The organism is Archaeoglobus sulfaticallidus PM70-1 (genome assembly GCF_000385565.1).
In the GTDB taxonomy this organism is placed as follows: domain Archaea; phylum Halobacteriota; class Archaeoglobi; order Archaeoglobales; family Archaeoglobaceae; genus Archaeoglobus_A; species Archaeoglobus_A sulfaticallidus.
Genome location: NC_021169.1, coordinates 678,228 through 733,575, shown reverse-complemented (window position 1 = coordinate 733,575; position 55,348 = coordinate 678,228). Strand labels below are relative to the sequence as shown.

Genomic DNA, 55,348 nt, shown 5'->3' with positions numbered 1-55,348 from the left:
GATAAGCGCAACGCAGAAATAGTACAATGTTTCAAGTTATATCATTCTTGCGGGGGTTGCCGAGCGGACAAAGGCGCTGGATTTAGGGTCCAGTCCCGTAGGGGTTCGAGGGTTCGAATCCCTCCCCCCGCATGCTTTTTGTTGTTTATTGCTTCATTCTCCTCGAGTTGTGCAACTTTGTTCTTTGATTTGGTCTTAGAAACATTTGATCAGGGTTCGGGGGGAGGTTGATAGTTGGATAATACCAATCTTCATACCAAGTTTTGCATCTCGGACATCTCACCCTGACTCTTTCAGGAGGCATGGTCATGTCAAGAATCTCACAAAAGCTTAAACAAGCAGCTGTATATACGGCTTCCGCCCTTAAATTCCAGAGCCGAAGTAAGATTGGAGGGATAGGATGGGCGGAAGCCCAACATGTCATCTAAAGATAGCAAGTGTTCTATCTGTTGGCCCGATCACTTCCTTGCACCCCTTAAAGCGATACCTCCAGCCACTGATATTAGCGCTATAACAACCTCAAACCCTGGTGTTTGGCTTAACCCCACTGCTACCTCTACCTCACTTTCCGCTTTTTTATCCTCAGCCTCAACGATTATCTTTGCCTCATAAGTCAGCGGTGGCAGATTCTCAGGCAGAGTGTAGCTGAATTCAGTCTCAATTGGTGGGTTCTCAAGCACTATTCCTGGAAGTTCAAACTCCTTCTTGAACCCTGCAGCTGAGAGAACAACTTTCACATCAGCCTTACCCTTCCAGTCCTTGGGCTCCCAATCAACTTTAAGCTTGAGATTTATCGTCTCTCCAGGTTTTGCCGTTATTTTGCTGGGTGTTATGCTGAGGCTGAGGGATTCAAGCTTAGAGGTTGGAGCTGGTTTTTCAGTTTCCTCTAGAATTGGAGTTGCAGTCGGAACTGATATTTGGGTATTCTCTGTAGGTGTTGGAGTTATTGGTGGTTCTTCAGGCTTTTCATATTGTGTTTTCCCCTCTTCTGCATTTACTCCTGCGATGGTTTCTTTGATAAGGGTGAAGGTCCTGATTGCATCTTCAGCCTGATCCACCGGGATGGTGTGATCTTCAAAGTTCTGTCTGTACCTCTCAAACACCACCAGAACTGGTACTGATGGTAATGAGTTATCGAGCAGGCTTGCTGTTAAAACAACTCCTTTGAGAGTATATTTCCCATCAACTGACACCACATCACCGATACTACTATAATTATGCTCAAAGCCTGTGATGCCAAACCCGAGAAGAGCGTTAACAACAGGCAATGACGATTCGAATGTAGCCATTGGCTCGAAATAGACATCAACCGGAGATGTTGCTGCCGGAGGGAACATTGTTGCAACCATGTTCTTAACACTGAGGTCCTTGGCAATATTATAGACTCCAGAAATTTCCACAACTTTACCATAGTACTGTCTTGGATTCGCAAGTATATCGCCTATGCTAGCCACCTCAGCCCTTATGTTAACATTCTCAATGAGCAAAACCACACCTTTTTCAGAAATGAATTCTCTCAGTTCATCCGGGAAAAGCAGATCGACCAGATAGGCTGGGATTACCAAGGCTGTTATCTCAGCATTCAACGCCTTCCAGTATGCCTGAGTAGTGCCAGTTTCAACAATTCTCTCGAATCTGAATGTTGAGGCTCCTGTAAACTTTGTTAATTCCTCAATCGTCTCTCTGTCTGGCTCTTTCTGCAATTTCTTTCCAGCATCCATCAGCTCTTTTACGAACTCGTTGAAGTCAACAGGAAGCGTGCTTATTGAGCCAACGCATACAGGAGTGCCGAAAGATTTCACATTAAATGATACTTCCCTGAAAGGACCATCAACAACGATCTCCTTACCGGCAAAATTACCCGGATTATTCAAAAGGTCCACAACCTCAACATTTTCAGCATTAAGTTTCTCAATGTTGGTGACCTCAAAGAGTTTCCAGGACTTGTCTTCAAATTCAACATCAACACCCAGGCTGTAACCCTCAATCCTGTAATAACCACTCTTTTCCACATCGATCTCGCCATAGAGGATCATGTAGTTGTTCCCGTCGGTGAAAAATGCTACTGGTGAGGTAGGTTTAACATCCCTTGCTTTTTCAATTAAATCAGATATTTCAAGATCCTTAATGTTTATTGAGTCAAATACTTTATCACCAAACAACTCATAAATTAAATCTCCCCTGAAAACCAAACCTCTATATTCTTCAGTTTCAGGAATTTCAGGAGTAGGAGTTTTAGTGGGAGTCTCAGACCCTGGAGTCTCAACCTCACGAGGTTCAACACTCAAACTTAAGCTTGCCGCAGGAGTATAACCAAACTTACTCGCTCCGATCAGATAAACTCCTGGAGAGTTGAAAACGTAAGTTATTTTGCCATCCTCATCTGTCGTGCCAATTTCAACCCCATTAATGTAAACCGTAACACCCTCTACTGGATCTCCTGACAAAGATTCAATAATCTTTATCTCGACCTCATCTCCAACCATCGCTCTTGATGGCAGATCAATTTTCAGAATTCCGATTGCCGAGGCTGGAGCCACCAAGATCGTTAAAGCTAGAAAACCGAAAACGAGGTAATTAGTCAGTTTTACCATTCCTTCCCCTCCATTACATATAAATGTATATGGGGATTAAACTAACAATAACTCACTTAAAAAAGTTGCTATCTGGCGATTTTTCTACAAACCATAAAAACAGAATATGGGGGTGTGTTGTGAAATTGATAGGATTAGAATCCAAAATAAAACGCCGGGGGTGGGACTTGAACCCACGCGTCCCAAAGGGACACGAGCTCTCCAGGCTCGCGCAGTGCCTCTCTGCCACCCCGGCTTTTGCACTAAACCTGATTGCCTAATGTTAGTTTATAACTGTTTATGAGGTTTGTGGTGCATTGTGGTATCCCAAATTTTACTCAGTCTCACACTCCTAACAAACCACATGACTCCTTCTGAAAAAGTCCAAAGTTAGATAAGACACAGGTATCAATTTGAAGCAAACAATTTAAGCAAAGACAAATTCTTACCTCAGGATGAAATTCAAAATTGACACAACATTAGACAGAATGAGGACAGGTGTTGTAAAAACCAAGCATGGAAAATTTAATACTCCGGTTTTTATACCTGTGGCAACCCTTGCGAGTGTTAGAGGACTTGATAACAGGGATTTGAAAGAAATGGGTGCGGAGGTTTTGCTTGCAAACACATATCATCTCCACCTCCGTCCTGGAGACGAGGTAATAAAAAAGCTTGGTGGATTGCACAAATTCATGAACATTGATTTACCCATTGTAACTGATTCTGGGGGTTTTCAAGCATTCTCACTTGGTTTTGGTATGGAGCACGGAGTTGGAAAGATTGCGAATAATATTTTCCTTGAGGGATTGAAAGATATTGATTTTAAGGGTGAGAAATGGGCTTATGTGGATGACAGAGGTGTAAGATTCAAAAATCATATAAGCGGGGAGATCGTTGAACTCACACCAAGAAAATCAATGGAAATACAATCAAACCTTGGTTCCGACATCATTTTTGCATTTGATGAATGCACTTCTCCTTTATCGGACAAAAAATATACGGAAATAGCTCTTGAAAGAACCCACAGATGGGCTGAAGAATGCCTTCAGTATTATAATAAAAAGCAGGCAATTTTTGGAATTGTTCAAGGGGGAGAATACAGGGATTTGAGAGAAAGGTCGGCAAAATTCATGGCGGAAAGAGATTTTGATGGTTTTGGGATTGGAGGCTCACTTGGAAAGAGCAAGAGGGATATGCATAACATTCTTGAATGGGTTATACCGCTTTTACCGGAGGAAAAACCCAGACATTTGCTTGGAATAGGTGCGGTCGAGGATTTGTTCAATTGTATTGAACGGGGCGTAGATATGTTCGATTGTGTCGCTCCAACGAGGTGGGCAAGGAGAGGACATCTTTACATTAGCCCTGAGGAAGGTGGAAAACCAGAAAACAAATTCAGAATTCACATCAAGAATGCAAAATTCCGATTTGACACAAATCCAGTCGATAGAAGTTGTGATTGTTTTGTATGTCAGGAGTATTCAAGAGCCTATCTCAGACACCTCTATGTTTCCAATGAACTCACATACTTCAGACTTGCATCATACCACAATGTCTACTTCATTATCAGGCTTGTTGAAAAAATTCGTGATTCTATTGAAAGTGGAGCATTTTACGAATTAAAAAAGAGATGGTTGGGTTATCAATAACATTACACTTACTTTTCTGCCAATGACTCCTTAATTACCCTGCTCAGATAAACGAATGGTGTGTCCAGCACAGCGACAATGAATTTCATTATGTAAGAGGTGATGAAAATCTCTGCTATAACCTCCCATGGGAAAACCTGTTCCCAGAAAATTCCAAATCCAACGAACGCAATCCATGTAAAAACCGCATTATCAATCAACTGAGAAACCATGGTTGATGCGTTATTCCTTAACCATAAGTGCTTACCTTTAGTTTTTCTTTTCCAGAAATCAAATGCCCAAACATCATGAAACTGGCTTATGATGTATGCTGTGAGGCTTGCAACGGTTATTCTCGGAAGTAGACTGAAAATCTGCTCGAGTGCGGGACTCAAAGTGTCACTTTGATCGGGAATGAATGCAAGACATAACTGCATGATTATCGTGGTAAATATCAGGGTAAAGAACCCGATCATCACTGCTTTTCTTGCAGACTCTTTCCCGTAGTTTTCACACAGAATATCCGTTACCAGAAATGTAGAACCATAGATGATGTTCCCCATTGCTGTAACAAGTCCAAAGAACTTTATTGTTTTCATTACTTGTATATTGGCTATTATTATAGCCATTGCAGTCCATGCATAGAGTCCAGACTTACCAAATAATCTGTATGCTAAGGTAATCCCTGAAAAGTTTACTATGAGAAGGATAAACCAGAGTATCTCGTTTTGGTAGAGCATGTTAAGATTTGTCTGCTATCGTTTTTTAATTATTTCCATTCGCTTTATAATTTGTGTTTTCCCGAAATTATTTCTCACATCTCCAAATCCTAACATGAAACTTGACGAGAGAGTAATAGAATGGATAATCAGGGAGAAAGAAGGAATTCTGCCTGTTTCTTTGAAATTCTCTGCCTTGTAGCTGAGAATTCAGATATCTTTCTTACCGATTTCACTTTTCAGCCACCGTTTCATCATTCTGAGTATGTCTCTGTTGGTTAGATTCCTCACATAGGTTTGTTCGGGGTGTAAAGTTATTTCAGGATACTACAAGGTTTGTGTTGCATTAAAGTTTGGGGCTATTATATCAAATTACATCACCAGAATGATCTCCACCAAAATTTTTAAACTCTCGTATCCAACTTGGTTCATGAAGAGGCAACTTCTTGACATCCTCGCATGCCCCGTTTGTAAGGGCGATCTCACGCTCGAGGTTGAGGAAGAGAAAGATGAGGAAATTATTGCGGGAACTCTTATCTGCGAGAAATGTAATGAGAAGTATCCGATAGAGGATGGCATTCCAAACATGCTGCCACCTGAGCTGAGAGATAAAGTTTGACAGGGTGTGATCATGAAATATATTTTCGTAACTGGAGGAGTGATGAGCGGACTGGGCAAGGGTATTACAGCGGCCTCCATCGGAAGGATTCTCACAGATATGGGCTACAAGGTGGTGCCGATAAAGGTGGATCCCTACTTAAACATAGATGCTGGTACGATGAACCCCTTCCAGCATGGAGAGGTTTTCGTTTTGAAAGATGGTACTGAAGTCGATCTTGATCTCGGCCATTACGAGAGGTTTATTGGTGAGGAGGTTACCGGCGAGCACAATGTCACAACTGGAAAAATCTACATGTCCGTTCTTGAGAAGGAGAGGAGAGGAGACTATCTGGGTAGCACAGTTCAGATTATTCCTCATGTCACCGATGAGATAAAAATGTGGATAAGGAATGTGGCTGAAAAGAGCGGAGCAGACATCTGCCTGGTTGAGATAGGAGGTACAGTGGGAGACATAGAGGGCATGTCTTTTCTGGAGGCTGTGAGGCAGATGAAGAATGAAGAGAAGCCTGAAGACTTCGCTCTGGTTCATGTAACCCTCATACCATTGGATCTCGGTGGTGAGCAGAAAACCAAGCCAACACAGCACAGCGTTAAGGAGTTGAGGAGCATAGGCTTACAGCCGGACATAATAGTTGGTAGATGCAAGGAAAGATTGCTCGAATCGACAAAGAAGAAGATCGCTCTGTTCTGTGACGTTCCAGTTGAGGCTGTGATAAGTGCCCACGATGCTGAGGAGATATATGAAGTCCCACTGATGCTGAAGGAAGAAAAGATGGATGAGTATCTCATCAAAAAGCTCAAACTTGAAAAGAGAGAATCAAAGAAAACTTGGGAAGAGATTGTTAAGAAGCTAAAGAGTTTGGAGAAAGAAGTTACGATAGCCCTCGTTGGCAAGTATGTTCATGTTAAGGATGCTTACATCAGCATCAGGGAGGCTTTGAAACACGGCGGTATTTTGGCTGGATGTAAGGTCAATATGGTGCTTGTAGACAGCGAGGATCTGGAGAGGTATCAGGACTTCGAACTGGATGTCGATGGAATTCTCGTTCCTGGCGGGTTCGGGCATAGAGGTAGTGAGGGCAAGATTCTGGCAATTCAGTATGCGAGGGAGAACGATATACCCTTCTTGGGTATTTGTTTCGGGTTCCAGCTCTCTGTGGTTGAATTCGCCAGAAATGTTCTTGGCTATGAGGATGCCCATAGCTCTGAGCTGGCAGATACGAAGCATCCGGTCATAGACCTCCTGCCGGAGCAGAAGGAAATAGACAAGCTTGGTGGTACGATGAGGCTTGGCGACATCGAGGTTACTGTCAAGAAGGGCACGAAGGCCTTTGAACTCTACGGCAGAGAAAAGATCGTTGAGAGGCACAGGCACAGATACGAAGTAAATCCCGACTACATCCCTGAGCTTGAAAAGAAGGGTGTGGTGTTCTCCGGAACATCCGACTCAGGGAGGAGAATGGAAATTCTGGAGTTGCCAGATAAGAGGTTCTTCTTCGCAACACAGTTCCATCCGGAATTCAAGTCAAGGCCGTATTCACCATCACCTCCGTTTGCAGGGTTTGTGGAGGCCTGTTTGAGATATTCTGAGGAGGTAAATCAATGAATGTTGAGAAGTTCGTTAACAAAGCAATTGAGGAGATAAGGAGCAGGGTAGGTGATGGGAAAGCCATAATCGCGTTATCCGGGGGTGTTGATAGCAGCGTATGCACGGCTTTAGCCTACAGGGCTATTGGAGACAAGCTCATTCCTGTTTTTGTTGATACAGGCTTAATGCGATTGGGGGAGCCGGAGAGAATAAAGGAGATATTCAGCGACATGAATCTGGTCTTCATAGATGCGAGGGAAGAATTTCTGAAAGCTTTGAAAGGCGTTGAGGATCCTGAGCAGAAAAGGAAGATAATTGGAGAGCTTTTTGTCAGAATTTTTGAAAGAGTTGCCAGGGAGAAGAATGCGGACTACCTAATACAGGGAACGATATATCCAGACATCATCGAGAGCGAGGGTGGAATCAAAAGCCACCACAATGTTGGTGGATTTCCGATTGACTACGAGTTCAAGGGAGTTATAGAGCCTCTCCGCGAGCTGTACAAAGATGAGGTCAGGGAGGTGGCGAGGTACTTGGGATTACCAGAGGAAATATCTGAGAGAATGCCCTTCCCTGGTCCGGGATTAGCAGTCAGGATCGTTGGAGAGGTTACTCCGGAGAAGGTTGAGGTTGTTAGAAAGGCTAATGCCATAGTTGAGGAGGAACTTGCAAGCTACGATAAATGGCAGTGCTTTGCTGCACTGGTTGGAAAAGCAACAGGAGTTAAAGGAGACAACAGGGTTTGGGGATACATAATATCTGTTAGAGCGGTCGGTTCAAGAGATGGTATGACTGCAGATCCGATAAACATAGAATACGATGTGCTCAGGAGAATTGCACTCAGGATAACTGGCGAGATTCCCGAGGTGGCAAGAGTGGTTTACGACATAACTCCGAAACCTCCAGCGACGATAGAGTACGAGTAGTCTGTTGTTTTTATTTTGCTTATTACTTCTTTACCAGTAGCCAACTTAACATCCTAACTTAACATTTTAGCCTTTGTTATCCCAAAAAACCAGCAGAACCAAACCGGTTACGAAAATTGCTGTTGCACATATGGAAGCAACCTTTGGAACAATTATATCGCCCAGCAATCCTGTAAAAATCAGTGAGATTCCCAGTTTCTCAACACTTTAATCACTCTTTACATTATAAATCGTTTCAAAAAACCATATATTTTGTGTGATAAATTTATAAAGTATGGCGATTACCCCGATGGAGGTTTATAAACTCTTACCAAAAACCAACTGCAAGAAGTGCGGGGAAGCAACATGCATGAGCTTTGCATTCAAGGTAATAAACAGGGAGAGAAAGCTTGAAGACTGCACACCTCTTTTTGAAGAGAAAAAATACGCTCCACAGCTTGAGGAGCTTAAAAAGATGCTGAAAGGGATTGAGGAGGCTACTGAGACCGGACTGATAGTCGATGAAGAGTTATGCTCGGGATGTGCTAACTGTGTGGTTGTGTGTCCCGTTCACGCTTCGGATGACCCTTATGGCATGGGATCGGGCTATGGGCCAACGATAGATGATCCGATACTTCGCATAGAGGATGGTGTTGTTAAGGTTATAAATATGAAGAAGTGCAGGAGATATGGTAAAAACAGAATACTGTGTGTTGCCTGCAGGGAGAACTGTCCGAGCGATGCGATAAGATTTGTGGAGGGTTAGCCATGGTAACCTGTGCTGGTTGCTCGTGTTTATGCACAGACATCGTTGTCAAGGATAAGGTATTCAACGCCTGCAGGAGAGGGGCGAGCATATTTAGGAATGCCGAGAATAACAAGGCGAAGCCAAAAGTTGATGGGAAGGAAGTGGATTTCGATACTGCACTGAATAAGGCAATTGAACTGATTAGCAATTCAAAGAATCTTGCCGTATATGGTCTTGATACGGTTCCTCTGGAGGCCCAGGAGTTAGCAATAAAGCTCGCGGAGAAAAAGGAAGCGTTCATCGATGACAACTCCTCCTTCTGCCTTGGTGATTTTGTTGAGATGATTTTGAAAAAAGAGATCCCAACAACCACGCTTGATGAGGTAAAGAAGAACGCGTATGTGATATTTTACTGGGGTACCGATCCATACAACAGCCTCTCAAGGCATCTCTCTCTCTACACATATTACCCTAGGGCTGGAAAGAGACAGAGAGGATATGAAGAGGACAGGTTTCTGGTTGTTGTGGATGTTAGAAAAAGCCATACTGCAAAGCTCGCAAAGAAGAATGCAAGGTTCATCCAGGTCAATAACGATCTCGAGTTAATTGACGGCTTCATCTCAGCTTTGGATGGAAAGGCTGGAAACTATTTCAAGGATGTTTCGAGAATAATCAGTGAAATGAAAAGAGCCGACTTCAATGTAATCTTCGGAGGACTGGGGCTTAAGTATGGTTTGAACTCAGACTACAGCAGATTTCTGGAGATGGTTAATAAGATGAACGAGATCTCGAACGTGTACTTCCTGCCAGCAGGATTCCATGCAAACATGAGAGGGTTCAACGAGCTCATGTTTGAGAAAACGGGTTTTGTGAACAGATATTCATTCAGAGAAGGAAAAGCTTCAAAAGATTTTGAGTTCAAAAACCTGATTTTGAACGATGAAATAGACACGGCACTAATCATCGGAACGGATCCACTGAACTCGCTGCCCTTTGAGGTTGCCAGAAAGCTCTCAAAAATAAAGAAGATTGTGATTGACCCCAAGAACACCTTTACAGCTAGAACAGCTGATGTTGTTTTGCCTTCGGCTATAACTGGCTATGATCAGGGAGGAACTATGGTTAGAAGTGATGGAGTAAGGATTGAGGTTGAACCGCTAAAAGAGGGTGATGTAAGCGATATTTCTATTCTGAAGAGGATACTGGAGGGGATCTGATGAAGTTCGGGAAATTCATCAAGAGAGCTGTTGTGGATGTTGTAGTTGCGAGAAACTCACATCAGGCTACAGCAGAGAAAGATGAAGAGGAGTTCGAGAAACTTTCAGCAGTTCTGTTCTTAAATCCAGAGTACGCGAAGAAAATGGGCTTTAAAGAGGGTGATGTTGTTGAGGTTGAAAGTGGGGGGAGGGCTGTGAGGCTAAAGGTCATGTATTCTGACACAGCGCCAGATGAGGGTGCAATGATGCCAAACAGCATTTACTCCAACTATCTTTCTGGAGATAATTTGAAGATGTTCAAGGCTACGATTTCTTCATCGAATCTGAGACCAACCAGTGTAAAGGAGATCTTAGAGCGTTTTATTTGAGTTTTATCGACTCTCTCTTTTGTATTGGCCTGTCTAAATTATTTGACTTAATAGATTTTTATCAATATTAAAGAGATCGTGAACAGTTCACATTCGAAAGACTAAAATATTATTCAATTTTTGAAAGCCTGGGGTGAAATAATGAAGAAAATGTGGTTTGTTGTAGTGGTGCTGTTAATAGCAATCGGCTTTGCCGGATGCACACAGTCGGAGACACCGAAGCAGACGCCGGCTCCCACACAGACGCCAGCCGAGAATGAGATACCTAAGTACTACCTCGTTACGGAAGGCATGCTCACAGTTGGAAGCGACATAGCATATCCACCATTTGAGTTCACGGATGAGAAAACAGGAAAGTATGCTGGATTTGATATAGATCTGATGACCGAGATAGCGAAGAGGCTTGGTTTGGAGGTTAAGTTCGTTAACACTGCATGGGATGGCATAATTCCAGGACTGCTATCAAAGAAATACGATGTAATCTGCTCTGCAATGACCATAACTGAAGAGAGGGCCAAGCAGGTTGATTTCAGTGAGCCATACTTCGAGGCCAAGCAGGTTATAATCACAAGGGCTGATGATACGAGCATCCAGAGTGTTAAGGATCTCGACGGGAAGAAGGTTGCCGTTCAGCAGGGAACAACTGGAGACTTCGCTGCAGAGAGGCTGAAGGAGAAGGGCATTAACCTGGAGATAATAAGGTTCGAAGGTACACCAGAGGCTTTGATGGCTATACAGAAGGGAGATGCTGACGCTGCTATTATCGACAACTTCGTTGCATATCTGGCAGTTAAGAAGGATCCAAAGGTTTACCGGGTTGTTGAGGATCCAGAGTTCGAACCTGAGTACTACGGTATAGCTGTAAACAAGGATAACAAGGGACTGCTCGAAGCGATAAACAAGGCACTTGAAGAGATAAAGAAGGATGGAACATACGACAAGATTTATGAGAAATGGTTCGGTTCCTAATTTTTATTTTTTGATCAGAAATGGCAGGGATAGGTCAGTTTGACATCGATCTGTTCATAAGGATCCTCCCGGATTTAGCCTTTGGAGCCTTTGTAACACTGAAGCTCACACTCGTTTCAATACTCTTCGGGCTGATTATAGGCACGATTGCAGGGCTTGGCAGGGTATCAAAGAACCCAATACCCTTTGCGGTATCAACATTCTATGTTGAGGTGATCAGAGGAACACCCTTGCTAGTGCAGATCCTCATAATCTACTTTGGCCTTCCAGCAATTGGCATAAACCTTGAGCCAGAGCCAGCGGGAATTATTGCCTTGAGTGTTTGCAGTGGGGCGTATATTGCGGAAATAGTTAGGGCAGGAATAGAATCGATACCTATCGGACAGATGGAGGCAGCGAGATCGCTTGGGATGAGCTATCTGCAGGCCATGAGATATGTGATATTTCCGCAGGCGTTCAGAAACATACTTCCAGCACTTGGGAACGAGTTCATAGCTTTACTGAAGGACTCATCGCTTCTCTCCGTGATATCCATCGTTGAGCTGACGAGGGTTGGAAGGCAGATCGTAAACACAACTTTCAATGCATGGACACCGTTTCTTGGCGTGGCTTTGTTCTACCTGATGATGACAATCCCGCTCAGCAGACTGGTGAGCTACTCGCAGAAAAGACTCGGAACATATGAAGTTAAGTAGCTAAATCTTTTTTACCATCCTGATCCAGATACCCCACTTTCCTTTTTCATTAAACCCATTTTTCATGTAGAACTTCCGCGCTCTGTAGTTCTTCTCCCCAACCCACAGTTCTGCGAGTTTTCTATCTTTGCTTTTTGCATATTCAACAGCTTTGTTGAGCAAAAAGCTACCAAAACCCTTATTCCTGTACTCTGGGTGTAGCACGAGTTCATGTATCTCTCCAACCTTAAGCCTATCGAAAATGCTAACCCAGTTCGTATCGCATGCAACAAATCCTATAATCTCATCACCCTCAAGAACCATGAATCCATCTTCATCTCTGTTTCTGAGCCATTTGAAGTAGTTCTTTATCTCCTTCCTCTTTGTGTATGCGTACTCTTCAAGTCCTCGATAAGCTTCGATGTAGATGTTAACGAAAGCTTCGAGGTCACTTCTGTCAACTTTTCGTATCGTACATCCATCAATAAAATCTTCCATCAATAAAGATTTTAACTGTCCCACCTTAAAAGCTATTATGGTTCTATCGTTGCTAAAAAAACTTGTTCAGATTGAATCTCCCAGTGGAAACGAGGAGGAGATAAAAAGCTTTGTTAAAAACTATCTGGAAAAATTGGGATACGATGTTTCGGACTGTGAGGATTATGTGGCCATCAATACTGACAGCAACTTTCTGGTCTCAACACATCTCGACACAGTTAGAGTAAAAAGAGAATTCGATTTTGATGGTGTTTATGCTTATGGCACTGGTGTCTGCGATGCAAAAGCCAGTATCGCGGCGATGCTGAAAGCAGCAGAGAGTGTGGACTACTGCCTCGCCTTTTTCTGTGATGAGGAGGAGGGTGGAAAAGGATCCAAAAGTTTTGCAAAGGACTGGGATGGAGGGATGGCAGTAATTATGGAGCCCACATCAATGCATATAGCTTCCACGCACTATGGGAGCATAGATCTGGTTGTAGAGATATATGGAAGAAAATCTCATGCTTCAATCCCCGAAGCCGGAGAGAATGCGATAGAAAAGGCCTTTGAACTGATGATCGAGCTTAAAAAGAATTTCACAATATCTCCCTTAAAAATAGAGGGTGGAGGAGATGAATACATAATACCTGATTTGTGCAGAATCAAGTTCGATGTTTTGCTAAGCCCGGAATCGGATGTTAATAGCTCTATTGAGGTTATAAAGAGCATAGCCGGGAAATACGGGAATGTTATCGTTGAAGATGCTATTGATGGATTCTACTCTGGAGAGGTTGCAACAATTCTCGAGAGGGCAATCAGCGATTGCGGATTTGAAGTGAGGCACACCTTCATGCCATCGTGGACTGATGCCTTAAATCTCAAGCGAAAGGCGGATGTCGTAGTATGGGGCCCCGGAGATCTGAAATACTGTCACACCGAGCGGGAAAAGGTTAAGTTGGAAGATATCGAGAAGGCTGTAAGGGTATTGGTCAGGCTGAACGAATTACTGTGATTACTGTGAGCGCTGCGAGATTATCAACTTCCCAAACCCCTCATTAATCCTCGCCTTAATCCCCTGCCCCTCGAAAACCTTCTCCAGAAACACCTTCACAAACCTTTTAATTTTAGGATCGTTAAGAATCAGCGTATATACTCCATCCCGTTCTTCCTTTATCTCATACCAGTTAGCCTTCTCCACATACCTCAGTATCTTCTCTATGCTATCCAACCCTTTCATCTTGTACTGGAAAGAATGACTTAATCCGATCTCCTCCATATGCCCCCAGAAATTATGATCCTCAATCTTCTCAATCTCAGAAAAAATAACCCTCCAGTGCTCAATATCCAGAATCATATGCTGCCTCTTAGCAAGATAGTCTATCCATACCTTTATCGTCTCCATATCCACCTCTGACTTGGCAAGCTCATATCCAAAGTCTATCAGGTCTCTTATCAGTTCACTCTTGCTCTTCTCTTTCTTTTTGCACAGAATATCCAGCTTTTCTCTTGTTTCAGAATCAATTGAAATGCTTAATCTGTCAACCACAAACACTGAAAGTTCATTATCTATTTTAACTTTTTTGTTCATGAATACTCCTTTTTTAATAAATGTGGGGGTTTGCATGGAATTTTGTCAATAATTAATCGTAGATTAATATCCAATGCTGTATCGTGCCCAACAATTACGCAAAAAAGTACAGCAGTTTTCACAGATTTAATAACGATTTAACATTTTAAACATTATTAATATTAAATCATAATAAAAGTTTTATACTTAAAGACTTTAGATTTATACGGTGATAAATCATGAAAGAAACCCAGGAAACAATAGCCAGCCTGCTTCAGGAGGGTAGAACCTTCTACCCTCCTGAAGAACTTGTAGAAAACTCTAATGTAAAGAGGTTCATGGACGAACACGACATCCCCACCTACGACGAACTCCTCAGGAAAGCACAGAACATTGAGTGGTTCTGGAGCGAGATGGCCAGAGAGGTCAGCATCGAATGGTATGAGCCCTACACCCAAGTCCTGGAGTGGAACCCTCCATACGCAAAGTGGTTCATCAACGCCAAGTACAACATCGTGCACGATGCCCTTGACAAGCAGGCGAAGCTCAGAAAAAACAAGCTGGCATACATCTGGGAGGGCGAGCCCGGGGACATAAGAAAGCTAACCTACCACGACCTCTACAGAGAGGTCAACAGGTTCGCAAACGCCCTCAAAGATCTGGGTATTCGCAAGGGAGACAGAGTGACGATCTGGCTCCCCATGATCCCCGAGCTGCCAATAGCAATGCTGGCATGCGCTAAAATCGGAGCGATCCACTCTGTAGTCTTCTCGGGTTTCAGCGAGAAGGCACTCCTCGACAGAATACAGGATGCAGAGGCCAAGCTCCTGATCACAGCAGACGGCTTCTACAGAGGTGGCAAGGTAATCGAGCTGAAGAGCAGAGCAGACCAAATCCTCGATCAAACAACAATCGAGAATGTCATCGTCTACGACAGAACCAACATCAACCCGCCAATGAAAGAAGGAAGAGACCACTGGTGGCAGGATGTACTTGGCTCGAGAAAGTGCGAAACAGAGATTATGGACGCAAACGACACCCTCTTCATCCTCTACACCTCTGGCACGACAGGAAAGCCCAAAGGTGTTATCCACGCACATGGAGGCTATGCCGTTGGAACCGCATCAACCCTACACTTCATCTTCGATATCAAAGAAGATGATATCTGGTGGTGCTCAGCAGACATAGGCTGGATCACCGGGCACAGCTACATCGTTTATGCCCCCCTGATTCTGGGAGCAACCTCCGTTATGTACGAAGGCGCCCCCACTCACCCAACCCCGGCAAGATGGTGGGAAATAATAGAGCGGTATGGTGTCACAGTGTTCTACACAGCCCCAACAGCCATCAGGATGTTCATGCGTTTGGGCGAGAAGTATCCACAAAACCACGACCTCTCAACCCTCAGACTGCTCGGCACTGTTGGAGAGCCAATAAACCCCGAAGCCTGGGTCTGGTACTACAAGTACATTGGCAACGAGCAGTGTCAGATAATGGACACATGGTGGCAGACCGAAACCGGCATGCAGATGATCTCCCCATTACCAATAACTCCTCTCAAGCCAGGATCGGCAACCAAGCCCTTCCCGGGAATAGATGCAGATGTCTTCGATCCTGAAGGAAACTCCCTCCACGGCAGGAATGCTGGTGGGTACCTCGTGATAAAGAAGCCATGGCCGGCTATGCTTCGCGGTTTATGGAGGGCTGAGGAGCGTTACATCAACACCTACTGGAGCGCCTATCCAAACATCTACTTCACGGGAGATGCTGCAAGAGTCGATAGCGAGGGTTACTTCTGGATACAGGGCAGGCTCGATGATGTCCTGAATGTTTCCGGCCACAGGATAGGCAACTCTGAAGTGGAGTCAGCCCTTGTTAGCCATCCTGCAGTCAGCGAGGCTGCGGTTGTCGGCAAACCCCATGAGGTTAAGGGAGAAGCCATAGTGGCTTTCGTTGTCCTGAAGTCAGGCATCGAGCCAAGCGAACAACTCATTGACGACCTCAAGCAGCATGTCGCCAAGGAGATAGGCAAGATAGCAAGGCCCGATGAGATCTACTTCGTCCCGGACCTCCCCAAAACAAGAAGCGGCAAGATCATGCGGAGAGTCTGCAGAGCAGTAATGCTCGGCAAGGATCCCGGAGACATAACAACCCTCGCCAATCCAGAGGCTGTTGACTTTGTAAGAAAGGCTGCAAGCGGTGAGGTGTATTTTGGGTAATGTAGGGGTGTAAAATATGATAGAGCTTGAGAAATCGAATGTTGTCAAAATTTTGGATTCCACAGCGAATCCAGCTCCACTTGGATTGATGGGGTTTGGTATGACCACTGTTTTGCTGAACATACATAATGCCGGGATTTACAAGCTGGGAGCCATGATCCTTGCGATGGGCATATTCTATGGAGGTCTTGCACAGATAATTGCCGGAATAATGGAGTGGAGGAAGAACAACACCTTTGGAGCCACAGCCTTTACATCCTACGGTCTCTTCTGGCTGACCCTTGTTACGCTGATCTTAATGCCCTCTATGGGTCTGACATCCCCACCAGAGAACATAGCGATGGTCGCGTATTTCTCGATGTGGGGATTGTTCACTGCTGTGCTTTTCATAGCGACCTTGAGGATAAACAGGGCACTCCAGTTCGTGTTCCTTACACTGACAATTCTGTTCTTCATGCTGGCCATAGGCGATGCGACGGGCAGCACATTCATAAAACAGCTTGCAGGATTTGAAGGGATTGTTTGCGGACTGTCTGCGATATATGCAGCCCTCGCCCAGGTTCTGAACGAAGTATATGGGGGAGAAATAGTCCCGCTTTAATTTTTTCATTTTTAAGAAACTTCTCTAAACTTTTCTGGAAAAACTTTAAGGCGGCAAAGATAAAAACAGACTGCCTCATGTTCTGTTGATGAGGGCGAGAGGTCATCACCTGATATGCTTGCACTTCTTCAAGGGAGAGGGTTACACTGAGGAATTCGTAGATAATTTGAAAAGCTTTCTTGAAAATGTCAGGAAACAGGAGATCGAGATTGTTGTAGGGGCTGACGATGTCTGCATCGCATGCCCAAATCTTGAGGACGGCATATGCAACAAAGGCGAGGAGGACATCATGGAACTCGACCTCCTTGCTATGAACCTGCTTAAGGTAAAGCCCGGAGATAGGGTTGGATGGGCGGAAGTTGAGAGCAAACTTGATGAGATCCTGAAAATATGGAAGAGGTATGCGTGCTTCGATTGTGAATACAGCCATGTTTGTGGGAAGGACGAGAGGTGGAAGCAGAGTTGATGGTTATGCATATGAGGGAGGTTATCGTGGCAAGAGGACATGAGAACATCAGAGCAACCCACAGAACAACTCTTGAGGTAACAAAGGATAGAGAGCTGTCTTTAAGGGGAGACTGCATAGTTGGAGTGGATGCTGACAAGAGCATATCTGAACTGTCTTCCGGGTTGAAGGAAAGGCTCAAGGAAGGTTTGAAATGCAAAATAACTCTTGAATTGCCTGATTATGGTCTGAAAGAGGAATTATTTGGATTTGGAAGCGAAAAGCTAACCTTTGATCATCCGACAGATATAGTAGTCAGAAAAAGCTCTTTTGTCTGTGGGAGAACCCTGCTGGTTAAGGCGAATAAAGCTGCCAGAGACCTGAGCAGGGAGTTCGTTAGCCATCTGAGGTATCCGGAAACGGAAATCTTTTTTATTATCGAGATTGAATGATGGACATGTTGGTTGAGAGTAGGAAAGTCATCGACGGAAACCTGAGTTATGATGGCGACATCGAATTCACCCAGCCATGCAAGGTTAAGGGATTCATAAAGGCTGAGGGATACATCAAGGGGAAGTCTATAGAGGCTGAATCGTTTATTCGGGCTGAAAGCTACATAGATGTCTCGAAACACCTGCGGTCTGGGAGCTACATCACAGCTAAATCGATAAAGGCTGGAGGATACATAAAAGCGAGGAAAATTCATGCAGATAAGGTATCCGCTGGATGGTCGATCGAGGCGGATGAGATTGAGGGCGGGATAATTCAGGCAACAAAATCGATAATCTCCAAGCGGATAAAGGCCAAGGCTGTTGTGTCCGAAATTTCAAGCATTCTTGCAGACGAGATTTTCTCAGAAGACTACATCAGGGCTAAGCAAAGAATCAGTGCAAAAAAGATTGTGGCTGAGAGCATAACTGCCAGGAAAATAGAATGTGAGGATATTGTAGCCAGAGAAATTATTGAGAAATAAAAAATAAGGTTATTTGCTGAGGTAAATCTCTATCGTGGAGACATTTAATGGCTTGCCCTGGGTTGAATCCAGCTCTTCTGTGCCGATCTGGATGTCCTCTACTTTTACATTCGGCAGGAATCTGTTTCTCACGATTTCTGCCACATCTACAGCCCTGCTTATCGCTCTCCCCCTCGCCTTTATAACTACCTTGTCCACTCCCTCGTTGAACTGGGTTATTGTGGCGAGGACGTAGTTCATTACAGGCTTGTTGCCAACAAAGACCACATGCTCTGTCATTGTATCACCCCAGCAGAAAAATTTTGAATGGTTATTTAAGTTTTCCCAAAAGAAAAATTAAAGGGTTTTAGAGCTTGACCTTTTTCATAACTCCAGCGAGCTTCTGGGACTCCATTATGTTGCCCTGTATCTTGTATTTACCTGTCATGAATCCCATTATTGGGTCTTCCTCACCCTTCATTACCTTGACCCAGTACTCATCACTCGCTATGACCGTGAAATTCGGAGAGTTGGCCTCTCCTTCAACGAATTCTGCGGTGCCGTCGTCGTTGTATTTTATATAGAACTTCTCACCGTCTATATCGAACTGCACGACTCCACCCCAACCCTTCATCTCATTTTTTATCTCATCGGACTGGTTTCCAAGCTCAACAAGTTTTTTAACCAATTCCTTTGCCTCAGCCATTTAAAACACCCCCTCATTTACATTTTTAATTTTTTACAACTTAGGACCTTAAAAAATAAAAATTAGTATGGTGGCTTTCTCAATACGGCAATCTGTGATGGAACCTTTCCGTAAAGTGATCTTGCGATAACTTCCTTCTCGACCTCCTTGGTTCCTTCATATAACTCTGTTATCTTTGCATGCCTGTAGTATCTTGAAATCGGATATTCTCCGATATATCCGTATCCGCCGAATATCTGGAGTGCCTCATCACACACCTTCACGGCAGTCTTGCCGCAGTAGTACTTCGCCATCGCAGTCAGGCCAGGATCTGGCATTCCGGTGTCTGCCTGCATGGCTGCCTGAACCGCAAGCAACCTTGCAGCCTCGATTTCGGTTCTCATTCTGGCAAACTTGTCCTGTGTGAGCTGGAAGTCCTTGAGCTTCCTTCCGAAAATCTCTCTGTTCTTTGAGTACTCAAAGGCAAGCTCGAACGCTCCCTGTGCGATACCCACAGCCTGAAATGCAACTGGGATCCTCGTGGTGTTGAAGAACATCATAGCCTGAGCGAAACCGTTGCCCTCCTGCCCGACGAGGTTCTCTGCCGGAACCCTGACATTCTTGAAGTTAAGTTCTGCAGTATCGCTAGACCTTATACCGAGCTTGTTCTTGATCTTTGTCCTCTCTAAGCCCTCGCTGTCTGCCTCAACAATGAAAACACTCATTCCCTCATGCCTTTTCTTTGCATTCGGATCCGTTCTGGCAAGAACAACGAACCAGTCCGCGATGGTTCCGTTTGTTATGAATGTTTTAGTACCGTTAAGAACCCACTCATCACCATCCTTCTCAGCCTTCAGTTTTATACCAGCAACATCACTTCCGGCTCCCGGCTCGGTAAATGCTGCTCCACAAATTGCCTTCCCCTCGCACAGTGGTGGGAGGTACTTCTGCTTCTGCTCCTCTGTTCCGAAGTAGAGAAGCATTTCGGATCCGAATGTGGATGCGAGAATCATTCCAATTCCAGCATCAACTCTGAAGAACTCTTCGACCACCAAACAGGCATCGAGCATCTTCAAGCCCTGTCCGCCATACTTCTCCGGTATTCCCATACCGATGAATCCGAGTTTTACTGCCTTTTTATAAACATCCCATGGGAATTCTTCTTTCAAATCGTATTCCTCAGCTACTGGTGCGATCTCTTTTTCTGCAAACTCTCTTGCAGCCTCTTTTATGTCTTTCTGCTCTTCAGTCAAGATAAAATCCAATAACATGCTATCACCTATTATCAGTCATCGATAAAGTATTTAAAAATTTTCAAAGAATAAAGTTATTGGTTCAAATAGGGAAAAAATTTTTAAATTATCTGAAAATGGTAATAATTAATTTTGTTAGATTTTTCGCAACTTTTGAAAACATTTGGTAGGCCGTTCAGCAATCATATTTGAGCATAATCTAGCCTGCTGAATTTGAGTTGTGTAATACTTTCATAGCGTTGCTGTTATTTCTAAAAAACCCAAAAAATGTATTGAATTGTAAATTAAGCGGACCCGGCGGGATTTGAACCCGCGATCTACGGCTTAGGAGGCCGTCGCCTTATCCATGCTAGGCTACGGGCCCAGAAGAAATTCCAGTTTTATGGTATGCCGTTGAATATTTGAAGGTTTTGGTGGGTTCATATAGATCACATACGCTGATGTATCGGAGCCAATGCACATCCTGAAAGTTACTTTCCGAAATATCTGGAAAGCTGAATAGTGCTGATTATTCCAGAAAGCTCGGAGAAAGGATGGATTGTTGTAATCGTAAGGGATGGTGAGGGATCCTCATATTACTGGCAGTGGAGATAACATTCCTGAGATGATAGAAGAACTAAAACTCCTGCAATTTACCAGAAGAGCTTTATTTTAGCTACTCCCTCTGTTATTATGCGGGCACTCATATCTGTAAGCAGCAAAGAGAGTGTTGCCGAGTTTGCAGCAAAACTTGAAGAGATGGGGGTTGAGATAATCGCAACCGAAGGTACGGCAAGCTACCTCGAAAGCAGGGGGGTAAGGGTGAAGCATCTGTCTGAGATGACTGGATTAAGGGAAACACCTGAGCTCAAAACACTCTATCCTGCTGTTTACGAGGCGATATTTTCTGGGGAGATTGATATGGTGGTGGTTGATCTTTATCCGTTTGAGGATATGCCCTGCGTGGAGAATATAGATGTGGGTGGTGTTTCCCTCCTGAGAGCTGCATCAAAAAACTACAGGCAGGTTATGGCGATTTCAACTCCGGAGCAGTATGAAGAGGTTGTAGAAAATCTTGTAAATGGTGTTACGGAAGAGTTCAGGCTGAAACTTGCATGTGAGGCTTTTGAACGCATAGCAAGATATGATATGGCCATAGCTAGATGGTTCTGCTCTTTATGTTCCTCTCTATGAAACTTTGCTCCTTATATTCTCTATGGCCATCACTCCCGCCATCAACCCCACTCAAAAGCCTGTTCAGCTTTTCTACCTCTTCTCTGTATTTCTCAACCCTTTACTATAATCTTTACAAAAGTTCTGGTACTCTCTGCTCGTTATTTTTTCGTTCCAGATATCCTCTACTCTCAAGCCTGCTTAGGTGTGTTGACGACTTCCCACCTCAGGCCGGTAGCTTTGGCAAGCTCACCATCGCTCATCTCTCTGAAAATAAAATGTGGTCATGATCAGAATTCTTTTGGCATTTACGATGTCAGCTCATATCACCTTTTGCGCCATCGATTTTCCTGGTATGGAGATACCTCGAAGCCAGCACCCCTTCCGATCAGGTATACCGAGTTAAGTAGAACCCCTCCGATCTGAATATCATCCCGAGTATCAGCCACAAGAATGCAACCAGTATGTTACATCTTATTACACCTTGTACTTCTCAAGTTTGAGGGCGAGTTCACCGAGCTTGCCGCATCTTCCATGTCTCTGGATTGGACTCGGAGGTTATAAACATGCAGGAAACTCTCAGAATAAGAGTTCATAATTTTTCTGTACTCTCTCTTCCAATTCTTCAAGCCATACTGGTTGAGATGTTTGGTTGAGATGGTATCTGCCAGTTTGTTCTGGTTGTCAAAAAATATCATAACAGCAGAATAAATACTGAATGCGGACCCGCCGGGAGTTGAACCCGGGTTTGAGGCTCCGAAGGCCTCCGGGATATCCGCTACCCCACGGGTCCCCTGTTTTTCTTAAACCCCTTTCCGATGAAGTAGATTTCAGCGCTCCTCTTCCTCGATGCCTGAGGTGAGTGCATTTTCTTGAACCTGAAGTTCTTGGAAACATCTCTATAAAATTTTTCTATCTCTTCGCCCTGAAAGACCTTAACTAGGAAGTTCCCACCATATCTCAAAAACTCTTCTGCAAAGTTGTACGAGGCTCTCGCGAGGTCTATTGAGATCAGATGATCTATCGTCCACTTGCCCGTCAGCTTTGGAGCGGCATCGCTTATAACCACATCGAACTCATCGCATATCTCCCTAACTGCCCTGAAAGTCTCGTTCTTGGTTATATCTCCCCTGACAAATGTAACCCCTTCGATAGGAGGCATGGGGTTCAGATCAACAGCAACAACCTCTGCCCCGAACTTCACGGCAACCTGACTCCACCCACCGGGAGAGGCGCCAAGATCAAGCACTCTGTCTCCCTCTTTTATCAGCCTGAACTTCTTATTTATCTGGATCAGCTTGTAGGCTGCCCTGCTTCTGTAGCCTTCTTTCTTAGCCTTCCAGTAGTAGTAGTCCTGCCTGTCCTGAGATCTTCTCGGCTTGCTCATTCAGATTCTCCTATGGTTTTCTCTACTGACCTATCACCTTAACAACAACACTTCTATTTCTTGGACCATCAAGCTCTATAAATAATATGCTCTGCCATGTTCCCAGTTCAAGTCTTCCATCAGATACCGGAACAACCGCACTGTTACCGAGGAGCACTGCTCTGAGATGAGCATCGGCATTGTTATCTATTCTGTCATGGATATAACCCTGATTCTGAGGAACTAGCTTCGATAGCATGTTTTCTATATCCTTAAGAAGCCCGCTTTCACCCTCGTTGATCACTATGCCCGTGGTTGTGTGTTTCGTGTATATGACAGCAATCCCCTCTCTGATCCCACTTCTCTCAACCTCTTCAGCAACTCTGGATGTTATGTCAATGATCTCAACTCTCTTCGATGTTCTTATTTGAATCATACTGTGTAATTCTCGTAAAAATAGAAAAGAGTTTTGGGGTCTCCAAAAGGTAAAATTTTTATTTGATAATTTCTGCCTTTAACCGATGGTGATCAAGGTAATTAAATGTCCATCATGTGGAGAGGTGCTGGAACTCTCAGACATGTATGAGGGAATGGAGATTCAGTGTAGCCTATGCGGACTGTCCATGATAGTAAAGGGTGATGAACTGCTGGTACTCGATACAAACGAAGTTTACTCCATCGAGTCCCTTGCCTTTGAAGAAGAGGAGGAAGAGGAATTCGAGGAGGAGTTTGAGGAAGAATACTACGATTATGACTATGAGGAATAGATTCCGGTGTTTCACTTCAAAAGAACATTGAGTATTATTGTTCCAAGGAAAAGCGAACTTATCACAGCGTTTGAATAAAAGAACGCAAGTTGAATTTTTTTCTCATCATACTTCTCTCTTATGATGTAATGCTCGAATATCAGAAGCATGGCAATTCCAGCCAGCCCATAGGGGATTACCTTTCTTTCAACATGGAACAGGAGCGTGTAGGCAGAGATCGAGAAAAACAGGATGTGGCTTATCGCTGAAACGATTTTTGCAACTCCACTCCCGAAGTGAGCACCTATAGAATGCAGCCCATACTTTCTGTCGAACTCAACATCCTGCAGGGCATATATAATGTCAAAACCGGCAACCCAGAACATGATCCCGATCCCGAGCATGAACGGTATGAATTCGCTACCAAAAATGTTTATGGAGTCTGTTACTGCCACCCATCCTCCACCGGGAGCGTAGGCAAGGTTGAGTCCGAGAACGAAGTGCGATAAACAAGTGTATCTTTTTAAATAGGGATATACCCATGCAGTTATCGCCGGTATGGGTGAGAGCATGAATGCAGTTCTGTTTATCAGGTAGGCTGACAGGAAGTAAACGATCAGGCCGAGAAATGCGATGATGTAAGCCTCTTTAACAGAAATAATGCCCTTTGGAAGATGTCTGCTGGATGTTCTTGGATTAAGAGCGTCTATTTCTCTATCGATTATCCTGTTGATACTCATGGCAAACACCCTGAGCCCTGTAAAGGCTGTAAGGATCAGGAAGAAGATCCGGTACCCAAACCATCCATCAGCTGCTAAAAAGGCACCTGTATAGGCAAAAGGGAGAGCAAAGAGTGTATGCTCAATTTTTATGAAGTCCAGGTAGTCCTTGGCTTTAGCCATGCACCAGACTCTCGCATGAGGATTTTAAACTTTTAGGCTTTTGGACTTTGTACTCTTAGGAGTATAGGGACAACTCCATGTGGCCCTACCCGAAGTGGGGAGGATAGCATGCGCTTGAACCCACAAGATGTCCATCAATGAACTGGCGGAAGGAGGTCACGCTTTGATGGTTTCTCACATGCAAACAACCTATCTGTAAACAACCCTCCATCTGGTAAAAATACCTTCCCCGAGTTTCTGACAGCTTATCAGCTCGAGCCTTACCGGATCTGCAAATGATTCACCATCGACAACCGTAGGAGAGTTCCTGCCACCGATAATCATGTTGCCGTAGTAGATGTTGAACTCGTCTATCATCTTCTCTCTCAGCAGCGAGTTTATCAGCGTTCCTCCACCCTCTACCATCAACCTTCTGACTCCAATCTTGTAGAGGTACTCACACAGCAGCCTGAGATCAACCTTTTCTCGCCCAAAAACAACCACCTCTGCTCTCTCCTCTATGAGCTTTACCCTTTCAAGACCTTTCTCGGTGGTGGCAACTATCGTTCTCGCTCTATCATCCAGAATTTTCGCATTTAGCGGTATTCTCAGTCTGCTATCCACAACCACTCTGATAGGATTCTCGTCCTTGCCAGCTTGAACCCGCTCATACCTGAGCCTCTCATCTTTCACTGTCAGAGATGGATCATCTGACAGAACCGTTCCTATACCTACCATGATGGCATCTGAGAAGGCCCTCAGTCTATCCACTCTCTGAAAGTCCTCTCTGCAGGATATTCTCACCTGCTTCCTGCTCTCATCGCTTATCTTGCCATCTATACTTGAAGCTATATTGACAAAAACGAACGGTTTCATTTTCTGACCTTCAAAAGCTCTTCAAGCCTCTTCTTGGCCTCTTCAACCCTCCCCTTATTCCTGCCAGAGAACTTGATCACAACATAACCCGGCTTTGGATAGGAACCGATGGAAACATCCTTAAATTCTTCCACAACTTTGTTCAGCTCTTTCAGAATCTGACTCTCATATCCATTAACCTTGAGCGTGTCCTCATAGTATTCCTCCTCGGAAAACCTCTTTATGATCTTATTGAATGTATCCTCCATCTCTGCAGGCACTCCAGGCATAACGGCCACATTCCTGAATATGAATGCTGGAGCAGCACCCCTGTCGTTTGGAATAATCTCAGAACCTTTCGGGACGGATGCAACCTTCCTTATTGCTTCTTCATTTCTGGAGAACCTTCTGAGGCGGTTGGCAGTTTTTTCATCAACCACAAGCTCGACATTGAAGGCTTTCGCTATCCCCTCAGCAGTAACATCGTCGTGGGTCGCTCCTAGCCCGCCGGTAACGAGCACAAAATCAGCCTTTTCGCTTGCCTTCCTGACCTCCTCGGCAATCTCATCAACATCGTCCGGAATTACGATGATCCTCTTAACCCTGTGTCCCATTTGAACAAGCTTTTTTGCCATGTATACTGAATTCGAGTTTGCTGTATCTCCACTCAAAAGTTCGTTGCCGACAGAGATTATAATAAAATCCATGAATAATCTCTAAGGTACTGCAAGAAAAAGTTTGCGAATTCTTTTGCAAAATTTGTACCATCAAAGTTATTCCCTGCTGTAATCAGAAAGCTTGCCCTTCTTCTGTAACTCGCTGAAAAATTCCCTTACATACTCTGGATCGCTTTTTTCTAGCCCATAGTATTTTGCGAAGTACTTGGTGGTTGTGATTATCTTGCTCCTGCCCTCCTTCCTGGTCTCTATGAACCCGATCTCCTCAAGCTTCTTTACATGCTCGTAGCACCTGTTACCCCTGATCTTAGCAAGCTCGGATAGCTTTATTGGCTGCCTGATCGCTATAACAACTAGAGTCCTCCTCGTACCTCTGTCGAGATCTTTTTCGCTGAATCTGTCAACGAATCTGGTGTAATTCGGCTTAACCCTCATCAAATAGCTACCTTTAAGCTCAATAATCTCTATTGAGCTATCCCTTATATTGTACTCGTGAACAAGATCTCTGAGAACTTTCTCAACAATCTCAGTCTTGACCCTGACAATCCTCGCTATTTTCGATGGGGATATTGGTTCAGATGAGGAGAAAAGAATAGCCTCAACGATCTTCCTTACCTCGTTTTCGTTTTTATCTTCCATGTTATCTACCTGCTAACCCTCGATTTATCTGATCAACCTTATCTCAATATCCTCTTCAAAAATCCTTTCCTGCCTCAGTTCGATTATCTTCCTGTATGCGAGGTGCAGGATTGAAAGGAAGTATGTGACCTTCTCCTTTCTTTCTTTCATTCCTACAAGCTCGGAAAAGAGAATTGCATCCTTTATTCTGAAGTACTTCAGGAGTTCCGCTTCAATCCTTATGAGCGTCTCCTCAATGTTCTCTTCATGTGGAACCTTCAGTGGATCCTCGACCTCTCTGACCACTTTTTTCCTGACTCTCTTTCTTCTCTCAACTCTTTCAGCCATCTCCAGCTCTTTTATCAGGTCATCGAGGGTTGTGAATCTTCTGACGGTTCTTCTCTTTGGCAGATCATAATTCTCTGTCTCTTTCTTGTCTGGTCTCTCGCTTGGTTTCTCATCAAAATCGAATGGGAAGGTATCGAAATCGATCTCGTCGGGGATGTAGCTCTCCTCCTCAACCTCCTCTTCAGCCCCCCCTCTGGTCATTAAAGCTTCGTTGGCAAGGATCTCAGCTTTCATTCTTACAAGGATTGCTGCATAGAGTAAAACCCTTCCGGAAATCCTCAGATCGAGCTTTTGGGCCTTCTCAAGTTTTTCAAGAAACTTTGAGGCCACATCTATCACATCGATGTTCCACGGATCTATCTCTCCCCTCTTCGCCATCTCAACGAGCAATTCTATCGGATCTTCAAGATTTTCAGGAGTCATGTTCTATCAGGCCTTCATCTTTATTCCTGTTACAGTTGAGGAGTTATCTTTGGAGAGGGTTACCCCAACGATTGAATCTGCTTTCTCGAGCATGGGCTTCCTGAGTGACACCACAATGAACTGAGCGTTCTTAGATCTCTCGCTTATCAGCTTCGCGACCTTCTCTACATTTATGCCGTCAAGGAACATGTCCACCTCGTCGAAGGCGTAGAATGGTGCGGGCTTGAACTTTTGGATCGCGAATATCAGCGATAAGGCCACAAGGCTCTTCTCTCCACCGCTCATCGACTCTATTTTCTGAATGGGCTTGTCTCTAACTCTAACTCTCATGTACAGCCCGCTATTGAACGGATCATCAGCATTGTCGAGGTACAGTTCGCCTTCTCCCTCAGCGAGTTTCGAAATTATCTCTTTGAAGTGCATGTTTATCGCGTTGAATGTCTCGAAGAAGGTATCCCTCTTCATCTTCTCGTATCTCTCTATCTTTTCCAGTATCTCACTCCTTTCCTTCTCAAGAGTAAGTTTCTTGCTCATGAGCTCTTCCTTCCTCGCTTTCACCTCTTCATAATCCTGTATTGCTTTCAGGTTGACATCTCCGAACTTCTTCAGCTCAAGCTCTATCTCTTCAAGTCTTCTTTTCACATGCTCCATTCTTGGTATATTCTGTACCTCTTCCTCATCATACTCTATCTCTCCAAGCTCCCGGATTTGCTCTTCTATATCTTTCAGACTCTCTTCCTTCGCTTTTATGGTCTCTTCGATTCCGGTAACCTCGAACCTCTTTTCATCTCTATCTTTCTCGAGTTTTTTGATCTCGGCAAGCAGCTTTGATCTTTTATCTCTGAGATCCTTAACGGATTCTCCTACTTCCTTCTCCTTTTCCTTCAGTGTGATAAGTCTCTCTCCAAGCTCGCTATAAAGCTGGCTATCGTTTTCTATCTCCTTTTTGAGGTTCTCTATTTTCCTGTCAAGCTCATCAATTTTGATCTCTTTCTCCAGCACGAGGTCCTTGAGCTGTTGCAGCTTGAACTCAGAATTCTCGAGATTCTTGGTTATGGAATACATGGCTCTGCTATTTCTGTCTATTTCCTCTTTGATCTCCTCAAGCTTTCTTGTAAGTGCCGGGATCTCGCTGCCCCTCATCTTTGCCTCTATTTCTTCTATCTCTCCAGAAATCTTTCTGATCTCCTCATCTATCTTTTCTATCTCCTCTTCAACCCCAGACATTCTTTCGTAGATCTCAGCTCTCTCTTTCTGCTTGTATGTGAGCTTCTCCTTCAATTCTTCAATCCTGTTCTCGTTATCTCTCAGCTTGGATTCGGCAACGGATATTTTACTGCTCAATTCGGAGAGTCTGGAGTTGATCTCCTCCACATTGCTCTGATGAATCCTCCTTTCCTCTTCAACCAACCTCAGATTCCCCAGCATCTCGGCTTTTCTACTCTCTATAACTGTTATTTCCTCTTCAAGCTTCTTCTCCTTCTCGAAAAGCTCTTTTGTTGCCAGAATGCCCTTGCTCTTCTGTTTGCTGCCACCGCTTATCGTTCCGGCTCTCTCAACTATATCTCCATCAAGCGTAACTATCCTTCTGCCATCCATTAACCTCTTGGCCGTGTCGATGTCCTCAACCACAAGCGTGTCCCGATACACGAAGTTGAAAACGGGTTTGAACTTCTTTTCACACTTTATCAGGTTTATCGCGTAATCGATAACACCTTTCTCTTTCAAAACGCTCCTATCAAGCTTTATATCTCCAAAATTCTTCTTTATCTTGTTAAGAGGTATGAATGTTGCTCTACCTCCATCTATTTGCTTGAGATACTTGATACACCTTATCGCATCATCCTCATTCTCAACAACCAGATATTGCAGGGAGTTCCCCGCAGAAACCTCCAGTGCTACTGCAAACTTCTCATCGACCTCACACAGCTGGGATACTGTCCCGAAAACACCCGGCATGGCTTTTCTGCTTTTAGCTTCCAGAATCAACTCAACAGCCTTGGAGAAGCTGCTCTCAAGCAAAGAGAGCTGAGCCTTAATCTTTGAAAGCTCCACCTCTAAATTCTTCTTCTCTTCTTCAAGTGAGGAAATCTGATTCCGTATGGAGAATATCTTATTATCTGCCTCATTCCTTCTCTTTATGGCAGCTTCCAGCTCCTTCTCAACTTCCTTGTATTTTTTATTCAGCTCCTTCAACTCTTCATTCAGCGTTATGCTCTCCTTTCTGAGCGTCTCGATCTCGCCTTCAATGTCCTCAATCTCCATCCCTATCCTTCTGATAACCTCCAGCAGCCTGTCTCTCTCGTTGACCTTGCTTGATTTCCTTTCCTTCAGTTCATCAAGGATCTCTTTCTTCTTCAGCAACTGATCTCTGAGCTCTGAGTATGCTGAATCCATCAGATTGAGCTTTGAAATGATCAGGCTCTTCTTGGACTCCAGATCGTCAAGAACCTCCTGAACACTCATCTTTTGGATGGAGAACTTCTGTAATTCCTCCTCAACCTTCGACACCTCTTCTTTCAGCTTTGATATCGAAACGAGGAGCTTGGTTTTTTCATCCTCAATGTCCTTTATCTCCTTCTTTTTCATCTCAATTGAGCTCTTCAGCCCCTCCCTTTTTGAGGATATCTCAATTATTTCGTTCTGTATAGTTTTATAGCTTTCATCAGCGAGTCTGTATATTTCTGCTGAGATTTCATCGGCTTTCGTGTTCAGCTCGTTCAGCTTCGAGTTGATATCAATGATCTCCTTCAAAATCTTATCTTTTCTCATCTCAAGGTTCTCTATGTCCCTTTTAATCATTCTTTTTCTCCTGTTTAGGCTCAGGAACTTGTTGATCTTTAGATACTTCAAATTCAGCTCCTTTTCCTCTATGAGCGATTTGTATCTGAGAGCTTCTTCCCTATCAGCCTTCAACTGCTCAAGCTGGTTGCTAACTTCGATGAGTATCGTGTTTATCCGCTCTATGTTCTCCCTGACAGCTTCAAGCTCCTCTATGGCTTTTGCTTTCTTCTCATCAAATTCTGAAATTCCGGCTATATCGTCTATGATCTTCCTTCTTTGAAATGGTGTCATTTCAGCTATTCTTGTGACATCTCCCTGCATCACGACATTGTACGCATCGCTGTATATGCCAAAGTTCTGCAAAAGCCTCTGAATCTCAGCCAGATTAACGGATTTCCCGTTTAAGTAGTTGTAGGTGTAGTTGCCCTTGCTCGTTCTCTTTATCTTTCTGGTGATCTTTATCTCTTCTCCATCGTTGTCGAAAATAACGGTAACCTCAGCTTCGCCCAGCTTTCCATTTCCAGAATATATGAGGTCTCCAACCCTGTCCGCTCTCAGGTATCTTGTCGATGGAGTCAATCCAAGACAGAAAAGTATCGCATCTACAATATTCGACTTCCCGCTCCCGTTGGGGCCGCTGATAACGGTAAATCCCTTAAAAAAGGGAATTTCAACTTTTTTATTAAATGATTTAAAGTTTTTCAGGACTATCTTCTTGATGTACATAAACTTTAATCACAGTAAATGATTCCGTCATCCTCATCTTCTCTGGTTTTCTTTTCCTCTGCAGTTAGCAGTTCGACATCCTCATCGTCCACTCTCTTCTCAATTACTCTTTCCTTAGCAACCCTTCTGTCTTCGAGCACTCTATCCTCCTTTCGGGTCTCTTTACTCTCGTCCATTTTCTTGAGTTCACTCTTCAGGTAGAGCACTTCAGATGACAGGGCATCGATCAGCTTTGAGAACTCTATTATTTTTGCTTCAAGCTCTTTGACCTTCTTGAACTCGAACAGAAGCTCGTTTTTTACCTCTTTAACTATGCTCTTTTTCAGTTCCTCAAGCTCCATGTCCTTCAGTGACAGCATCTTCTTCAACTCCGCAATCTCTCTATCCTTTTCAATTATTTTTTTTCGAGCCTTTCAACCAGTATGTCACCTTCCGACATTCAATAGAAAATTGAAACAACTAATTTATATAATTTTCCCTTCATTCTGCCTTTAATTTTGATTAAAATTTTTGAAATCAATCCACTCAATGATCAAACACATCCTGTAAAAAATATCACATCATTATGGTATCTTAAAATTAAATATGCTAATATAGATCTGCTTGAGTCAAACAGTAAGCACATCGCCAAAACAGCTAAACGAAGAAAAGCAAATAAAATTAAAAATTAGAATTTATTTAGTCGCTGTCCTCGCTGTCCGTGTCAGTGTCCTCTCCACCCTTGCCGGTCTCCATTCCCTTTGCAGCAATTACATCGTCGATTCTCAGTATCATTATGGCGACCTCTGTAGCACTGCTTATAGCCTGCTTCTTGACCTTGAGCGGCTCGAGGACTCCCTTCTCCATCATGCACTTGACCTTGCCGTCGAAGACATCAACGCCATAGGTCTTCTTGCCCTCCTCATGGGCCTTTCTGATCTCAACGATGATGTCTATTGGGTCGAGTCCAGCGTTCTCGGCCAGTGCTCTTGGGATAACCTCAAGCGCATTTGCGAAAGCCTCGGCAGCCAGCTGCTCTCTTCCACCAAGGGTTGGAGCCCACTGCTTGAGCTTCAGGCTGATCTCGGCCTCTGGAGCACCACCGCCGGCAACAACATATCCGCTCTCGACAGCAACTTTTGTGACCTTCAGTGCATCGGTCAGAGACCTCTCGACCTCATCAACGATGTGCTCGGTACCACCTCTGATCAGCACTGTCACAGCCTTTGGATTCTTGCAGCCCTCGATGAACACCATCTTCTCATCGCCGATCTTCCTCTCCTCGACGAGTTCTGCGGTACCGAGATCCTCTGGCTTAACATCTCTTAGATCTGTGAGTATCTTGGCGCCAGTTGCCTTTGCGATCTTGTCGATGTCGCTCTGCCTGACCCTCCTTACCGCAAGCACTCCGGCTTTTGCTAGGTAGTACTGTGCAAGATCATCGATACCCTTCTGGCAGAAGACAACATTCGCTCCAGCGTTAACCAGTGTATCGACCATGTCTTTCAGCATCTTCTCTTCCTGCTCGATGAACTTCTGGAGCATCTCTGGATCGGTTATTCTTATCTCTGCATCGGTCTCGGTCTCCTTGACTTCCAGTGCTGTCTTCAGAACTGCGATCTTCGCATCCTTTATTCTCTTCGGCATTGATGGGTGCACAACCTCTTTGTCAATCACTATACCCTTCACGAGCTTTGTATCCTCAATTCCACCGCCCTGTCTCTTCTCGAGCTTGACATTGTCGAGATCAACCTTGTACTTTCCGTTCTCATCCTCAGCTACTGCCTTTATTGTCTGAACCACCAGCTCAGCCAGATAGCCAACAGCATACTCTGCGTGCTTGCCCGTTATGGCTGTTGAAGCGATCCTCTTCAGCTTCTCCTCATCGTTGACATCTATCTTCTCTGCAATGCTGTCAAGAACCTCCATCGCCTTGTTGGCAGCCAGTCTGTAACCTCTTGCTATTATCGTTGGGTGAATCTCCTGCTCGAGCAGCTCCTCAGCTTTCCTGAGGAACTCACCAGCGAGAACTACAGCAGTAGTTGTGCCGTCTCCAACCTCATCCTCCTGTGTCTTTGCAACCTCTATGATCATTTTTGCAGCTGGATGCTCAACATCCATCTCCTTGAGGATTGTAACTCCATCATTCGTGATGACAACATCACCCAGACTGTCAACAAGCATCTTGTCCATTCCCTTTGGACCGAGGGTGCTCTTAACTGCCTCAGCAATAACCTTCGCAGCCATTATATTCAGTCTCTGAGCATCCCTACCAACAGTCCTCTGGGTTCCCTCCTTCAGGATCAAGACCGGCTGACCATGTAGTGTAGCCACTATCTCACCCCCTTAATTTCAAGAATAAGTGGTATAGTAGTTCTATATATTCTTTTCGGTTGATTCTGTCTTTTCATTTATGAATGTGATGAAGTCCTTGGCAGAAAATATGCATTCGAGATCCTCTTTCATGAGGAATACAACCATGTCGGATGGCTCGGACACCTTCTTTTCCACGATATACGCAGCCTTTGTCGATAAAACTTCTGAAACCCTTCCAAGCACTTTAACCCTCTTCTTTATCTCTCTAACCTGCTTGATTCCGGTTAAAATCGTCTCCTCACACTCTTCAGGCCTTGTGAGCAGGTCGAACGGTGCATGCTTTATGGGATAGACCTTTATTCCGAGCACCCTTAGCTGTTCGACAATCTCTGCCTCACTCTCTTCCATCTCTGGCTTTTCCTCTTCAAGATTCTCTTCATATTTAACGAAATTCTTGAGGTCTATCGCCTTGATGATGTATGTTCCGAGGAGTTCTTCAAGCTTGAGGGCATTCTCGACTGAGGTGTCTATGCCCTCCTCATATTTCTTGACAGTCCTTCTCGAAACTCCCAGATACTTCGCCATCTCTCCGAGCGACAGGCCAAGCTCCTCCCTGACCTCCCTGATTTTCTCATAGTCGAGCTTTACATAGTACCCGCCTGGAGCGGAATAGACCATCGGTGAGATTTCATCGATTATGAAATCGTAGAATGTGGCTGTATTTATAACAGGCAGACCGTATCTGTTATAAACGACACCCCTTTCAAGAAAATCGAGCTTGAACTTTTCTCCAACCACTAAAGGAACAGCATTGAGGAGTTTGGCTATTTTCTTCATTTCTTGTGCCATTTCAAGTTTAAAGGAATCGATATTGTAGAGTACTTTGATAAGAAAAGCCTCATCTTCTTTTCTTGCGACTATGTCAAAACATCTCGGCTTGGTTTCGACTAAATCTGTCACAGCAAAACCAGCCCTCTTCAGAATTTTCAGCACTATTTGCAGCACACCTATCTGCATCAAATACTGATAGGTATGATTTACTATATAATATTTTGCTTCAGTAATAAACTGGCGATAAACCCTTATAGCAACTGGAATGGAACTCTACCGCTTAAAAGCATACCTTTATATTGAACTTCAATAATTAATTAAGTTGGTGATCGAATGAGGGTTGTTGTTATTGGCGGTGGCGCTGGAGGAATGAGCAGCGCTTCGAGGGTTAGAGCCCTAAAACCCGAATGGAAGGTGACCGTTTTTGAAGCAACCAATTTCGTCAGTCATGCACCATGTGGGATACCCTATGTCGTGGAGGGTGTTAGCGAGTTGCCAAAGCTGATGTACTACCCACCAGAGGTCTTCATTGAGAAGAGAGGTATTGATCTGCGCATGAACACAAAGGTTACCGATGTCACCAGAAACTCGGTAAAATATGTTGAAAACGGTGAGGAGAAGGAGATTGAGTGGGATTATCTGGTTATAGCTACCGGAGCAAGTCCCATACGACCAGGGATAGAGGGTATAGATCTTGAGGGTATATTCACAGTCGATCTGCCACCTGATGCTGAGAGAATTGTGAGATATGCTGAGAAAGCTGAAAACATAGTTATCGTGGGTTCGGGATACATTGGCTTAGAGATGGCTGAGGCTTTTTCAGCGAGGAAAAAGAATGTTACAGTCATAGAGATGCTCAATCATCCGCTTCCGAACTTCGATGAGGATATTGCAGAGGTGGTTAAGAAGGAAATGGAGAAATGGGTGGATCTGAGGCTGAATGAGAAAGTCACAGCCTTTGAGGGCAAAGACAGGGTTGAGAAAGTCGTTACTGACAAGGGCGAGTATAAAGCGGATATGGTTATCGTGGCTGTTGGAGCCAAGCCCAACACGGAACTGGCTGAGAGGCTGGGGGTGAAGATCGGTGAAACAGGTGCCATATGGACTGACAGGAAAATGCAAACGAGCATGGAGAATGTTTATGCCTGCGGTGATTGTGCAGAAACTTTCCACATGGTTACTGGCAAGAGGGTGTGGAATCCATTAGCTCCTCCGGGGAACAAGATGGGCTATGTGGCTGGAGTGAACATATGTGGAGGAGATCTGGAGTTTCCAGGAGTTCTTGGAACGCAGATAACGAAGTTCCATGAGCTCGAGATAGGTAGAACTGGATTGAATGAGAAAGAGGCAAGAGAAGCTGGCTTCGATCCGCAAACAACCTTCATAAAGGCACAGACAAGGGTTCACTACTATCCTGGAGGGAGAAAGACCTTTATCAAGGTCATAGCTGACAGGAACACGAAGAGGATTCTTGGAGCGCAGATAGCCGGCTACGATTCGGTTCTGATGAGAGTGAATACGATGGCTGCAGTTATACAGACGGGAATGACAACCAAGGATCTCTTCTTCGCCGATCTGGCTTATGCACCTCCTTTTGCTCCAACATGGGAGCCGCTCATAGTTGCTGCCAGAACGCTGAAGTTCTGATTCCATAAAAAATCCAGTAAATTTTTTAACTTTGATATATTTATTTGCACCATGCTGAAGATCGATGAAAGAACATTCCTCCTTGAGGGAAAGAATAAAGGAAAGTTTCCTTACTGTAACTGCTTGCTTCTGGACAGCATCCTGATAGATGCTGGATTGGGGGATGTGGGGGCAGTTAAGGATAGAGTTGAGGTGGTTCTTTTATCGCACACGCATCCAGATCATGTGCTTGATGCGTGGGTATTCAATGAGATGGGAAGGAAGGTTCTATCTCCTGAGGGATTTGAGACTGATATCGATACTCTCGCAAACAGACTTGCTGATGAACTCGCTGAATACTGGAAGGAATTCGTGAAAGGTGTGGGTTTGAGGGGATTTAAGTCTGAGAAGTATGAAGAGGGGTTGATCTTTGAGAATCCGGAAATAATAGCGTACAAGCTTCCGGGACATACTCTCGACATGCATGTTTTTCTGATAGATGGCAGGATAATGTATGGGGCAGATATAGATCTAACGAGATTCGGTCCATGGTATGGTAACCCTGAAAGCGATCTTGAGCAGTTCAGGAAGAGCATCGAAGAGCTGAGGAAGATGGATTTTGAGTTGTATATCTCATCTCATCTCATGAAAGTCTTCAGCAGAGAGGAGTTTGACGATAGGATAGAGGAGTATCTAAGAGTTTTTGACGAAAGGGACAGGCTTTTGCTGGAACTGCTTGAAGATGGAAAGAGTCTGGAGGATCTGGTTGAGATATCCCCATTCTACAGAAAGAAGCCGTATGCCAAAGAACTGCTCGACTTCTTTGAGAGGAACATGATCAGAAAGCACCTTGATTACCTGATATCGAGGGGGCTGGTTAGAGAAGAGGATGGATTCTATTACCGAAATTGAGTTGTTGATGGAGGGCAGCAAAATCCAATAGAGAATCAGGAATAACGCCTTTATATTTAGCAGTACTTCTGAAAGATATGATCGAAATAGATGGAAGCTTTGGGGAGGGTGGGGGGCAGATTCTCAGAAGCTCGATTGCTCTTTCATGCATAACCGGTAAGGCTGTCAGGATCACAAGAATCAGAGCCAACCGTCCAAAGCCGGGCTTGGCCCCTCAGCACCTTAAAGGGATAGAGTCTGCGAAAATGCTGTGTGATGCCGAGGTTGAGGGGCTGAAAGTGAGATCGATGGAGGTTACCTTCAGACCATCTGACTTAAAGCCTAAAGGCCTTGAGATTGATATTGGAACTGCAGGAAGTGTTACACTGATTCTCCAATCGATTCTGCTGCCATCTATCCTGAGGGGTTGTAGGATGAAAATCAGAGGGGGAACTGATGTGAAATGGGCCCCAACCGTGGACTACTTCAGGAATGTAACCTTAAAGGCCCTGTCCGAGCTTGGTGTTAGGTGCAATTTTGAGGTTATAACGAGGGGATACTATCCAAAGGGTGGTGGCGAGGTGGTTGTGGAAACAGAAGAATCCTCACTGGAGGGTGTTGATTTCAATGACTTCAAAGATACCAAAAGCAAAACCGTGTATGGGATAAGCCACTGTTCAAATCTGCCTGACCATGTTGCATCAAGGCAGGCAAAATCTGCTGAGCGATTTCTGAGAAAAAATGGTTTTGAGAGCGATATAAAATTGGAAGTAACCAAAGCCTACTCAACTGGCAGTGGAATAACACTCTGGAGCGGGTACAAGGGAGGATCCGCTCTGGGTGAGAAAGGGAAGAGGGCTGAGAATGTCGGTCAGGAATCAGCAATGGAGATTGCGAAAGAGATGAATTCAAAAGCGGTTTTTGACAGGCATATCGCCGATCAGGTGATGGTGTTTGCCGCTCTGGCGAAAGGAAAAACATCATACACGACTTCTGAGATAACAATGCATCAGAAAAGCAATGCCTATGTCATAAAACAGTTTTTTGGAGATATAATCTACTTTGATGGGAACAGGGTTGTAATTGAAGGAGTGGGGCTGTTAGGATAATTCTCGGGATAATTCTTTGATGTGTATGTCTTGAGAAAAATTACTTTGAGAAAAATTACTCGGCAGAAAAAATCAACAGTAAAAGTTTAAATCCCATGGTCTTAGTTGCTTTAATGAAGGTACTTGTTTCAGACCCTATACCGGATGAAGCGATTGCAATGATGAAAAACGCTGGAATAGATGTTGATGTAATGACCAGCCTGTCGCAGGAGGACTTAATTAAAGTCATACCGGATTATGATGGTTTAATTGTCAGAAGCGGGACCAAGGTTACGGCTGAGGTGATTGAGGCGGCGAAAAACCTCAGGATTATTGGAAGGGCTGGTGCTGGGGTGGATAACATTGATATCAAGAAAGCAACCGAGAAAGGCATTGTGGTTGTGAATGCTCCGGGTGGAAATTCTGTATCTACTGCGGAGCTTGCTATCGCGATGATCTTTGCTGTGGCAAGAAAGATACCACAGGCGGATAGAAGTGTGAAGGAAGGGAAATGGGAGAGGAAGAAGTTCATCGGCACAGAGCTGAGAGGGAAGACTCTAGGAGTTATCGGTCTTGGAAGAGTTGGATATGAGGTTGCGAAAAGGGCGAAGATGCTTGAGATGCATGTTCTCGCTTACGATCCCTACATAAGCGAGGAGAAGGCGAAGGAGATTGGAGTTGAGATCCTGCCATTTGAAGATGTTCTGCGGAAATCTGATTTCATAACGATACATGTTCCGAAGACCAAGGAAACTGTTGGAATGTTCTCTAAGAGGGAGTTCGAGCTGATGAAGGATGGAGCTTACATCATAAACTGTGCGAGGGGGGGAATAGTTGACGAGAAAGCCCTTTATGAGAGTCTGATTAATGGAAAGCTTGCTGGAGCTGGACTGGATGTCTATGAAAACGAGCCGCCGGGAGACAATCCTTTGCTCAAGCTGGACAATGTGGTCACAACCCCACACATAGGAGCATCAACCAAGGAAGCACAGATAAGCGTTGGTTTGACAATAGCTGGGGAAATTATAAACTTCTCTAAAGGTCTACCGGCCAGGAACGCTGTAAATCTTCCGAGCCTTGAACCAACAGCCTATGAGAAGATTATGCCCTACATGCTTCTGGCTGAGAAGATGGGTAGGATTGCTTCAGCTAGGCTTGGAAATGTCATCAAGGCCGTGAGAATAACCTACAAGGGAGAAATCTCTGGATATGAGACGGATTACATAACCAGATCGTTCCTGATGGGTCTGCTGGGTGAGATTCTGGGTTCGAACATAAATCTTGTTTCATGCGTTCCCGTAGCGAGAGAGAGGAAAATAAGGATAGAGGAGAGCAAAAGTGAGACCTCTGAATACTACTCGAGCATTTTGGAAGTTTATGCTGAGGGGGATGAAAAGAGCATAACCCTTGAGGGAACATGCTTTGGAAAGGATGATTACAGAATACTGAAGATCGACAGGTACAAGGTGGACTTCATACCGAAGGGCAACTACATAATCTCTCTGCATGAGGACAAACCCGGTGTTATCGGGAGAGTTGGAACGCTGTTTGGGGAGAACAACATCAATATCGCTGGAATGATCGTTGGTAGACATGGAGGAAAGGGAGGTATTCAGCTGATGCTACTTCTTGTGGACGATGTGCCGTCGAAGGATGTCCTCGAACAGATGGTGAAGCTCGACGGAATAATAGATGCAACATATATCGAGTTGTAAATTATTATAATCTGCAAAATAACCTGCTAAAGCTTCATAAAAATATCGCAAACCTTTTATTTTTCTTGTATAACTGTTTAAGGATGACGGACTGTTTAGATGTTATATTTAACAGAGTATCGATAAGAAAATTCAGGAAAGAGAAGGTTCCCGATGATATTTTGCTTGAAATCCTGAAAGCTGGCAATTCTGCTCCATCTGCTGGAAACTTACAGGCGAGGGACTTTATAGTCGTTAGGGATGAAAAGATGAAGGTTGAAATCGCAAAAGCCTCTCTGAACCAGATGTTCATCGCAGAAGCTCCGGTGGTCATAGTTGTGTGTGCGAACTATCCCCGGAGCATGAGGGTTTATGGTGAAAGGGGAAAGTTTTATGCCGAGCAAGACGCTACAGCAGCGGTTGAGAACATGCTAATAGCAGCCACAGCGTTGGGACTCGGATGCGTCTGGGTTGGTGCATTTCACGAGGAGTTAATCTCTTCCCTGCTGGGAATTCCGGATCATGCCAGACCTGTAGCCATTATCCCCATTGGATACCCTGACGAGAAACCTGAAAAGAGAAGGAGATATCCGATTCAGGAGCTCACGCACTGGGAGAAATGGTAAAGCTAAAAATATATTGGAGTGCTGTTGTGAGGCGCTATGGGTTTCGAAGAGGCACTTAAAAAGGATGGAGACAGGACGATCCTGAGTATATCGGTTTCCGCAAACGCCAAGAAAACGAGAATACCTCACGCATACAACGAATGGAGGAAGGCCATAGAAGTCAGGATTAAAAGTCCTGCCAGAGACAACAAGGCGAACAGGGAAATAATATCTGAGATGGAAAAGATCTTTGGAGTAGAGGTAGAGATACTTAAAGGTGAGAAGAGCTCGAATAAGGTTATAAGGGTTCATTTAAGCTATGATAGGGTTGTTGAGATCCTGAAAAGAAGATTTGAAAATGAAGCTGAGTTATGAGGAACTTGTTGAGATAAGGGAGATAATCAAGGAGATCGCTAGAGCCTGTGATGATGGAGCAGTCATCATCGTCGAAGGCCGCTCTGATGAGAAAGCTTTGAAAGAGATGGGAATTCACGGTGAAGTCAGGTTCGCATCGATAAGCTCGGATGCTGAAATAGTGGATTCAGTTCGTAGCAGGTTCGTCATACTGTTGACAGACTGGGATTATAGGGGAAACAAGATCGAAAAGGAGCTTTCGAGAAAGCTTGAATTGAATGGCATAGCAGTGGATAGAGAATACAGAAAGAGACTGTTCAGAATAGTTGGCAAAGAGGTTAGAACGATAGAAGACATCCCAAAGTTGATTAAAAAGGCGGAGATAGAGCTGGAGTGGCAGGGATACATTTGAGGAGTGGAATACTGTATTTTGCTGGATTTGTAGGCTATCTCGCGGGAAGCATAGTTTTTCCGATCATCGCACCCTACTCAATGAAACTCGGTGCAAATGCATTCTGGGCTGGAGTCATCAGTGGAGGTTTCGCTTTGGTAACATCTCTTACAATGGTGCTTTTTGGAATGATTGCGGACAGGTTTGGAAAATACAGAACTTCGCTGATTGGTTTTTCCCTCTTCATCGTAGCTCCCCTGTTCTATATAGTATCGAGAAATTACATCGAACTGCTTTTAGCGAGGTTCCTGCATGGCCTTGCCATGGCGATTTTCGTTCCTGCCATCAATGCTCTCGTAATTGATCTGTCTGAGGAGGGCAGAAAGGGTGAGGCTCTGGGATGGATTGCAACATTCACAATGCTTGGCTATGCATTTGGCCCATCTATTGGTGGATATGTGGCAGAGGTTTTCGGGGTCAGAGAGGTATTTATTTCATGCAGCATAGTTGCTGTAATTGGGTTTGTGCCGTTTCTGCTTTTCAGAGTTGATGAGAGAAGGGGCTCTTTTGGGTTCGAATTCGATCTGGATAAAAAAGCAATGTTTGCAGCTATGGTTCCATTTTTCGCCACTTTTGGGAGTGCTGTAATCTCCATATACTCGATTCCGCTGTATCTCCCCAGGCTTGGATATGATTACAGAGATATTGGATTTCTCGTAACATTCCTTTTTCTGTCATCTGCTTTGGTTAGGGTTCCAGCTGGAAAGCTTTCAGATTCGATAGGGAGGCTTCCAGTAATCGTTTTTGGACTCGTAATTGAGGCAATAGGAATATTTCTCTTTCTTTCACAAAGCTTTTACGCCATAGCCCTGGGAACATTTTTAACCGGATTGGGAATGGGATTTGCCAATCCAGCAGGATTTGCCTTACTCTCCGATCTGGTCTCTCCAGAGCATCAGGGTTTTGCGATGGGCGCATCCAGCACATCCCTTCAGCTTGCCGTATTCCTCGGACCTGCGATAATGGGATATGTTACCGAGACATACGGTTTTTCCTTCGTGTTTATACTGTCTGGGATGTTCACAGCTTTATCTGCGGTAGTGTATCTCGTTCTATCGAGATTTATTATTAACAAACCAAAATTTAAATAGTCCTGGGTGATGGTAGCAGAGGTGAAGGTCAGATGGGTTCGAGGGTGTTCAATGTACTTTTCATATCGGTATTTTCAGTTATGCTGGGTCTGGGAATTGTTGTTCCGTTGCTCCCATACTACGCTGAGAGTCTTGGAGCCACGGGGTTGTGGATTGGGGCGATATTCTCTGGATTCTCACTGTCCAGAGCCGTGTTCATGCCACTGATAGGCAAGTTATCAGACTCGAGGGGGAGAAGGTTCTTCATTTTAACTGGTTTGCTGATTTTCACGATCCTCTCGTTCATCTACATCTATGCCAACTCGGTTTATTCTCTAACCGCAGTAAGAATAGTGCATGGCATTGCATCGGCGATGGTAATTCCTGTGGCTCTTGCATACATAGCCGACCTGTCTCCTAAAGGCAGAGAGGGTATGTATATGGGAACCTTCATGGCATCGATGTTCTTCGGAATGGGATTTGGCCCTCTAGTGGGTGGAGTTATAAGGGATATGTACGGAATGGAGGCGGTTTTCATATCAATGGCTGTTCTGTCTTTCATATCCTTCCTGATCTGCCTCCTGTTCCTCCCCGAGTCCAGAGGCAAGTATAGACAAGCAAGTTTGAAGGGGGCTTTGAAGAACAAAGTTATGCGGGCAATTCTCTTTTTTAGAGCTATGAATGCCTTTGCAAATGGTGTTTTCATGGTTTTCCTACCTGTTCTTGGATATCTTATCAGTTTACCATCAACTCAGACGGGTATGTTGATATCTACCAGCATATTTACAACAGCAATCCTTCAGAGGAGATTTGGAAGGTTCGCAGATAACCACAATAAAGCAGTACTGATCTCTGCAGGTTCAGCGATTATAGCCTTCTGTTTCCTGTTCATTCCATTCTTAAAGAGCTTTGAGTCTTTGCTGTTAGCTTCGCTGATCATAGGCATCGGTGGAGCTTTATCGATGCCTTCGGCCATGGCTCTCGTTACGATAGCTGGAAGAGAGATCGGTCAGGGAACTGCCATGGGGGCATTCAACACGGCGATGAGTATAGGCATGATCACAGCACCGATGATCGCAGGGGGCATAATGGATGCTATGGGCATATACCATGTCTTTTTAGTCTCAGGAACGATCTGTTTTATTTCTATACCGGCATTCCTTCTGATGATGAAAATGAAATAAAAAGATTTACTCTTTCAGAGAATAGTAGCACCTTTTCGGAGAGATAACGATTCCCTCTTTTTTCAGTTCACCGATAATCTTTGAAACCTCTTTGCTGTCCATTCCTATCATTTTGGCAATCTCCCCGGGGCGTAAAGGCTTTTCGGATTTCTTGAACGCCTCAATTACAGCCTGCTTTTTGTCATCCATACCGAACACCCCTCATTTTTATTACCTGTATTTACAATTTATAAACTTTTCGTTACTCTTTTCGAACCTATTTGTTAAGTATCATGATGGGAATTTCCGAGTGTCTCAGCAGAGAATCAGCGACTTTGCCAAGCTTTCTCTCTTTTTTGCCAACAACTATCAAACTCGATTTAGTCTCACGAGCATAGTTCAGAATCTCATTAACCGGATTTCCCCAGAGCACCTTCCATTCTGCATTGGCAATCCCATCAAAGAAATCTCCATATTCTCTTATTTCTTCCTCTATTTCACTTTCGTTCCTCTTCTCAACAACATGCACTAGAAAAACCTTTCCAACCCTAGAAAATTCCTCGAGGATTTTCAGGGCTTTTTCGGAAATTTCCGGCTTATCAAAGGTGAAAAGCACTCTGTCGAGCAACCTCTCAAATGTCAACCTGCAGTACTTCTCACCATCCTTTTCCTCAACCTGAAACTTGGTTATCAATACCGGAACTTTTGATAACCTTGCAACGCTCTCCGAGGTCCCACCGATGAGCTTAGCCTTCAGCCATCCATGCCCTTTAGAGCCTATTAAGATTAAATCAACTCCTTCCTCTTCAGATATCCTGACTATCTCCTCTGCTGGGTCTGTATATGTGGCAAGGAATATCGTTCTTACCTTTAGACCCTTTTCCTCTACAATTCCCGCCAGTTCTTTTAGCTCATTTTCAGCCTTCTCCTTAATCTTCTCAACATACTCATCAACGCTCATTCTAGCGAGAGACAGAATAAATGGGTCATACAGCCCGATGTGCAAAAGGACAATCTCCTCTGCACCGAGATCCGCAAACTCCCTGCCACATTCAATGGTTTTTCTCGAATAATCCGAGAAATCTGTCGGGATCAATATCTTATTGAAAACAGATGTCATAAATATTCGATGTTTTTGAAATACTTAAAATTTTTCCAGTCGCCACCTGTTTTGGTAAATCGAGAAAGCTATCAAATAAAAAAAGAAGTTAGAATAGCTCGTGCAGGTTTATGAGGTGCTGGCCGAGCTTACCTCCATAGTTTCCGGCAGTGATCTTCACGACTCCCGGTATTTTTGTTGCAGCAAGAATTCCAACCTTTGTAGCCTCCTTGACGGCATCTATACTGATGCCGTTTATGACAAGCTCATAGACAGCCTTCACATTCTCCGGGATCTGGGTATCCTCAATCTGATCCCTGATTGATGGTGCAAACTTCTCATTGGTTGTTGCCTTGAGGAACTTGTACTTGTTAGCTCCGACCTTGGAGCCAGAGGCTACAATACCTCCGGGGAACGGTGTTATCACACCTTCAACATCCTCTATCGCCTGCACAGCGGCCTTTGCTGCAGCAAGACCGGAGGGCTGGGTTTCTGCGAATATGAAGAAATTGCCTCCTGCAACACCGTCAACATATCCTATGTCGTTCTCCACTATGAAGTCTCCCTCCATCATTGGAACTGCCCAGCATTTCCTGCCTCCAACCTCCAGCTCTTTTTCATACCCATCTGCGAAGAACTTAAGCTTGAAGCCTATATCGAACTTGTTCTCAGCATCTGGCAGGCCATTAAAAGCTGCGGTTGTTGGGGCGGTAAGCACACACTGCCCGATTCTTGCAAGAAGTTGCTCCTCAAGACCCTTTTTGGACATGTGGCAGATCTGGATGTAGTAACCCGGTCTCCCATCCGGGGTTTCTGATGGCAGGGCTTTCTTTTCAATCCCTGCCTCTGCTGGACACATTATTACAGAGGTTCCAAATCCGGTCGCCTCTGTAGCGGCTACCTTGGCCCAGTCGTAGTCGTACGCGGTAATCAAAACCCTTGCAACCTTAATTCCAAAAGCTTCTGCAAAAGTGTCCTCAATCTCAACGCCATTTACTTTCATACGATCACCAGAGAAAAAATGCCCGTTGTATGATATTAAGGTTTTGATTTTTAACAACATTATGGGTGCTGGAATATAACAAAAAAATAGAATTTTAAAAATTCATAAATTAAAACTCTTTAGCGGCCATTTTGATATCTTCGGCCTTAACTGTCTTCCTTCCAGCGTGGGTTGCAAGATCTACTGCTTTTCTGGCTACAGTTAATGCATATTCTTCAAGCGCCTCAGCAAGGGCTTTCTTCGCATCTTCACTAACTCTTGACGCACCCGCATTCCTGATTATTCTCTCAACAGGTGCTAACGGCAATTCCATCCAAAACACCTCCTGTGGCTATCTAAGCTCCAATGGATTTCTTAACCTTCTCTTATATAAATTTTTAGGTGTATCAGAGATTTGTACCAAGCTGTTTGCTAAAAAATCAAGATGTAATAATTATTGAACAAGTAAGCTAAATTATTTGTTGGTCTGTGGTTCATTGAGAATTACTGATGAACTTAATCTCAATAAGAAAGAAGAAAAAATTTTGAACAATTATATCACTATTAATTATACACAAAAGCGACATCACCTGAAAAATTGTTTCAGAAACTCTCTGACCTTCTCAGATTCAAGCCATCCATCGTCAAGCCTTTTTACGAGATCATTGATTGCTTCTACCTGCTTTAATATCAGTTCTGCAATCTCTTTATTCTTAACTTTCATCTCGGCCGTACCAGATATTACTGATAAGGGATTTCTGATTTGATCCACGAGAATTGCAAATTTTTCGATGTTGTCTTCAATCTGCCTGAAAGCTCTTTTCTTCGCCTCTTCAAGCTCAAAAGCCTTTATTGCAAAGGCCAGATCGTTTGCGAGAGTTGAAAGAAGCTCAATTTCCTCCCCATTCGGCAGAATCTTGGAATGTATGGTTATAAATCCCTTCGTGGTATCATCTACCTTCATAGGGAATACTATGCAACTAAAGGCATCGCCGTCATAGAATGGACAGTTCTCTTCTCTATCTTTAATGTTTTGAACGATAAAACCATCTTTCTGCAAGGCTTTCAGCATACATCCCTGAACATCGAATTCTCCGGGATGTGGCGTCTTCTCTCCATCGTATGCGATAGTCTTTACGATATTCTTTTCCAGAGTTCCAACCCACACAGAGTAGTACTCTTCAAGGGTGGAGAGGTACTCACAAGCTCTTCTCAGGAGCAGCGTTATATCTTTTTCTTTGACGAGCAAATCATTGATTCTGTCTATTGTTTTAAGCAGCTTGTTGAGTCTTATCAGTTCTGTAAGATCCTTTGAGATCAGAAGACAGTATCTTTTTCCTTTCAACTCTAATGGAACAAGGAAGTTACGGAAATATTCACCATTGCGACTGTCTTCAAAGATTATGATCTCATTTGTTTCAAACATTTTTTTGAGATAATCCATTCTCTTTTTGGCAACATCTCTTGGAAAGATCTCGTATAGAGATTTTCCGACGGCATCCAGCTTAATACTCGATTTCATTGCGGGATTCAGCTCTAAAAAGACACCATTTTCATCGAGAATTGCTATGTGACTGGGGGACAATTCGAAAATTTTTCTGAACTTTTCCTCGCTATCTTTTAACTCATTCTCGAGCCTCTTTCTCGGAGTAATATCTCTAAAATTGCCGTGAAATGCTACAATCTTTCCATTTTCCTTTATCATTCGTACATTTCCTTCGAGAACTATTTTTTTACCGTCTTTCGCAAAAACTTCTAATTCAATTCCGTATATATTTTTTCCACTCCTGAATGCCCTGTTGTACTCTTTGAAAATTTCATTGGCACACTCTTCTGGTAAGAACTCCCTGTAGTTCTTACCAATTATCTCTTCTTTTGAATATCCAAGAACTTTTTCAAAAGTTTTGTTCACCTCAATGAATTCACCTCTCAAATTTGTGATCACTATGAGATCTAGGGAATTTTCAAATAGGTCTCTGTATTTCCTTTCTTTCTTTATAAGCTCTTCTTCGAACCTCTTTCTATCTGTTACATCTCTTGCAATTCCCTGTATTGCAACAATTTTACCATTTTCGAAGATGGGATGACTTCTGATCTCGACCCATATCTGTTTTCCGTCTCTCGTTTTACACAGATACTCCTGGGATATCTCCTTTCCCGAGCTAACAATTTCCTGAAGATCATTTAACGCCTTCTCTAAGTGTTCATCGGCAATTATATCTTTGAAGGATAGTTTTCCAAGACTCTCTTTCGTGTATCCGAAAGTATTTAATGTTAATTTGTTTGCATCAATGAATGTTCCGTCCGGGGTGAGTAAGTACAGCATGTCATTTGCATTATTCCAGAGTTCACTGTACTTCTTTTCGCTCTTTTCAAGTTCTCTTCTGTATATTTCCAACTCTTTTTCTTTCTTTTTTTTCTCTATTGCAACTTTTACCGCCACTGAGAGTCTGATAAAGTGTTTTGGGGATTTCAGCACATAGTCATCTAAGCCAGCTTTCATGGCTTTTATAGCAACTTCTTCATTACTTGTTTCCGTGAACATTATCACGGGCCAGAAAGGATGCTTCTCCCTGATTTTCTTTAGAATATCAATCCCAGTACCCCATTTAAGTTGATAATCTGTTATGACAACATCGAATTCCTCTTCGAGAGCATTTAAGAATTCTTTCTCATCTAGTATTTCCAGAACCTCAACATCATCGAACTCTTTTTTCAACTCCCTTGTTGTAAGAATTATATCATCCGGGTTGTTATCTATGAGCATCACTCTCATCTTCTATCACCGGAAATACCATATTAACAAGATCGACAAAGCTTCCGGGTTTCACAAGATAAGAATTTGCAAAAAAGTTCATAAGCTTTTTCAATATCTTTTTATTTTATGGAGAGGTTAGAACAATTACCGGTATTTTCTTCAATTTCTCATGGTTCTTTAATCATTCAAGAACTTCAAAACCTGATTTTCTTGGCATTTTCAGATTGAGCAGGATCATATCCGGTATGGGAAATCTTTCCCTGTTTGCATACCTCTCTTCTCTGCTGAGGTACTGTATCGCTTCATCCCTATCTCTGGTTACCGTCAGTAAACCTCCACCGACCTTTTCAGAGCTTTCTATCAGGAAGATATCGTTCTCGTCATCTTCCACGAGCATAAGCAAGCGGTTCATCATTTCACTTTTTTCAATAATACTGGTTCATCAACCAATAAATTTTTCACGACAATTATTAATAAAATGATTGAATCATGCTCACAATGAACCAAAAATTTAAAAGATCAAGCGTCTTAGATTATGGGGAGAAAAGATGACGAAAGATTTCGTGTTTCCGGGAGATAAGTTAGGTATTGCTGAGGAGTTTATCTGTGGCGAGGGAGTTTATGAGGAAGATGGGGAACTTTATGCCTCTGTTGCAGGAAAGCTCGTTGTTAAGGATAGGGTTTTAAGGGTTGAATCCGTCAACAAAATTCCAAATATTGAGAGAGGAGATACTATTCTCGGCAGAGTTGTAGATGTGAGGAATTCAATAGCTCTTATTGAATTATCCAGAAAATCCGGTTTTGACAGGGATTTAATGCATACTGGAATTGCAGCTCTTCACATATCAAACATTCAGAATGAATACCTCAAGGATATCAATTCGGCAGTAAAGTATATGGATGTTGTTAAGGCAAGGGTGATAGATCCAAAGCTTCTCAAGCTTTCAACAAAAGAGAGTGATATGGGTGTCGTGAAGGCAATATGCTCAGAATGCAGGCACGAACTTTTGAAGGACGGAAAGGTTCTTAAGTGTCCAAATTGCGGGAATGTTGAAAGAAGGAAGATAGCTTCAGACTATGGATCTGGAAAGTGGGAGTAGGAGGGATACGATGGAGGTTAAGATTATTGAATACGAGAAGGATTACATAAGGCTGAAGATAAAGGGAGAGGATCATACGCTTTTGAATCTCCTCCAGCACAACCTTCTGGAAGATGAGAGCGTTGTGATAGCCAAATATGATATACCCCATCCACTCATAGACGAAGCTGAGCTGATTGTGAGAACGAACGGGGAGGATCCGATAGCGGTGATAAAAAGGGTCAATGAGAGGATAATTGCTGAGTGCGATGAGATTCTCGGATCACTCTCATCTTAACTTTTCTTAAAAATGAAAAACTGGAGATTTGTCGGATTTGATGACAGCTTCAGAATAAGTTCTACCGTCTCTGATCTCAAGGGAGAAAAAGCTGTTATCGTTGGGTGTGTCACCTCAGGATTTTATCCTGAGGGGTTCATGGTAGACAGGATTGAGGTTGATGGGGATGATTCAACAGACAAGATGATAAGAATGGTGAAGAGATCGAAGTTTCATGTTCAACTGAAATGCATTTTTCTCAGCGGTTTAACCTTCGGCGGGTTCAACATTGCAGATATAAGCAGAATAGCCGAAGAGACAGGAATTGCTGTGGTAGTGGTTATGCGGAAAAAACCGGATTTCAGTTCGATAAAGCATGCTCTCTGCTCAGCAAACCTTGAAGATAGGTGGTTGCTGATCGAGAAGGCTGGAGAGGTTTTTAATGTTGGAGAGCTGTTCATACAAAAGGCCGGATGCACGCTTGAGGAGGCCAAGAAGTTTATAAGACTGTCTGTGAAGGATGCAAAGATCCCGGAGCCGCTCAGGTTAGCCCACATGGTTGCATCCGCAATCGTTCATGGTGAGTCGAAGAGGGGCTAACATTCAGTCAGAGTTAAGTATCTCTTTGAATCTCATTGCATCCTCCAGCATATACTTGTTGTTGAACATCACATACCCTTTTTTAACGAGTTTTTTGAGAGATGAAAGCTCTGAATTGCTGTACTTGTAAGAATAAATTATCCTGTTGCTTTCATACCTCCCATGCAATCTGAAGTACTGAAACTCTCCGCTCAGCTGCCTGGAACGGAAAGGATCAACACAGTGTACCGGGCTGAAGCTGGATAGCCTTTCCAGTGCATCCAGTATTTCAGCCTCCTTCCAACCTCTCAGCTCAAGTATGATTCTGAATTTTCCATAGTTTTTCATGGCTGTGAAGAACCTTTCCATGTTCTCTATGTTCTCGCTCGAGTGTTTGAACGAGGGTGGAGTCTGAAACAGGATTTTGTCACACCTCAGTATATCTGCGATTTCAACAGTCTTCTTCAAAGCTTCAGTAACCTCCTCAACCATCCTGAAGAAACCTGAATTTTTTGGTTTCAGCTTCGATTTCTTGTATGTCGGGCTGGAAGGTGGATGAGTTATTAGCTGATTGGCTTTAATTATGAACTCAAAATCTCTGTTGATGCTATCAGTTTTCTCTCTCCATCTCTTAATGCTGTCGATTCTCGGAAAATCGTAAAAAGTCTTCTGCACTTCAACAACATCAAAAAATGAGAAATATTTGTTCATCGGGGTTGGAAAGCCACAGCAACCAACCTTGATCATACCGTTATCTGAAGTAAGCTATCTGAAGTAACCCAAATCCTCGTCGCTCTTCCACTGCTGGATTGTGGTCTCCTGCATTTCCCTTATGTGGGCTATGATCCTCTCCATCTCCCTGGCTCTCTCTTCGAGAGCCTCAACGCTCACATCTATCTTCAGCATTTTCATCAGAACTTCAAGAACGGCCTTGGCACTTTTCGGATCGACCATGTAGCCAGAAGTCACTCCCATAAGACAGGCAGACTCTATTCCTTCAAGCTGTGCAACGCCCAGGATTAACCCGGAAGCACCGATTATTCCCCCACCAGGCTCACCCTTCTCGAACTGTATGTCGTACTGTGAGAGTTCCTCGATGAGCTTGGGATCGTTGGCTGCCCCGAGCACATACGGCTCTTCAACGAGCTTTCCTATTCCGTAACCGCCAAGAGTGAATATCCTTTTAACGCCGAATTTCTTTGCGATGTCGATATATGCATTAACAAGCTCAAAATGGCCTTCGTTGCTTATGCTCTGGAAGTCTCCTACGAGGATGACCAAATCCGGAGCAACATCATTTGCTTTGTGGACATAGACCTCGTTTTTGGGCATCTTTATTGTTCCATCCTCTTCAACCATAACCTGTGGTGGGAAGTAATGCGAGTAGATTTCCACAGCCTTCTCAGCCTTCAGCTCTTTAACAAGATGATCGGCAACCAGCTTTCCTACATGCCCTATCCCCGGTAATCCTTCAATCATTACCGGATCTTTCAAACCAAATTCCTCAGGAGATTTGAAAAACCTCACATCTACTTTTTTCAGCATTAAAATCACCTCCTAATCTTTAAAGCTAAAAAATCCTTTCTCCATTCTGAGTTTTCTCCTGTATTTTCCATATCTATCTTCAATCGAGAATTTTGGTGGAATTGGGGAGATAGTTTTTTGTTTACAAACCGGACAGGATTCCTTTAAGGTATATCTCCCACAATTCCTGCACTTCCTTAATCTCGATTTCATGGTATCGATTTAGACCTCCTTCTCGAATGTTCCCTCCCCTCCAAGCTTTTTAATCTTCTTGAGAACCTTATCAACGGCTTTTTTGAGGGCTTTCTCCGCAGTTTTGTAGTCTTCACTTTCAACAATTATTCTGTACTTCGGTGCTCCAACATAGTCTATCTTTATGTTCACACCATCTAAGCTTAGGTTATTTATCTCCAGCAATGCGGATTTTATTCTCTCTATTCCATCCGGAGCATTGCTTTTCAGCTGGAAGATACCTCTGATCTCAACCTTGTGCGGTTTTATATTCTCTTTGGCTATTTCCTCTATGGCTTTAGCGAGTTTTTCTCCGGCAATATCCAAAATCGCCTTATGCCCCTCATAAAACACATCTTCAAAAACTCCGTAAATCGTGTCATATTCTTTGAGAAGCTTTTTACCCACCTCAAAAAGCTCTTTCTTGGATACACCTGCCTTTTCTCCGGCAATCTCCAACCACTTGAATGCTCGCTGTTCACTCTTCCACTGCTGAACTTTCTCTCTTCTCTGCCTCTCGTTTACATCCTTTATCGATAGATCTATGTGTCCCCTTTTCGGATTTGTGTCTAGAACCTTACATACAACCTTCTGGCCTTTTTTGACATGATCCCTGATGTCTTTGATCCATCCCGGTGCAACCTCACTTATGTGAACAAGCCCTTCACGATTTTCATATTCATCTAGAGAAACAAAAGCTCCGAAATCCAGTACCCTTGTGACAGTACCAATAACGATTTCACCTTTACTGGGATATCCTGATCTTTTTATGATAAACTTTTCATCTGATTTTTTTGCCATACTTCTTCAATCATGGTAAGAGAATTTAAATATTCCTGATTCTCGAAATTTCAGTTATTGTGTTCAGCTACTGGGGGTGCTGGACATAGAGGACATTGAGAGTTGAAAGACTGAAGCGCTTCGTCATGGCAAGGAAAGTTAAAGGTGGTTTTCTCGTTCTACAATCCACCTTCGCTGCCGGAGACATACTATGCGCTCTACATTCTGGACGCTATTGGTGAGAAAATTGAGGATAATGGTTTAGCCGAGCACCTCCGGGGCAAGGAGAGTGCTCGATATCCTACACCTTCAAGTGCTTGAAACTGCTTGGTGAAGATAGATTTTGGAGTTTTTCTGCTGGAGAGATTGAAGAGGTTGATGAGGGTATCAAAAACCAGGATTTTCATTTTTGAGGTTGGCACCACTGCAACACATTCCTTCGAATCACCGAATTTGTTAAGGGGGGTTTACATGCCTGCACCCTCATTAAAGATGCTTGAATGTGATGTGCATAGAAAGTAAAGGACCTTGTTATGGGCTTCATAAGGCATTGGATTTGGGAACGAACCCAATCCTAGAGAAACATTCTATTGCGTTTCAATGCTGGAAGATCAGAAAAACATATCTAAAGTTGTGTCTTTTGTAAAAAATGTCAACATTCTGTAGATTCACAAACCTTGTGGATATCACCTATCTTGAAGATACATGCTATGACATTTCTATTTTTGATACTCTTGGGTGTAGATACAGGAGCATAAAAAACAAAAGAATTGATATGCTCACTCCAGAACCCGGATGGAGGGTTCAGGAGGAGTATATACTGTGTAGTTTCAACACTGGGAGGATAGCTCGCGATAGCAAGTCTGAAATTGATGGGTGGGTTATGATGTTTTAGCCTCCATTATGCTACCTACGCTCTACCCAGAGTATTCAGATAAACAAATACACCTGCTATCACGAGCATGAGTGTCAGCACAACTTTTGCCATATCTGATCCGCTGTTTTTTAGGTTCTTTAGCAGAGAGGTCAGGGGCTTCCAGTTTAATGTCAGGTGTATAACACCAATCGCGACCATCACGAAGCCAAAGTATGTGTGAACATCTCCCAAAGTGCTTTTATCCAGCCCCAAAAATGTCCAGTGCGTTTCTCTGGCAACTCTTCCGGATGGGGCAAGATACATTCCTAACCCTGTTATACCCATTATGATCAGTCCGGTCAGCAGTAATACATCAATTATCGTTTTTGTTAACCTCCTTCCCATGAAACATCACTTCCTGTAAGAGGTTTAGAAATACTTCATAAATTTTTCTCACGTTAGATGTTTTAATTCCTAAACGAATAGGTTTGATATGGTTTAGATGTTTGAAGTTGTACTTAAATCTGGAGATGTAGTATTGTCTAACTAGTCAAACCAGCTAAACGAGAAACAACTCAAAAGCTTTTATACCCAAAACCTTTAAAAAACTCAAAGCAGTTAATAGTCTGAGCCGGGGTTGCCGAGTGGTAAGGCGGTGGTCTGCTAACAGTGGGCAGAGTAATTAAAGGTGGATAACCACTGGGCTCTGCCCGCGTGGGTTCGAATCCCACCCCCGGCGTTTTTGAATTTGATATAGTTGAATACCAACAAATGCCAACATATGTTCTTTCAAAACTAAACCACCTAAAAACAACCACTGCAGACAAGGAAAAATAATTAAACTCATTAAAGGAGTAGATAGTGCTGGAAATACTGCAGCAAATCAAGATAAAGACCTAAAGATAGGTATTCTCAAATTGGCTTACGGAACAAAAAAGAATCCACTATTATGAGATCCATCAAAAAATAACCCTCCAACAGATTATAATTCCCAAACCAAAAAATAGGCCAAACAATCCTACCGACTCATCTAAAATTATTATTACCCATAAGCCAAAAAAAGGCCTACCACATATATCAGATTCGTCCTTGATTTTGTGAGTAGTTGTATTTATTTTTACATAATAATATGTTTATCAGAATTTAAGCATGGGCATTTCATTCAAACTTATTTGCCAAGCTAAATTTTTCAGAGAGGTATCTACCAAAATAAAGTCATTACAGCATAGTTCTGTGGAAAAATATATATACATGAAATAAGACACAGTATTACTGAAGGAGGTGAAAATGAATGGCTGAATTGCCTGCCGCCCCAGTTGAGAGACTAATTAGAAATGCTGGTGCTAAGAGAGTTAGCGCTGATGCTGTTGCAAAAATGGTAGAGATACTTGAGGACAAAGCCACTGAAATATCCAAGAAGGCTGTTGAAGTTGCGAAGCACGCCGGTAGAAAGACCGTTAAGGCTGAAGATATCAAGCTGGCTCTCAAAACCTGAAAAAACCCTATTATTTTTTATTCTCAATTTTTTTGATTATTATAATAAAAAATAGAGAGGAATTCCAAAAACCAAAAGGAATTCCGCTTTTTCTCAATGAGAGTAAAATCCAATAATTTCTTATACCAGAACACATTATAGTATATATTGGAGGCCCACATCGTGAGCATGGAAGAAGGAGGAACAAAATCGATAAAGGAAAAGAATGTGGATCTGTCGGAATACTTAATCGACAGACTCAAACAGCTCGAAGAAGAATATGTCAGGCTTAAGAACCTCTATAAAAGACTTGAAGATGAAAAAAGATTTGTCGAAACAGAAAGAATACGATATGAAAGAGAAGTAAGAAGATTGAGAAGTGAAATCGAAAGATTACGCTCACCCCCTCTCATCGTTGGAGTAATTTCAGATGTTCTTGAAGACGGTAAGGTTGTTGTTAAAAGCAGTACTGGACCTAAATTTGTTGTCCACACATCCCAGAACATAAATCCAGAAGACCTGAAACCCGGCGCAAGGGTTTCGATGAACCAGCAGACACTGGCCATTATAAGCGTGCTTCCACCTCCAAAAGATCCATCCGTCTATGGATTTGAGATCTATGATAAGCCGGATGTTTCCTACAGCGACATAGGTGGGTTAAACAAACAGATCGAGGAAATCAGAGAGGCTGTTGAACTGCCATTGCTAAAACCAAAGCTGTTCGAAGAGGTTGGCATAGAACCGCCAAAAGGTGTTCTGCTCTATGGTCCACCGGGTACAGGAAAAACGCTGCTTGCCAAAGCCGTTGCCAATCAAACGAAGGCAACATTTATCAGGGTTGTCGGAAGCGAATTCG

At 43.5% G+C, this 55,348-nt stretch carries 63 protein-coding genes and 5 tRNA genes (1 of these 68 running past the window's edge); 36 read left to right on the top strand and 32 right to left on the bottom strand.

What is annotated here, in order from left to right; translation table 11 throughout:
• The first annotated feature begins 49 nt into the window (after positions 1–49).
• Positions 50–132: transfer RNA gene (locus ASULF_RS03980), tRNA-Leu, on the top strand.
• 326 nt (positions 133–458) lie between these two features.
• Here the strand turns inward: ASULF_RS03980 and ASULF_RS03975 are convergent.
• Both ASULF_RS03975 and ASULF_RS03970 read right to left on the bottom strand, forming a co-directional pair.
• Positions 459–2,594 (bottom strand): carboxypeptidase-like regulatory domain-containing protein, encoded by a 2,136-nt coding sequence (locus ASULF_RS03975; protein WP_015590408.1) that lies wholly within the window; start codon positions 2,592–2,594, stop codon positions 459–461.
• Between the two features lie 152 nt (positions 2,595–2,746).
• A tRNA-Ser gene (locus ASULF_RS03970) sits at positions 2,747–2,829 on the bottom strand.
• 199 nt (positions 2,830–3,028) lie between these two features.
• On the opposite strand from ASULF_RS03970, the gene tgt reads away from it, so the two are divergent.
• The gene (gene tgt, locus ASULF_RS03965; RefSeq protein ID WP_015590407.1) at positions 3,029–4,222 is read left to right on the top strand and encodes a tRNA guanosine(34) transglycosylase Tgt; all 1,194 of its coding nucleotides are present in this window, start codon (positions 3,029–3,031) and stop codon (positions 4,220–4,222) included.
• Between the two features lie 8 nt (positions 4,223–4,230).
• Here the strand turns inward: tgt and ASULF_RS03960 are convergent, their stop codons facing one another.
• Entirely contained in the window at positions 4,231–4,941 is a 711-nt protein-coding gene (locus ASULF_RS03960) for a queuosine precursor transporter (protein ID WP_015590406.1), read from the bottom strand.
• A 409-nt stretch (positions 4,942–5,350) separates the two neighbouring features.
• On the opposite strand from ASULF_RS03960, the gene ASULF_RS03955 reads away from it, so the two are divergent.
• From ASULF_RS03955 to ASULF_RS03920, 8 genes are all read left to right on the top strand, one after another.
• Complete coding sequence (locus ASULF_RS03955; RefSeq protein ID WP_015590405.1) at positions 5,351–5,539, top strand: methytransferase partner Trm112; 189 nt, start codon at positions 5,351–5,353, stop codon at positions 5,537–5,539.
• Between the two features lie 12 nt (positions 5,540–5,551).
• A complete protein-coding gene (pyrG, locus tag ASULF_RS03950) occupies positions 5,552–7,147 on the top strand; it encodes a glutamine hydrolyzing CTP synthase (RefSeq protein WP_015590404.1) in 1,596 nt (531 codons plus the stop codon).
• A complete protein-coding gene (gene guaA, locus ASULF_RS03945) occupies positions 7,144–8,055 on the top strand; it encodes a glutamine-hydrolyzing GMP synthase (protein WP_015590403.1) in 912 nt (303 codons plus the stop codon). The genes pyrG and guaA overlap by 4 nt, the downstream gene beginning before the upstream one ends.
• Positions 8,056–8,329: 274 nt before the next feature.
• Entirely contained in the window at positions 8,330–8,800 is a 471-nt protein-coding gene (locus ASULF_RS03940) for an ATP-binding protein (RefSeq protein WP_015590402.1), read from the top strand.
• 2 nt (positions 8,801–8,802) lie between these two features.
• A complete protein-coding gene (locus ASULF_RS03935) occupies positions 8,803–9,999 on the top strand; it encodes a formylmethanofuran dehydrogenase subunit B (protein ID WP_015590401.1) in 1,197 nt (398 codons plus the stop codon).
• Entirely contained in the window at positions 9,999–10,367 is a 369-nt protein-coding gene (locus tag ASULF_RS03930) for a molybdopterin dinucleotide binding domain-containing protein (protein ID WP_015590400.1), read from the top strand. Before ASULF_RS03935 ends, ASULF_RS03930 begins: the two co-directional genes overlap by 1 nt.
• Positions 10,368–10,508: 141 nt before the next feature.
• Complete coding sequence (locus ASULF_RS03925) at positions 10,509–11,336, top strand: basic amino acid ABC transporter substrate-binding protein (RefSeq protein ID WP_015590399.1); 828 nt, start codon at positions 10,509–10,511, stop codon at positions 11,334–11,336.
• A 20-nt stretch (positions 11,337–11,356) separates the two neighbouring features.
• Positions 11,357–12,031: an amino acid ABC transporter permease gene (locus tag ASULF_RS03920; protein ID WP_015590398.1), complete on the top strand. Its 675-nt coding sequence runs from the start codon at positions 11,357–11,359 to the stop codon at positions 12,029–12,031.
• Here the strand turns inward: ASULF_RS03920 and ASULF_RS03915 are convergent, their stop codons facing one another.
• Positions 12,032–12,508, bottom strand: a complete 477-nt coding sequence (locus tag ASULF_RS03915; protein ID WP_015590397.1) for a GNAT family N-acetyltransferase — start codon at positions 12,506–12,508, stop codon at positions 12,032–12,034.
• Positions 12,509–12,545: 37 nt separating this feature from the next.
• Between ASULF_RS03915 and ASULF_RS03910 the strand changes: the two genes are divergently transcribed.
• A complete protein-coding gene (locus tag ASULF_RS03910; RefSeq protein WP_015590396.1) occupies positions 12,546–13,499 on the top strand; it encodes a M20/M25/M40 family metallo-hydrolase in 954 nt (317 codons plus the stop codon).
• Here ASULF_RS03910 and ASULF_RS03905 read toward each other — a convergent pair whose 3' ends face one another.
• Complete coding sequence (locus ASULF_RS03905) at positions 13,500–14,075, bottom strand: ribbon-helix-helix protein, CopG family (RefSeq protein WP_236609713.1); 576 nt, start codon at positions 14,073–14,075, stop codon at positions 13,500–13,502.
• Between the two features lie 218 nt (positions 14,076–14,293).
• Between ASULF_RS03905 and acs the strand changes: the two genes are divergently transcribed.
• From acs to ASULF_RS03880, 5 genes are all read left to right on the top strand, one after another.
• The gene (acs, locus tag ASULF_RS03900; protein WP_015590223.1) at positions 14,294–16,273 is read left to right on the top strand and encodes an acetate--CoA ligase; all 1,980 of its coding nucleotides are present in this window, start codon (positions 14,294–14,296) and stop codon (positions 16,271–16,273) included.
• Positions 16,274–16,289: 16 nt separating this feature from the next.
• Positions 16,290–16,874 carry an acetate uptake transporter gene (locus tag ASULF_RS03895; protein ID WP_015590394.1) on the top strand — a complete coding sequence of 195 codons (585 nt, stop codon included), beginning with the start codon at positions 16,290–16,292 and terminating at the stop codon, positions 16,872–16,874.
• Positions 16,875–16,962: 88 nt separating this feature from the next.
• The gene (locus ASULF_RS03890; RefSeq protein ID WP_015590393.1) at positions 16,963–17,340 is read left to right on the top strand and encodes a DUF1284 domain-containing protein; all 378 of its coding nucleotides are present in this window, start codon (positions 16,963–16,965) and stop codon (positions 17,338–17,340) included.
• Positions 17,340–17,771: a DUF371 domain-containing protein gene (locus ASULF_RS03885; RefSeq protein ID WP_236609712.1), complete on the top strand. Its 432-nt coding sequence runs from the start codon at positions 17,340–17,342 to the stop codon at positions 17,769–17,771. The genes ASULF_RS03890 and ASULF_RS03885 overlap by 1 nt, the downstream gene beginning before the upstream one ends.
• A 5-nt stretch (positions 17,772–17,776) precedes the next feature.
• Positions 17,777–18,292: a hypothetical protein gene (locus ASULF_RS03880; protein ID WP_144060472.1), complete on the top strand. Its 516-nt coding sequence runs from the start codon at positions 17,777–17,779 to the stop codon at positions 18,290–18,292.
• A gap of 9 nt (positions 18,293–18,301) precedes the next feature.
• Here the strand turns inward: ASULF_RS03880 and albA are convergent, their stop codons facing one another.
• The 4 genes from albA to ASULF_RS03860 all read right to left on the bottom strand — a co-directional run bounded on the left by albA (position 18,302) and on the right by ASULF_RS03860 (position 20,573).
• Positions 18,302–18,571: a DNA-binding protein Alba gene (gene albA, locus ASULF_RS03875; protein ID WP_015590390.1), complete on the bottom strand. Its 270-nt coding sequence runs from the start codon at positions 18,569–18,571 to the stop codon at positions 18,302–18,304.
• A 67-nt stretch (positions 18,572–18,638) separates the two neighbouring features.
• Positions 18,639–18,977 (bottom strand): SCP2 sterol-binding domain-containing protein, encoded by a 339-nt coding sequence (locus ASULF_RS03870; protein WP_015590389.1) that lies wholly within the window; start codon positions 18,975–18,977, stop codon positions 18,639–18,641.
• Between the two features lie 62 nt (positions 18,978–19,039).
• Positions 19,040–20,227: an acyl-CoA dehydrogenase family protein gene (locus ASULF_RS03865; protein WP_015590388.1), complete on the bottom strand. Its 1,188-nt coding sequence runs from the start codon at positions 20,225–20,227 to the stop codon at positions 19,040–19,042.
• 271 nt (positions 20,228–20,498) lie between these two features.
• Positions 20,499–20,573 (bottom strand) — tRNA-Arg (locus ASULF_RS03860).
• Positions 20,574–20,881: 308 nt separating this feature from the next.
• Here ASULF_RS03860 and ASULF_RS03855 point away from each other — a divergent pair.
• Positions 20,882–21,382 carry a hypothetical protein gene (locus ASULF_RS03855; RefSeq protein WP_015590387.1) on the top strand — a complete coding sequence of 167 codons (501 nt, stop codon included), beginning with the start codon at positions 20,882–20,884 and terminating at the stop codon, positions 21,380–21,382.
• 700 nt (positions 21,383–22,082) lie between these two features.
• Here the strand turns inward: ASULF_RS03855 and ASULF_RS03850 are convergent.
• The 3 genes from ASULF_RS03850 to ASULF_RS03840 all read right to left on the bottom strand — a co-directional run bounded on the left by ASULF_RS03850 (position 22,083) and on the right by ASULF_RS03840 (position 23,163).
• Positions 22,083–22,154, bottom strand: a tRNA-Arg gene (locus ASULF_RS03850).
• Positions 22,140–22,748: an RlmE family RNA methyltransferase gene (locus ASULF_RS03845; RefSeq protein ID WP_048098304.1), complete on the bottom strand. Its 609-nt coding sequence runs from the start codon at positions 22,746–22,748 to the stop codon at positions 22,140–22,142. Before ASULF_RS03845 ends, ASULF_RS03850 begins: the two co-directional genes overlap by 15 nt.
• A gap of 22 nt (positions 22,749–22,770) precedes the next feature.
• Positions 22,771–23,163, bottom strand: a complete 393-nt coding sequence (locus ASULF_RS03840; RefSeq protein WP_015590386.1) for a secondary thiamine-phosphate synthase enzyme YjbQ — start codon at positions 23,161–23,163, stop codon at positions 22,771–22,773.
• Positions 23,164–23,248: 85 nt separating this feature from the next.
• Between ASULF_RS03840 and ASULF_RS03835 the strand changes: the two genes are divergently transcribed.
• Entirely contained in the window at positions 23,249–23,494 is a 246-nt protein-coding gene (locus ASULF_RS03835; RefSeq protein ID WP_015590385.1) for a hypothetical protein, read from the top strand.
• Between the two features lie 11 nt (positions 23,495–23,505).
• On the opposite strand, the gene ASULF_RS03830 is transcribed toward ASULF_RS03835, so the two are convergent.
• From ASULF_RS03830 to ASULF_RS03790, 9 genes are all read right to left on the bottom strand, one after another.
• Positions 23,506–24,375 (bottom strand): UbiA-like polyprenyltransferase, encoded by an 870-nt coding sequence (locus ASULF_RS03830; protein ID WP_015590384.1) that lies wholly within the window; start codon positions 24,373–24,375, stop codon positions 23,506–23,508.
• Positions 24,376–24,564: 189 nt separating this feature from the next.
• On the bottom strand, positions 24,565–25,230 hold the full coding sequence (locus ASULF_RS03825; RefSeq protein ID WP_015590383.1) for a 2,5-diamino-6-(ribosylamino)-4(3H)-pyrimidinone 5'-phosphate reductase: 666 nt from the start codon (positions 25,228–25,230) through the stop codon (positions 24,565–24,567).
• Entirely contained in the window at positions 25,227–25,916 is a 690-nt protein-coding gene (locus ASULF_RS03820) for a competence/damage-inducible protein A (protein WP_015590382.1), read from the bottom strand. Before ASULF_RS03820 ends, ASULF_RS03825 begins: the two co-directional genes overlap by 4 nt.
• Before the next feature lie 66 nt (positions 25,917–25,982).
• The gene (gene scpB / locus ASULF_RS03815; RefSeq protein WP_015590381.1) at positions 25,983–26,525 is read right to left on the bottom strand and encodes an SMC-Scp complex subunit ScpB; all 543 of its coding nucleotides are present in this window, start codon (positions 26,523–26,525) and stop codon (positions 25,983–25,985) included.
• Between the two features lie 24 nt (positions 26,526–26,549).
• On the bottom strand, positions 26,550–27,275 hold the full coding sequence (locus ASULF_RS03810; RefSeq protein WP_015590380.1) for a segregation and condensation protein A: 726 nt from the start codon (positions 27,273–27,275) through the stop codon (positions 26,550–26,552).
• Positions 27,276–27,281: 6 nt separating this feature from the next.
• Positions 27,282–30,785 (bottom strand): chromosome segregation protein SMC, encoded by a 3,504-nt coding sequence (smc, locus tag ASULF_RS03805; protein WP_015590379.1) that lies wholly within the window; start codon positions 30,783–30,785, stop codon positions 27,282–27,284.
• A 5-nt stretch (positions 30,786–30,790) separates the two neighbouring features.
• Positions 30,791–31,144, bottom strand: coding sequence for a hypothetical protein (locus ASULF_RS03800; RefSeq protein WP_015590378.1), 354 nt, complete (start codon positions 31,142–31,144; stop codon positions 30,791–30,793).
• A 319-nt stretch (positions 31,145–31,463) separates the two neighbouring features.
• Positions 31,464–33,098, bottom strand: coding sequence for a thermosome subunit beta (gene thsB / locus ASULF_RS03795; protein WP_015590377.1), 1,635 nt, complete (start codon positions 33,096–33,098; stop codon positions 31,464–31,466).
• A gap of 42 nt (positions 33,099–33,140) precedes the next feature.
• Positions 33,141–34,097 carry a transcriptional regulator gene (locus ASULF_RS03790; RefSeq protein WP_015590376.1) on the bottom strand — a complete coding sequence of 319 codons (957 nt, stop codon included), beginning with the start codon at positions 34,095–34,097 and terminating at the stop codon, positions 33,141–33,143.
• A 147-nt stretch (positions 34,098–34,244) separates the two neighbouring features.
• On the opposite strand from ASULF_RS03790, the gene ASULF_RS03785 reads away from it, so the two are divergent.
• The 9 genes from ASULF_RS03785 (at position 34,245) to ASULF_RS03745 (ending at position 42,874) form a co-directional block, all read left to right on the top strand.
• Positions 34,245–35,558 carry an FAD-dependent oxidoreductase gene (locus tag ASULF_RS03785; RefSeq protein WP_015590375.1) on the top strand — a complete coding sequence of 438 codons (1,314 nt, stop codon included), beginning with the start codon at positions 34,245–34,247 and terminating at the stop codon, positions 35,556–35,558.
• A gap of 51 nt (positions 35,559–35,609) precedes the next feature.
• Positions 35,610–36,449, top strand: a complete 840-nt coding sequence (locus ASULF_RS03780; RefSeq protein WP_015590374.1) for an MBL fold metallo-hydrolase — start codon at positions 35,610–35,612, stop codon at positions 36,447–36,449.
• A gap of 77 nt (positions 36,450–36,526) precedes the next feature.
• Positions 36,527–37,537: an RNA 3'-terminal phosphate cyclase gene (gene rtcA / locus ASULF_RS03775; RefSeq protein WP_015590373.1), complete on the top strand. Its 1,011-nt coding sequence runs from the start codon at positions 36,527–36,529 to the stop codon at positions 37,535–37,537.
• 113 nt (positions 37,538–37,650) lie between these two features.
• A complete protein-coding gene (serA, locus tag ASULF_RS03770; RefSeq protein WP_015590372.1) occupies positions 37,651–39,231 on the top strand; it encodes a phosphoglycerate dehydrogenase in 1,581 nt (526 codons plus the stop codon).
• An 83-nt stretch (positions 39,232–39,314) separates the two neighbouring features.
• Positions 39,315–39,836 carry a nitroreductase family protein gene (locus ASULF_RS03765; protein WP_015590371.1) on the top strand — a complete coding sequence of 174 codons (522 nt, stop codon included), beginning with the start codon at positions 39,315–39,317 and terminating at the stop codon, positions 39,834–39,836.
• 36 nt (positions 39,837–39,872) lie between these two features.
• Positions 39,873–40,190 (top strand): DUF167 family protein, encoded by a 318-nt coding sequence (locus tag ASULF_RS03760; RefSeq protein WP_015590370.1) that lies wholly within the window; start codon positions 39,873–39,875, stop codon positions 40,188–40,190.
• The gene (locus ASULF_RS03755) at positions 40,174–40,581 is read left to right on the top strand and encodes a toprim domain-containing protein (protein ID WP_015590369.1); all 408 of its coding nucleotides are present in this window, start codon (positions 40,174–40,176) and stop codon (positions 40,579–40,581) included. Before ASULF_RS03760 ends, ASULF_RS03755 begins: the two co-directional genes overlap by 17 nt.
• A complete protein-coding gene (locus ASULF_RS03750; protein WP_015590368.1) occupies positions 40,563–41,711 on the top strand; it encodes an MFS transporter in 1,149 nt (382 codons plus the stop codon). Before ASULF_RS03755 ends, ASULF_RS03750 begins: the two co-directional genes overlap by 19 nt.
• Positions 41,712–41,743: 32 nt before the next feature.
• Complete coding sequence (locus ASULF_RS03745; RefSeq protein ID WP_015590367.1) at positions 41,744–42,874, top strand: MFS transporter; 1,131 nt, start codon at positions 41,744–41,746, stop codon at positions 42,872–42,874.
• Positions 42,875–42,880: 6 nt separating this feature from the next.
• Here the strand turns inward: ASULF_RS03745 and ASULF_RS03740 are convergent, their stop codons facing one another.
• The 6 genes from ASULF_RS03740 to ASULF_RS11290 all read right to left on the bottom strand — a co-directional run bounded on the left by ASULF_RS03740 (position 42,881) and on the right by ASULF_RS11290 (position 48,083).
• Positions 42,881–43,063, bottom strand: coding sequence for a helix-turn-helix domain-containing protein (locus ASULF_RS03740; protein ID WP_015590366.1), 183 nt, complete (start codon positions 43,061–43,063; stop codon positions 42,881–42,883).
• A gap of 67 nt (positions 43,064–43,130) precedes the next feature.
• Positions 43,131–43,973: a universal stress protein gene (locus tag ASULF_RS03735; protein WP_015590365.1), complete on the bottom strand. Its 843-nt coding sequence runs from the start codon at positions 43,971–43,973 to the stop codon at positions 43,131–43,133.
• An 88-nt stretch (positions 43,974–44,061) separates the two neighbouring features.
• Positions 44,062–44,955, bottom strand: a complete 894-nt coding sequence (gene fhcD / locus ASULF_RS03730) for a formylmethanofuran--tetrahydromethanopterin N-formyltransferase (protein ID WP_015590364.1) — start codon at positions 44,953–44,955, stop codon at positions 44,062–44,064.
• A gap of 109 nt (positions 44,956–45,064) precedes the next feature.
• Positions 45,065–45,268, bottom strand: coding sequence for a histone family protein (locus ASULF_RS03725; protein WP_015590363.1), 204 nt, complete (start codon positions 45,266–45,268; stop codon positions 45,065–45,067).
• A gap of 252 nt (positions 45,269–45,520) precedes the next feature.
• Entirely contained in the window at positions 45,521–47,710 is a 2,190-nt protein-coding gene (locus ASULF_RS03720; RefSeq protein WP_015590362.1) for a PAS domain S-box protein, read from the bottom strand.
• 163 nt (positions 47,711–47,873) lie between these two features.
• Positions 47,874–48,083: a response regulator gene (locus ASULF_RS11290; RefSeq protein ID WP_169336383.1), complete on the bottom strand. Its 210-nt coding sequence runs from the start codon at positions 48,081–48,083 to the stop codon at positions 47,874–47,876.
• 157 nt (positions 48,084–48,240) lie between these two features.
• Between ASULF_RS11290 and ASULF_RS03710 the strand changes: the two genes are divergently transcribed.
• The 3 genes from ASULF_RS03710 to ASULF_RS03700 are packed head-to-tail and all read left to right on the top strand — an operon-like array spanning position 48,241 to position 49,648.
• The gene (locus ASULF_RS03710) at positions 48,241–48,792 is read left to right on the top strand and encodes an exosome complex RNA-binding protein Csl4 (protein ID WP_015590360.1); all 552 of its coding nucleotides are present in this window, start codon (positions 48,241–48,243) and stop codon (positions 48,790–48,792) included.
• A gap of 10 nt (positions 48,793–48,802) precedes the next feature.
• The gene (locus ASULF_RS03705) at positions 48,803–49,069 is read left to right on the top strand and encodes an RpoL/Rpb11 RNA polymerase subunit family protein (protein WP_015590359.1); all 267 of its coding nucleotides are present in this window, start codon (positions 48,803–48,805) and stop codon (positions 49,067–49,069) included.
• Between the two features lie 12 nt (positions 49,070–49,081).
• Positions 49,082–49,648, top strand: a complete 567-nt coding sequence (locus ASULF_RS03700) for an endonuclease dU (RefSeq protein WP_015590358.1) — start codon at positions 49,082–49,084, stop codon at positions 49,646–49,648.
• A 3-nt stretch (positions 49,649–49,651) separates the two neighbouring features.
• On the opposite strand, the gene ASULF_RS03695 is transcribed toward ASULF_RS03700, so the two are convergent.
• From ASULF_RS03695 to ASULF_RS03685, 4 genes are read right to left on the bottom strand one after another with little or no spacing between them, the layout of a single operon-like run.
• Entirely contained in the window at positions 49,652–50,374 is a 723-nt protein-coding gene (locus tag ASULF_RS03695) for a DUF72 domain-containing protein (RefSeq protein ID WP_015590357.1), read from the bottom strand.
• Between the two features lie 18 nt (positions 50,375–50,392).
• Positions 50,393–51,172: a proteasome assembly chaperone family protein gene (locus ASULF_RS03690; protein ID WP_015590356.1), complete on the bottom strand. Its 780-nt coding sequence runs from the start codon at positions 51,170–51,172 to the stop codon at positions 50,393–50,395.
• A 12-nt stretch (positions 51,173–51,184) separates the two neighbouring features.
• A complete protein-coding gene (locus tag ASULF_RS11490; RefSeq protein WP_081622996.1) occupies positions 51,185–51,364 on the bottom strand; it encodes an RNA-protein complex protein Nop10 in 180 nt (59 codons plus the stop codon).
• 9 nt (positions 51,365–51,373) lie between these two features.
• Positions 51,374–52,183: a translation initiation factor IF-2 subunit alpha gene (locus ASULF_RS03685; protein WP_015590355.1), complete on the bottom strand. Its 810-nt coding sequence runs from the start codon at positions 52,181–52,183 to the stop codon at positions 51,374–51,376.
• A gap of 144 nt (positions 52,184–52,327) precedes the next feature.
• On the opposite strand from ASULF_RS03685, the gene ASULF_RS11875 reads away from it, so the two are divergent.
• From ASULF_RS11875 to ASULF_RS03675, 3 genes are all read left to right on the top strand, one after another.
• Positions 52,328–52,483: a hypothetical protein gene (locus ASULF_RS11875; RefSeq protein WP_169336382.1), complete on the top strand. Its 156-nt coding sequence runs from the start codon at positions 52,328–52,330 to the stop codon at positions 52,481–52,483.
• A 9-nt stretch (positions 52,484–52,492) separates the two neighbouring features.
• Positions 52,493–52,684: a hypothetical protein gene (locus ASULF_RS03680; protein ID WP_048098105.1), complete on the top strand. Its 192-nt coding sequence runs from the start codon at positions 52,493–52,495 to the stop codon at positions 52,682–52,684.
• A 127-nt stretch (positions 52,685–52,811) separates the two neighbouring features.
• Positions 52,812–53,057: a hypothetical protein gene (locus ASULF_RS03675; RefSeq protein WP_015590354.1), complete on the top strand. Its 246-nt coding sequence runs from the start codon at positions 52,812–52,814 to the stop codon at positions 53,055–53,057.
• Between the two features lie 15 nt (positions 53,058–53,072).
• Here ASULF_RS03675 and ASULF_RS03670 read toward each other — a convergent pair whose 3' ends face one another.
• Positions 53,073–53,423, bottom strand: coding sequence for a DUF4405 domain-containing protein (locus tag ASULF_RS03670; protein WP_015590353.1), 351 nt, complete (start codon positions 53,421–53,423; stop codon positions 53,073–53,075).
• A 225-nt stretch (positions 53,424–53,648) separates the two neighbouring features.
• Here ASULF_RS03670 and ASULF_RS03665 point away from each other — a divergent pair.
• The 3 genes from ASULF_RS03665 to pan all read left to right on the top strand — a co-directional run.
• Positions 53,649–53,757: transfer RNA gene (locus ASULF_RS03665), tRNA-Ser, on the top strand.
• A 552-nt stretch (positions 53,758–54,309) separates the two neighbouring features.
• Positions 54,310–54,513: a histone family protein gene (locus ASULF_RS03660; protein WP_015590352.1), complete on the top strand. Its 204-nt coding sequence runs from the start codon at positions 54,310–54,312 to the stop codon at positions 54,511–54,513.
• 168 nt (positions 54,514–54,681) lie between these two features.
• Positions 54,682–55,348 carry the 5' portion of a proteasome-activating nucleotidase gene (gene pan / locus ASULF_RS03655; RefSeq protein ID WP_048098302.1) on the top strand. The gene runs 563 nt beyond the window's last position, so the window shows 667 of its 1,230 coding nt (coding positions 1–667); the start codon lies at positions 54,682–54,684; the stop codon falls past the right edge of the window.

Bases quoted from the DNA above. Each gene is read 5' to 3' on its own strand.
- ASULF_RS03910 (WP_015590396.1), top strand. From the start codon at position 12,546: ATGGTTCTATCGTTGCTAAAAAAACTTGTTCAGATTGAATCTCCCAGT.
- ASULF_RS03780 (WP_015590374.1), top strand. From the start codon at position 35,610: ATGCTGAAGATCGATGAAAGAACATTCCTCCTTGAGGGAAAGAATAAA.
- rtcA (WP_015590373.1), top strand. From the start codon at position 36,527: ATGATCGAAATAGATGGAAGCTTTGGGGAGGGTGGGGGGCAGATTCTC.
- ASULF_RS03925 (WP_015590399.1), top strand. From the start codon at position 10,509: ATGAAGAAAATGTGGTTTGTTGTAGTGGTGCTGTTAATAGCAATCGGC.
- ASULF_RS03720 (WP_015590362.1), bottom strand. From the start codon at position 47,710: ATGAGAGTGATGCTCATAGATAACAACCCGGATGATATAATTCTTACA.
- ASULF_RS03885 (WP_236609712.1), top strand. From the start codon at position 17,340: ATGGTTATGCATATGAGGGAGGTTATCGTGGCAAGAGGACATGAGAAC.
- ASULF_RS03760 (WP_015590370.1), top strand. From the start codon at position 39,873: ATGGGTTTCGAAGAGGCACTTAAAAAGGATGGAGACAGGACGATCCTG.
- ASULF_RS03710 (WP_015590360.1), top strand. From the start codon at position 48,241: ATGACGAAAGATTTCGTGTTTCCGGGAGATAAGTTAGGTATTGCTGAG.
- ASULF_RS03840 (WP_015590386.1), bottom strand. From the start codon at position 23,163: ATGATTCAAATAAGAACATCGAAGAGAGTTGAGATCATTGACATAACA.
- ASULF_RS03935 (WP_015590401.1), top strand. From the start codon at position 8,803: ATGGTAACCTGTGCTGGTTGCTCGTGTTTATGCACAGACATCGTTGTC.
- ASULF_RS03940 (WP_015590402.1), top strand. From the start codon at position 8,330: ATGGCGATTACCCCGATGGAGGTTTATAAACTCTTACCAAAAACCAAC.
- ASULF_RS03890 (WP_015590393.1), top strand. From the start codon at position 16,963: ATGAGGGCGAGAGGTCATCACCTGATATGCTTGCACTTCTTCAAGGGA.
- scpB (WP_015590381.1), bottom strand. From the start codon at position 26,525: ATGGAAGATAAAAACGAAAACGAGGTAAGGAAGATCGTTGAGGCTATT.
- ASULF_RS03975 (WP_015590408.1), bottom strand. From the start codon at position 2,594: ATGGTAAAACTGACTAATTACCTCGTTTTCGGTTTTCTAGCTTTAACG.
- guaA (WP_015590403.1), top strand. From the start codon at position 7,144: ATGAATGTTGAGAAGTTCGTTAACAAAGCAATTGAGGAGATAAGGAGC.
- fhcD (WP_015590364.1), bottom strand. From the start codon at position 44,955: ATGAAAGTAAATGGCGTTGAGATTGAGGACACTTTTGCAGAAGCTTTT.
- pyrG (WP_015590404.1), top strand. From the start codon at position 5,552: ATGAAATATATTTTCGTAACTGGAGGAGTGATGAGCGGACTGGGCAAG.
- ASULF_RS03725 (WP_015590363.1), bottom strand. From the start codon at position 45,268: ATGGAATTGCCGTTAGCACCTGTTGAGAGAATAATCAGGAATGCGGGT.
- ASULF_RS03835 (WP_015590385.1), top strand. From the start codon at position 23,249: ATGGTGATCAAGGTAATTAAATGTCCATCATGTGGAGAGGTGCTGGAA.
- ASULF_RS03895 (WP_015590394.1), top strand. From the start codon at position 16,290: ATGATAGAGCTTGAGAAATCGAATGTTGTCAAAATTTTGGATTCCACA.
- ASULF_RS03765 (WP_015590371.1), top strand. From the start codon at position 39,315: ATGACGGACTGTTTAGATGTTATATTTAACAGAGTATCGATAAGAAAA.
- ASULF_RS03880 (WP_144060472.1), top strand. From the start codon at position 17,777: ATGTTGGTTGAGAGTAGGAAAGTCATCGACGGAAACCTGAGTTATGAT.
- ASULF_RS03830 (WP_015590384.1), bottom strand. From the start codon at position 24,375: ATGGCTAAAGCCAAGGACTACCTGGACTTCATAAAAATTGAGCATACA.
- ASULF_RS03825 (WP_015590383.1), bottom strand. From the start codon at position 25,230: ATGAAACCGTTCGTTTTTGTCAATATAGCTTCAAGTATAGATGGCAAG.
- ASULF_RS03700 (WP_015590358.1), top strand. From the start codon at position 49,082: ATGAAAAACTGGAGATTTGTCGGATTTGATGACAGCTTCAGAATAAGT.
- ASULF_RS03685 (WP_015590355.1), bottom strand. From the start codon at position 52,183: ATGGCAAAAAAATCAGATGAAAAGTTTATCATAAAAAGATCAGGATAT.
- ASULF_RS03660 (WP_015590352.1), top strand. From the start codon at position 54,310: ATGGCTGAATTGCCTGCCGCCCCAGTTGAGAGACTAATTAGAAATGCT.
- tgt (WP_015590407.1), top strand. From the start codon at position 3,029: ATGAAATTCAAAATTGACACAACATTAGACAGAATGAGGACAGGTGTT.
- ASULF_RS03745 (WP_015590367.1), top strand. From the start codon at position 41,744: ATGGGTTCGAGGGTGTTCAATGTACTTTTCATATCGGTATTTTCAGTT.
- ASULF_RS03790 (WP_015590376.1), bottom strand. From the start codon at position 34,097: ATGCAGATAGGTGTGCTGCAAATAGTGCTGAAAATTCTGAAGAGGGCT.
- ASULF_RS03740 (WP_015590366.1), bottom strand. From the start codon at position 43,063: ATGGATGACAAAAAGCAGGCTGTAATTGAGGCGTTCAAGAAATCCGAA.
- ASULF_RS03915 (WP_015590397.1), bottom strand. From the start codon at position 12,508: ATGGAAGATTTTATTGATGGATGTACGATACGAAAAGTTGACAGAAGT.
- ASULF_RS03930 (WP_015590400.1), top strand. From the start codon at position 9,999: ATGAAGTTCGGGAAATTCATCAAGAGAGCTGTTGTGGATGTTGTAGTT.
- ASULF_RS03690 (WP_015590356.1), bottom strand. From the start codon at position 51,172: ATGCTGAAAAAAGTAGATGTGAGGTTTTTCAAATCTCCTGAGGAATTT.
- acs (WP_015590223.1), top strand. From the start codon at position 14,294: ATGAAAGAAACCCAGGAAACAATAGCCAGCCTGCTTCAGGAGGGTAGA.
- ASULF_RS03755 (WP_015590369.1), top strand. From the start codon at position 40,174: ATGAAGCTGAGTTATGAGGAACTTGTTGAGATAAGGGAGATAATCAAG.
- ASULF_RS03870 (WP_015590389.1), bottom strand. From the start codon at position 18,977: ATGGCTGAGGCAAAGGAATTGGTTAAAAAACTTGTTGAGCTTGGAAAC.
- serA (WP_015590372.1), top strand. From the start codon at position 37,651: ATGAAGGTACTTGTTTCAGACCCTATACCGGATGAAGCGATTGCAATG.
- ASULF_RS03905 (WP_236609713.1), bottom strand. From the start codon at position 14,075: ATGAACAAAAAAGTTAAAATAGATAATGAACTTTCAGTGTTTGTGGTT.
- ASULF_RS03670 (WP_015590353.1), bottom strand. From the start codon at position 53,423: ATGGGAAGGAGGTTAACAAAAACGATAATTGATGTATTACTGCTGACC.
- ASULF_RS03800 (WP_015590378.1), bottom strand. From the start codon at position 31,144: ATGCTGTCACTGAAGGACATGGAGCTTGAGGAACTGAAAAAGAGCATA.
- ASULF_RS03785 (WP_015590375.1), top strand. From the start codon at position 34,245: ATGAGGGTTGTTGTTATTGGCGGTGGCGCTGGAGGAATGAGCAGCGCT.
- ASULF_RS03675 (WP_015590354.1), top strand. From the start codon at position 52,812: ATGTCAACATTCTGTAGATTCACAAACCTTGTGGATATCACCTATCTT.
- ASULF_RS11490 (WP_081622996.1), bottom strand. From the start codon at position 51,364: ATGAAATCGAGATTAAGGAAGTGCAGGAATTGTGGGAGATATACCTTA.
- ASULF_RS03735 (WP_015590365.1), bottom strand. From the start codon at position 43,973: ATGACATCTGTTTTCAATAAGATATTGATCCCGACAGATTTCTCGGAT.
- ASULF_RS03960 (WP_015590406.1), bottom strand. From the start codon at position 4,941: ATGCTCTACCAAAACGAGATACTCTGGTTTATCCTTCTCATAGTAAAC.
- ASULF_RS03820 (WP_015590382.1), bottom strand. From the start codon at position 25,916: ATGGATTTTATTATAATCTCTGTCGGCAACGAACTTTTGAGTGGAGAT.
- ASULF_RS03705 (WP_015590359.1), top strand. From the start codon at position 48,803: ATGGAGGTTAAGATTATTGAATACGAGAAGGATTACATAAGGCTGAAG.
- ASULF_RS03810 (WP_015590380.1), bottom strand. From the start codon at position 27,275: ATGACTCCTGAAAATCTTGAAGATCCGATAGAATTGCTCGTTGAGATG.
- ASULF_RS03955 (WP_015590405.1), top strand. From the start codon at position 5,351: ATGAAGAGGCAACTTCTTGACATCCTCGCATGCCCCGTTTGTAAGGGC.
- ASULF_RS03920 (WP_015590398.1), top strand. From the start codon at position 11,357: ATGGCAGGGATAGGTCAGTTTGACATCGATCTGTTCATAAGGATCCTC.
- albA (WP_015590390.1), bottom strand. From the start codon at position 18,571: ATGACAGAGCATGTGGTCTTTGTTGGCAACAAGCCTGTAATGAACTAC.
- ASULF_RS03695 (WP_015590357.1), bottom strand. From the start codon at position 50,374: ATGATCAAGGTTGGTTGCTGTGGCTTTCCAACCCCGATGAACAAATAT.
- ASULF_RS03855 (WP_015590387.1), top strand. From the start codon at position 20,882: ATGCGGGCACTCATATCTGTAAGCAGCAAAGAGAGTGTTGCCGAGTTT.
- ASULF_RS03845 (WP_048098304.1), bottom strand. From the start codon at position 22,748: ATGAGCAAGCCGAGAAGATCTCAGGACAGGCAGGACTACTACTACTGG.
- smc (WP_015590379.1), bottom strand. From the start codon at position 30,785: ATGTACATCAAGAAGATAGTCCTGAAAAACTTTAAATCATTTAATAAA.
- ASULF_RS03865 (WP_015590388.1), bottom strand. From the start codon at position 20,227: ATGTTATTGGATTTTATCTTGACTGAAGAGCAGAAAGACATAAAAGAG.